Source organism: Fodinicola acaciae, from assembly GCF_010993745.1.
GTDB lineage: Bacteria > Actinomycetota > Actinomycetes > Mycobacteriales > HKI-0501 > Fodinicola > Fodinicola acaciae.
On the sequence record NZ_WOTN01000004.1, the window covers coordinates 676662 to 733262 of the forward strand.

Genomic DNA, 56601 nt, shown 5'->3' on the forward strand with positions numbered 1-56601 from the left:
CCCGGCTCGACGTCCTATTACCTGCGCACGCGCGAGGCACTGCTGCAGGCGGTCGTCGACCGGATGGTGGAGCTCGACCAGGGCGAGGTCGGCATCGCCGACCTGCCGGCCGACATTTTCGCGGCATCCCGGGCGATCGCCGCGATGTTGACGGATTTCCTTACCAGCTCTCGAAAACGTACGCTGGCGCGCTATGAGCTGTCGCTGGAGGCCAGTCGTTATCCGGCGTTGCACGCGACCGTCGTCAACGGCGGGCAGGGCCTGCGCGACCTGGCCACCGCATTGTTGGAAAAGCTGGGCTCGACCGATCCGCGGCGGCACGCCAGAGTGATGGTCGCCTTCTGCGACGGCATGCTTTACGAGACGCTGATTGGGGCCGGTTCCGGTCATCTGCCGACCGAGGCGGAGTTGGTCAGCGACGTTCGTGAGCTATTGACCGCTATGTGCTCGCCGGCCGGCCTTGACGACGCGCCGCGTTGACCGGCAAAGTCCTCTGAGAACGTTACCAGACTCTGGTGACCGCCTGGAGGAACCGTGTGGACAACCCTCGCCAAACCCCTGCTCGCCGCCGGGCTCGGCCTCGCGCTGACCGCCAGCGTCGCCGCGCAACCGGCTTCGGCCAGCACCGGCGACGCCGACCGTGCTGTCGCGTCGTATTCGGCGCTGACCGCGTACTTCGGCACCGACAAGGGTCTTTTCCTTGAGTCGTACCCGAATCCGAGCACCAACAACCCCTATTCGTACGTCTGGCCGTACTCGCAGGCCACCATCGGCGCGCTGAACCTCGCCGGCATTCCCGGTCTGGGCCGGCGGTTTGCCGGGGAAGCGGACAAGAGGCTGGCGAATTACGCGCCATACTGGAACGCCGGCACCACACCGCCCGGCTATGACTCCTACGTCCGGCCGCCGCTCGGCCAGGGTGGCGACAAGTTCTATGACGACAACGAGTGGATCGCGCTGTCGTTGATCCAGAATTTCAAGCGTACCGGCGACTGGCGGTCGCTCTCGCGCGCCGAGCAGATCTTCCAGCTGGTGACTTTTGGCTGGGACACTGACACATCCCATCCGTGTCCCGGCGGCGTCTACTGGACGCAGGCGCCGTGGAGCCAGGACCGCAACACGGTGTCGAACGGGCCGGGCGCCGAGGTCGGCCTGCATCTCTATCTGCTGACCGGCAAACGCTCGTATCTGGAGTGGGCCAAGCGGATGTACGACTGGACCAACGGCTGCCTGCTCGCGCCGAACGGGCTTTACTGGGACCACATCGATCTGGCCGGCAAGATCGAGAAGACGCAGTGGAGCTACAACCAGGGCGTGATGCTCGGCGCGAGCACGCTGCTCTATCTGGCCACGCACGACCCGGCATACCTGAAGAACGCGCAGTCGATCGCCGCCGCTGCCCTGAAGTTCTACGGCGATTTCACCGGGCAGCCGTCGGAATTCAACTCGATCTTCTTCAAGAACCTGCTGATTCTCGACGCCGTAAGGCACGATCCGGCCTATCGTGCCGCTATGGCCGCGTACGCGGAGAAGGTGTGGAACACCGACCGCGACCCGGCGACCGGACTTTTCCGGTTTGACGGTGACAAACCGGTGACGCTGCTGCAGCAGGGGTCGATGGTGCAGACGTACGCGCTGCTCGCCTGGCCGCGCGGGTCGTACCTGAAACTGGCCTGACTTATCGGGACGAATGAGGCGCGGGCTTGACTCGCGCCTCGTTCGAGGCCAAGCTGTCGCCGACTATTGCGGGGAAACCCTGTTGTTTTTCCGCGGTTTTCAGTCCGGTTGGGGACAGAAGTCCTCCTACACAACGGTGTGAGGGTTGATGACCAGTTCGGCATCGAAGGCGATGCTGCGGCGTTCGGCCGCGCTCGTCCTGGCGGCGGGCGCACTGACGCTCGGCGTGTCGTCCGCCGCGTACGCGACGCACGGCGACAACGGCACGGTGAAGATCCACGAGACCGGCACGCCGGTGCCGGATCGCAACAACGAGCCGCACGTCTGCGGTTTCTATCTCGACGCTTTCGGCTTCGACAAGCCGCAGGCGGTGAGCTGGAAGATCGAACAGCAGGCGCCGACCAAGGGCACCAACAGCAAATCCGGCACCATCACGCTGGTCTCCGGGGCCGGCCGTACCGACGACATTTCGTTGCCGGACGGTCATTACAAGCTGACCTGGAACTTCGCCGGCGAAAATGGCGAGGGCAAGCACAAGACCTTCTGGGTCGAGTGCGAGAAGCCCACGCCGCCTTCGCACCACCCCAAGCCGTCGTGCTCGCCGAGCGCGTCGGCATCTGCTTCGCCGTCCGCCTCGCCTTCGCCCTCGCGGAGCTCGTCGACGGCTCCGGTCGTCAACCCGAGCACGACCGAGGCGTCGACCAGCGGCTCGCTTCCGGTGACCGGCACCTCGCTGCCAATCCTCATCGGCGCGGCCGTCGCGATGATCGCCGCCGGCCTGACCCTGGTCCTCGTACTCGGCCGCCGCCTCCGCCGCTCGTAGCTCTCACGAACTCGACGTTTTGGTCCTCGACACGCCGTGTTAAAGGACCAAAACGTCGAGTTCGCGTTATCGGCTGGGCCGGTGCGGCTCCTGGCGCGGCTGCGGATTGTTCGGCCGCAGGTCTGGCCGCGGCTGCTGTTGCCGCCCACCCGCGGCGGCCCGCTGCTGCAACGCCCGAGCCTGAGCCGCCCGCGCCCGCGCCGCCAGGTCATCCGGCAACGGCTCGCCGGCCGGTGGCTGCGGATCGGCGCCGGTCGTACGCTGCTGCAGCTGGCCGGTCACCGCGTCGAGGCGGCCATCCTGAAGCAGCTGGTGAGCCTGCACGTCGCGTACTTCGCTTGCGCCAACACAGCACGCGCGTCCGCCGTACTCGCCTGCTGGCCAACCGTCTGAAGCTGTTCCCTTAGCTGCTGGTGTTGCTGATCGCTGTTCTGCGCATGCGACACCAACTGCTGGATCATCGCCTGTTGCTGCTGAACCATCGCACGATCCTGCTGCCGCTCCACCTGCAGCTGCTGAATAACTTGTTGTTGCTGCTGGATCGTCTGTTGTTGCTGCTGATTTGCCGACTCCAGTGTTGAGAGGCGTTGTTCTACCTGTGGGTCAGTCCTGTTCGCCTGCAGTTGCTGGACTGCCGTTTCCAGGTTGCCGAACCGGTTGTTGAGAACGCCGATGCGAGTGTTAGCCCGAGTGGCCTGCTCGTTGGCTTTGGTCGCCGATTTCTCAACCTGCTCGAGCCTTTCCGCCGGATCAACCTCAGGCGGATCATTCCGGTGTCGATAGCGATCAATCGCCTTCCATGCACCGACTCCCAGTGCGATACCGGCAGCGACGACCCCCATGCTGCCAATATCGCCGGCTTTCTGTGCAACGTTTTCACCGAAGTAGGTCATGTTGCCGACAAGCGCAGCTGTCTGTTCACTGACGAACAGTTTCACGGGTGACTGCGCGGCGAATGTCGCGATCCCGGTCGCGATCGTTGATGCGGCTTTTGCTGGAACGTCGAGAGCGGATCGTACGATCGGACGATCGCGCAACCAGCGTTGCCAGGCTCGGAAAGACAGGCTGCCGAGTCCGCTGTTGCGATTGCCGAACCGCAAGTGGCTCATGTTATGTCCAGATATCCAGCACCTGCGGTGAGGATTGCGGGGATCGTCGCTGCGAACAAGATGCCGAGTTCGTTGGTCGACATCGGTGCGTTTCCACGGTGCTTGCTGTAGTCCCGGACGCTGTCCCACAGGGATGGAAACCGGATGGAGCCAGACCACAGGACGAAGAGATCGTGCTGCAGGGTCAGAACGACCTCGTTGCCGACTGCCACCTTGAACATCGACGGATCCTCTGGCGTGTTGCCCACCCCGGTCGCTGTGGGGTGCAAGTTGTGTCGTTTGAGGAAGTCGACGGACGAGCGTTCAGTTTCGTCGTACTCGACGAGGAGTCCGCCTTTGATCAGCTCGTCCAACATGCTTGCGTCGACGCTCGCGTTGGCTGCGAGCTGTTCGAGATGCTGCCGCGTGAATCGGAGCTCACGGTGCGCGTCAGGATCGCCGAACGCGAGCGACCAGAGCCGGCTCGCTGGTTCGCTCAGCTTTGCCTGATCGCGCGCGACAAGCACTTCGAAGTATGCGGGCTCGTCCTGCTCGTCGATGGGGTGGCGGACACCCATGGGGTAGCCGACCGGGACGATGATCTTTGGCACGTGTGTCTCCCCGCTCGTGAGTCCTTGCGTACGGCCATCGTAGTGGAGTTGGCCCCGTCAGCGGTCCCTCTTCGCGACATCTGTGGACAACTCGGTCGCCGCGGCCAGCAGCATGTCGTTGGTCTCTGCGGGGCTGAGAGCCATCTCGTTGCAACTTGACAGCAGCCGGCGATACGGCTCGATCTCCTTTTCCTTGTCCAAATACAGATCACCGGTCAGAACTTCCACGAACACCGTCGTCGGTTCGCTGTTCTTTGGAAATTCGAGGACGCGGAACGACGGCGTCATCGACGAATGTTCTCCGGCCGAGAACGGAATGATCCGCAGGGACATGTTGCCGCGAGCGTTGATTTCGGCCAGATATTTGAGCTGCTTGGCCATGACATCCCGGCCGCCGACCGGCCGACGGATCACTGCCTCGTTCAGGAACCACTCATGGCGTACGCCGTCTTTTTCCAGCAATTTCTGTCGCATCATTCGTACCTCGGTCAAACGCCTGACCTCGTTCGGCGTGAGCGTTACCGACGTGTTCATGATGGCCGTCGCGTATTCACAAATCTGCAAAAGGCCCGGCACGAGTTCCGAGCTGTATTCGTGGATGTAGGTTGCCGTCTCCTCGAGGTCGATGAAGATGATGAACCATCGAGGAATCACGTCACCATAGCTGTGGTACCAGCCTTTGGTTTTGGTTTCCCTGGCGAGTGCCTTCAACGCCTCGGTCAGTTCCTCCGGCGCGCCGTACACCTTGCACATGGCCTCGACGTCGAAGACGCGCATGGCGAACTCGCCGCGTTCGATACGCCAGATCTTCTGGCGCGACCACTCCAGGTCCTGCGTGACGGCCTCGATCGTCAGCTGCGCCGACTCGCGCAGCAGCCGCAGCTCGCGTCCCAACCGGCGGCGCGGGACGGTCGATCCCTGCTCACTCGCCATGGTTCTCACCCTTTGATGTTGCACGTCGATACGTCGTCGTTCACCGCTGGTGCAACGTCATCCGATGGCCGGGATGTAACACTCTTATCCCTATAAATGGAACGTTGCGTACAAAAGTTATAGCTGGTTCGATCCGAGTTACGCAAAGCAGTGGCGCGGCTCGGGAGGGTAACCACAGCTGAGCGGGGAATCGGTGTTGCCACCGGAGTTCGACCGCGAGGTGGAGTTGCTGCGGGTGCACCTGCCGCAGTGGCCGTGCGGACAAAGCAGCTTCTGCAAGGCATGTGGCTGGTCCTGGCTGCGGGCACCGCTGTCCAGCGGAAAAATCGTGGCGGGCTGCCGTTATCGGCGCGCGGCGTTGCAGGTTTTGGAGGACTGCGGCGTGCTGCCGGACTCGGTCGTCATTCGATGACGGATACGCAACTCCGCTGGCAGTCGGCTCGCGACGCCTGGCAATGGGCCGACGAGATCGACAAGACGCGAGCGATGCTGGAGGCGGTCGGCAGTCGGTACGCGACACGTACGGCCGCGCCCGGTTATCTGCTGACGACCGCTCGCGATCTGCTCGGGGAATGCGCAGAGCGTGAGGTCACGGATCCGTGGGAGGTGTGGAGTCGCCGGGTCGGTGTCTATCTGGGTCTGGTCTTAGGCCAGTTTCTTTACGACTGGTGGCAGCACAAGCGTCTGACGATGCTCGATGTCACTGTCAACCCGTTGGTCATTTTGCTGGTGTGGCTTGGGTACGTCTTCTTCCACCGACGACGGACGAAGTTGTCGCGTCGTCGTGAGTTGAGCCGAGGACGTACGACCACGTCGCCTTACGACAAAGCGCGTGATCACGAGTTGGTGGACGATCCGAGTCCTGAGCTGACCGTCGCGTACGCCGGATGGCGTGCCGGAGCACTGGCGCAGTCGATGCGCATTCTCCTGCAAGAAGACCGCCTCGCGGCGGCACGCGTGCCGATCGCGTACGAGGACGACGTGTGTGTGGCGGCCCTCTATCTGACCGGTGCGACGGAGTTGCTGAAAGGCCTCAGCGACTACGTGGAAGGCGAGAAAAGCGTGGCCAACTGCGGTGAATAGGCCCCGTGCAGGACGAGTGCGGCCGCTCCACGCGCTCCGGCGTCCTCGCCGATCAGCGACGGCTCGACCTCGACTTTCCGTGCGTGGCGCGCGATGCTGCGCGCGTTGACGGCCTCGGCGATCGCGGCACGATAGGGCTCGACGACATACCGTACGCCTTTGCCACCCAACACGATCCGGTCCACGTCGACCACGTTCACCAGCGTCGTCGCGGCGATCGCGACCTTCGCCGCGGCGCGCTGGATGACCTGGCGCGCGACCGGGTGGTCGGCCATCGCGGCGCGGCAGATCGTCTCGTAGTCGGCGAACTCCTTGGTCGGCTCCAGGGTGAGATCCAGCGAGGCCGACCGTTTTTCCAGCAGAGTGGCGGTTTCCGCGACGATCGCATGTGGACGGACGTACGCCTCGAGGCAGCCTTTGTTGCCACAGAAGCAGTCCGCTCCGTTGGGTGCGACGACGACGTGGCCAAACTCGCCGGCGTTGCCGGAGTTGCCGCGCCAGGCCTGGTCACCGAGCAGCAGACCGCCACCGACGCCGGTCCCGAAGTAGAGAAAGGCAAAACTGCCGGTACGCGCACCACCGGCACCGGCCCATCGTTCGCCGATGGCGGCGGCCGTGGCGTCGTTGTCCAGCGCGACCGGCACGCCGAACTCGTCCTGCAGGTAGGCGACCAGTGGCACCTCGTGCCAGCCAGGCAGGTTCGGCGGCGTCAGCACCAGGCCGCGGCTGAAGTCCAGCGGCCCCGGACAGGCGACGCCGAGACCGAGCAGCCGGTCGACCGGGATCTCCGCCTTTCCCAGCAATCCGCGTACGGTCTGCGCCACCTGGCGGACGACCTGGTTGGCGCTCGGATTGCGTGGCGTGCGGCGGTGCACCGTGCCACGCACGTGGCCGTCCAGGTCGGTCGCCACCAGCGTGATCGTGTCCGGGTCGATGTGGATGCCGACCGAGAAGTACGCGGTCGGGTTGGTGCGCAGCAGGATCCGCGGCTTGCCGCCGGTGGACGCGGCGCGGCCGGACTCGGTCACCAGGTCCTCGTCCAACAGCTTGCGGACGATGTTGGACACGGTTTGCGCGGAAAGTCCGGTGGCCGCGGCGATTTCGACGCGGCTGACACCCTCCGGTGACCGACGGATCGCGTCGAGAATCACCGAACGGTTGAATCCGCCCACTCTGGGCAGATTGGTGCCGCTTCGCATCCGGTGACCCTTCTTTTGTCGGCTCGCTGAGTGTCAGGTATGTGAGCGTATGTCGCAAGGGCCTTTCCGGTCGCGGACTTGCTCCATTGACTTTATAAATCTAATAGCTTTAGTCTGCGTCACAGATCACATCGATGGCAACTGTGCGCAGGTGACTGCGTACGAAGGACTGCAAAGTACGGAAAGGTTGTGCCAGATGGCCCGCAGGCTCGCCACGGCGGCGATCGCCGCCGGCTTGGTCGCGGTGGCCGCGACCGCCGCCGGTTGCGGCTCCAGCGGTTCGGGAGACCCGAACACGATCAAGATCGCCTACCAGAAGTTCGGCAACTACATCCAGGGCGACGCTCTCTTCAAGAAGGTCAAGGCGCAGTGGGAGAAGGCCAACCCCGGTAAGAAGGTCACGCTCGTCCCGATCCAGGGCAACGACGCCGACTACAAGACCAAGCTGAGCCTGATGCAGAAGTCGCCGTCTACCGCGCCGGACGTGCTGTACGAGGACACCTTCACGATCGCGTCCGACGTGCAGGCCGGTTATCTGGCGCCGCTGGACACGTACGTGAGCAAGTGGGCCGACTGGAGCCAGTTCGTGGCCTCCTCCAAAGGATCGGTGACCGGCCAGGACGGCAAGGTCTACGGCATTCCGATGGGCACCGACACGCGCGGCCTCTGGTACAACAAGCAGATCTTCGCCAAGGCCGGCCTGCCGACCGACTGGCAGCCCAAGACCTGGAACGACCTGCTGACCGCGGCTCGTACGATCAAGGCCAAGGTCCCCGGTGTGATCCCGCTGAACGTCTACGTCGGCAAGGCCGGCGGTGAGCAGTCCAGCATGCAGGGCCACGAGATGTTGTTGTACGGCACCGAAAACAAGCTCTACGACGACAAGACCAAGAAGTGGATCGCGCCGAGCAAGGGATTCTCCGACGCGCTCGGTTTCGTCAAGACCGTCTACGGCGAGGGCCTTGGCCCGACACCGCAGCAGGCGCTGTCGCCGAGCATCGGTACGCAGGTCGGCGGCACGTTGCTGCCGAAGGGAAAGCTCGCCATCGACCTGGACGGCTCGTGGATGCCGCAGACCTGGATCTCCACCGGTGCCTCGCCGTGGCCGCAGTGGTCGCAGGTGATGGGGACGGCGGCGATGCCGACGCAGAACGGCCAGGCTCCCGGCAAGGTCAGCATGTCCGGCGGCTGGACGCTGGCGGTCGGCAACAAGTCGACCAAGAAGGACCTGGCGTTCAGCTTCATCTCCACCGCGCTGAACAAGGAAAACTCGCTCTACTACGACATCAACGCGACGCAGATCCCGGTGCGTACGGACGTGGCCAACGACCCAACCTACGGCAAGGGTGACCCGACCGCGAAGTTCTTCGCCAGCCTGGTGCCGATCACCAACTACCGTCCGGCACTGCCGCCGTATCCGCAGATCTCCAACGAAATCCAGGTCGCTCAGGAGTCGGTGGTCAGCGGCCAGGCCACGCCGGAGACGGCCACCAGCACGTACGCGAACTCGGTCAAGGGCATTGTCGGCGCCAACTCGGTGACCGCCAGCTGATGGCAGCGACGCAAACCGTCGAGGTGACCCCGCGGCACCGGACCGGCCACGCCCGGCCCGGCAGCCGCGGGGTGCTGCGCTGGCTGGGGCCGATGGGTCCCGCGCTGCTGATGCTGTTGCTGTTCGTCGCCGGACCGATTCTCTGGTGTTTCTACAGCGCTTTCACCAACACGGCGCTGACCGGCACCGGCGCCGGCAACGTGCAGTTCGTCGGCCTGGCCAACTTCCAGCGGATGCTGGCCGACCCGCAGCTCGTACCGTCGATCATCCTGACCATCGTCTTCGTGGTCGGCTCGGCGATCGTCGGCCAAAACCTGCTCGGCCTGCTGATCGCCACGCTGATGCAGAACCGTGGCCGGGTCATCCGCGCGATCGTCGGCACGGTCGTGCTCGGCGCCTGGGTCCTGCCCGAGATCGTCGCCGCGTTCATCTGGTATGCGTTCCTCAACCCCGAAGGCACCCTCAACATGGTCTTCAAGGGGATGGGGCTGCCGGCGCAGAACTGGCTTTACACCACACCGATGTTGGCGGTCATCCTGGCCAACATCTGGCGCGGCACGGCGTTTTCGATGCTGGTCTACTCGGCCGCGCTCAGCGAGGTGCCGCCGGAGGTGCAGGAGTCGGCCGAGGTCGACGGCGCCTCGGTTTTCCAGCGGTTCTGGTACATCACGTTGCCGCTGGTACGGCGGCAGATCATGACCAACCTGATGCTGATCACCCTGCAGACGCTGTCGGTCTTCACGCTGATCTTCGCGATGACCGCCGGCGGTCCCGGTACGAAGAGCCAGACGCTGCCGCTGTTGATGTACCAGCAGGCGTTCAAGTTCTCCGATCTCGCGTACGGCATGGCGATCGCGTTCGTGCTGCTCGCGGTCGGTGGCATCTTCTCGGCGATCTACATGCGCGTACTGAAGCCGGAGATCTGATGGCAAGGCCGCAAAACAACTATCTGGGTGTGACGTCGGCCCGTAAGGCCGTGTCGGCGACGCTGGTATACCTGGTCCTGGCGGCGATCGCGCTGGTGTTCGCGGCGCCCCTGCTGTGGGTCGTGCTGGCCTCGATCGACCCCGGCGCGCAGCTGTCGGTCGCCTGGCCGGCGCATCCGAGCTTCGACAACTTCGCCGCCGTGCTCACCGTCGACACCACGTTGCGGCCGATGGCCAATGGACTGCTGATGTGTGGCCTGTCGGCCATTCTCACCATGGTCGTGTCGGTGCTCGCGGCGTATCCGCTGTCGCGTTACCAGCTGCGGTTCAACCGGCCGTTTCTCTACATCATCCTGTTCAGCACCGGCCTGCCGGTGACCGCGGTGATGGTGCCGGTCTACAGCCTGTTCGTGCAGCTCAACCTGCTCGACTCGCTGGTAGGTACGGCGATTTTCCTGTCCGCGACACAGCTGCCGTTCTCCATCTGGCTGACCAAGGGTTTCATGGACGGCGTGCCGATCAGCCTCGAGGAGGCCGCGTGGGTCGACGGCGCCGGCGGCCTGCAGGCGCTGCGGTCGGTGGTGATTCCGCTGATGCTGCCGGGCATGGCGGTGGTGGCGATCTTCACTTTCATTATGTCGTGGGGAAACTTCTTCGTGCCGTTCATTCTTCTGTTGGACCCCAACAAACAACCGGCGGCGGTGAGCATCTTCAACTTCTTCAGCCAGCAGGGCCAGGTGCAGTACGGACAGCTCGCCGCGTACTCGCTGCTCTACTCGATCCCGGTCGTGGTGCTCTACATCGTGGTGTCCAGGACGCTCGGCGGCGCGTTCACGTTGTCCGGTGCGGTGAAGGGCTGACAGGTTGTCCAACGGGGTAGCTGTGGCCATCGACGTCGGTGGGACGAAAATCGCGGCAGCGCTGGTCCGGCGAGATGGCACTTTGCTGACGAAAGAACAGGTGCCGACACCGCGTACCGATGACGGCGAGGAGATTTTCCAGGCATTGGCGGCCGCGGTGACGGCTGTCCGGCCGGAAGGCGACATCGTCGGCGTCGGTCTCGGTTGCGCCGGACCAGTGGATTTGCGCGCCGGTAGGGTGAAACCGGTCAACATCCACGGCTGGCGCGACTATCCGCTACGCGACCGGGTCGCCGAGCTGGTGCCGTCGGTGCCGGTGTGGCTGCTCGGCGACGGCCTGGCGATCGCGCTCGGCGAACACCGTTTCGGCGCCGCGCGCGGCACGCAGTCGTCGCTGTCGATGGTCGTGTCGACCGGTGTCGGTGGCGGCTTGGTGCTCGACGGCCAGCCGTACGCGGGGCCGACCGGAAACGCCGGCCACATCGGCCACATCGTCGTGCAGGCCGGCGGCGATCCGTGTCCGTGCGGCAGTCACGGCTGCCTGGAGACGATCGCGTCCGGCACCAACATCGCGCGTTGGGCCCTGGCGCGGGGATGGCAGCCGTCGTCCGACGCCACCGCTCGCGGCGTGTTTGCCGACGCTGCCAACGGAGACGCGGTCGCGCGATCGTCGATCGACCGAGCCGCCGACGCGCTCGGCGCGGCCATCGTCTCCGCGTCGGCGATGGTCGACCTCGACCGCGTGGTGATCGGCGGCGGCGTGGCGCAGGCCGGGGAGCCGTTTTTCCAGGCCGTACGCGAAGGTGTGCGGTCGTATGCGGGGATGGCCTTCACCCAGCGGATCGAGATCGTGCCGGCCGAGCTCGGCACCACCGCCGGCCTGGTCGGCGCGGCGGCGCTGGCCTTCGACCGGGCCTGAAGTTCGCATGGCCACCATGCGTGCGTCCGACGCACGCATGGTGGCCATGCGAACTTTGCTCTTAAGCGAAGGCGTCGAGGAACTCGCGCAGGCCGCGGCGTGCCAGTTGGTCGGCCTGGCGGGTGGTCTCCGGCAGCCGGTAGGTCGGACACAGCTTCAGCACCGCCTCGCAGGCGGTGTCCAGGTCGGTGCGGAAGCCGATCGACACGTACACCGGCTTGACCGCGGTCTGCGTCCGCAGCGCGCGGCCGACCGTCTCGCCGGCGTGTTTCAGCGGGGCCCACGCGCCGCGCTCGATGCCGAGGTCGGCGGTCGCGCCGATCACCGGTGCCTTGGCCACGCCGATGGTCGGCAGGTTGGTCAGCGTGCCGATCTGGCAGGCCAGGCCAAACCGGTTGGCGTGCGCGATCCCCTGTCCGTCGCAGATCAACAGGTCCGGCCGTACGGTCAGCTTGTTCACCGCGTCGACCAGCGCCGGCACCTGGCGCGGCAGCGTGTCGCCGGTTACCGAGCGTTGCTCCGATCTGCCGACCATCACCGAGGTCTCGACCGGCTCGAGCGTGTTGGTGTCGAGCACAACGACAGCCGCCGCGAGCAGGCCAGTCGTCTCGTCGTACGCGGCATCCAGACCGGCCGCGGTGCGCACCGGCCGAGGCTGGTCATCGGTCATGTCGAGCACCGCGGTATGCCGGATTTGTGGCCCACTCATGACTTTCCGTGGTGGGCTGTACACGGCGGGCACGCGCATAGCAAGGGACGGTACTGACCCGGAGACGATTTTGGCAGCCCCCAGCGCCAAATTTCTCCCAAATGTCGGGATATTGATGCCCCTGAGTTCCACTGGGACGGCTGAGTTGACACAAAGACCCGGCAAAACGGTCATTTCGCCGAGCCATTGCGCGGTCAATAGCCCACACTGCGGGATTGGTCACAGCGACCCACCACCGTCAGTGGTACAGGGCGGGGCGCTCAGGCAGTGACACCGGTACGGTCCCGCCGCCGCGTTGCGACGCGATGCAGGCGTCCGCGACGATCGCGGTGGCGAAGCCGTCCCAGGCGCTCGCGCCGGCCGGTCGTTCGCTGCGCACCGACTGGATCCAGTCGTGCAGCTGCCGCCGGTACGCCGGTGCGAACCGTTCGATGAAACCCGGCGGCACGGCGGTCGACATCGTCTCCGCGGTGCGTACGACCGCGCCGGCCGGCATGCCGATGCTCACCGTGCCGCGTTCCAGCACCAGCTCGGCCCGCACCTCGTAGCCGTACTGCGCTCGCGCGAAGATCTCCACGTCGGCGACGACGCCCTCGGCCGTACGCAGCAACACCAGTTGCGGGTCGAAGACGTGTTCCAGCACCGACCGTGGCAGCACGGCGGTGGCCGACACGATCTCGCTGCCGGTCAGCCAGCGCAGCGCCTCGATCTCGTGCGACACCGAGCTGGTGATCATCCACGCGCTGTGAAAGTCGGCACCGGCCGACTGGTTGCGGTGCACGCAGTGCATCAGCAGCGGCTGGCCGAGCGCGCGCCCGTCGACCGCGGCCTTCATCCGCCGGTAGTCCGCGTCGTAGCGGCGCATGAAGCCGACCTGGATCAGTCGCCGGCCAACCTCCACCTCGGCGGCCATGATCCGGCCGGCCGCGTCCGCGTCCGGGGCCAGCGGCTTCTCGCACAGCACCGGCTTGCCGCGTTCCAGGCAGGCCAGCACGTACGGCTCGTGTGTCGCGTCCGCCGACGCGATCACCAGCGCGTCCACCGCCGGATCGGCGATCACCGCGGTGGCGTCGTCGGTCGAGTCGCAGCCGATCTTCTCGGCCACCCGGCCGGCGCGATCCCGGTCCAGGTCGGCGACCGCGACGACCTGGCAGCCGCCGAGCTCGAAGGCCAGCGTCTCGGCGTGGTGCTCACCCATCGCACCGGCGCCGATCACGCCTACGCGCAGGACTGGCTCAGGAAACGGGATCGTCACCGTGCACCCCCGATTGGCAGCCGAGGGTCGATCTCCTGGTCCGGCCACTGGCCGCGGATCCAGCCGTAGTCGGGGTCGTCGCGGATCAGCCACGCGCGGTCGGCGGACGGCCCGGCCATGACGTTGAGGTAGTAGAGGTGATAGCCGGGCGGCGCGGTCGACGGTCCGTGCCAGCCATGCGGTACGCACACGACGTCACCGGGACGTACGGCCGCCAGCACGTCGATCGGCCGCTCGTCCGTGCCGTAGACGCGATGGAAACCGACGGCTCCTCGCTCGTGCGGCGGTTGGCCGGACAGCTCGAAGTAGTAGATCTCCTCCAGTTCCGACTCCTCGCCCGGTCGGTCCTCGTCGTGCTTGTGCGGCGGATACGACGACCAGTTGCCGGCCGGCGTGATCACCTCGACGGCGATCAGCCGGTCGGCCGGAAAGACCCCGGCGGCGCAGAAGTTGTGCACCTGACGGCTGCACTGACCGGCGCCGCGCAGCTCGACCGGCACGTCCGCGGCCGGCACGTACCGCGGCTTGAGCCGGTTGTCGCAGCGTGCCGAGGCGAGCGCGAGCTGAACCGGTTCGGTGGCCCGTACGGTGACGGTGGCATCGCGAGGTGCGTACACGAAGTCGGACGGTCCGCTGAAGACCGACGGCCGGCCGGCGAGCGTCGCGGTCAGGCCGTCACAGTCGATCTCGCAGCCGCTTCCGGCCAACGCCAGGACGGCCATCTCCTCGTCGCCGGTCCGCCACTCGTGCGTGCCGCCGGCCGGCAGCTCCAGTACGCGTAACCCGCTGTAGGTCCAACCGGCTCGCTCCGGAGTCAGCTCGAGGGTCCACGGACCGCTGGCCAGCGATCCTGCCGGATGATGGAGTGAGGAGACCATGCCGCCATCCTCACACGCGGTGTCGCGCTGGCCAGGTGTGCGGATACGGACTCTGGACACTCTGTCCAGCGCTGGACAGAGTGTCCAGAGTCGCGTTTGCGGTCTCTGATCTCCAACGGCAGGTGCGACAGGCCCGTTTCGCGGTAATCTCACCGCCGTGCTCACGCTTGCGGTTCTGAGTCTCAAGGGTGGGGTCGGTAAGACGACGGTCGTGCTCGGTCTCGCCGGCGCCGCGTTGCAGCGCGGCCTGCGCACTCTGGTCGTCGATCTCGACCCCCAGGCCAACGCGACCTTCGCGCTGTCGCCGGCGGAATCGCCGTACACGGTGGCCGACGTGCTGCTCGGTGGACGCAACAGGCTGACCGACGCGGTCGCCACCTCCGGCTGGGGCGACAACCTCGACGTACTCGTCGGCTCGGACAGCGCCGAAGCGGCCAACCTGCCGGACCCCAGCGCGCGCAAGCTGACCAGGCTGCGGACCGCACTGTCCACATTGGACGGTCAGGCTCGGGCGTACGACCTGGTGCTGCTGGACTGTCCGCCATCCCTTGGCCAGCTGACCCGTGGCGCGCTGGTCGCGGCGCAGCGCGCGATGCTGGTGACCGACCCGTCGGTCTTCGCGGTCGCCGGCGCCCACCGCGCCTTCGAGGCCGTACAAGCCGAGCGCACCAACCACAACTCCGACCTGCAGCCGCTCGGTGTGTTGGTCAACCGGGTACGCGCCCGCTCGGCCGAGCACGACTTCCGGATCGCCGAGCTGCGCAAGCTGTTCGGGCCGCTGGTGCTGACCACCGTGCTGCCGGAGCGGTCGGCGATCCAGCAGGCGCAGGGTGCCGCCGTACCGGTGCAGAAGTGGCCGACCCCCGGTGGCCGGGAGATCGCGGCCGCTTTCGACCACCTGCTGGACCGGGTTTTACGAAGCTCTAAGAAACGCTCGCGGTCCTCGAAGGCCGTTGGGGCCTAGATCACAGTTTGCCGATCACGGTTTGAACCATCCGCCACCGCGGTATCTCTGGCTGCTGCGGCCGGACGATGCCGCGCTGACGCGGGTTTGTGCTGGCAGACGCACTGATCAGTGGTGCTGATCGGTCGGCACGAGCAGACCGCCGGTGCGTTAGCTCGTCGGCGCGGAGATGAAGGTCACCTGAGAGTGGACTGAGAACTCCGTCATCAAACCCGGATTGTCGCGTCTGACCTGCAGAGACTGACCTCACAAGGGCCACCGCCGCGGGAATCTGTCGGCGCATCCGGCCGTTGTGGATGTACGAAGGCGGCACCGGGAGGCAACAATGGCAGCTTCAGATACGCAAGTGATGGAACGTCCAACACGCGCTCGTCGCGTCGTCGATCGTACGTCCGACGAGAGCGAAAGCACGGCAGATCTCGTACGCGTCTACCTGGACGGTATCTCGGCGACGCCGCTTCTGTCAGCCGAGGAGGAAGTCGCGCTCTCGCAGCGCATCGAGGCCGGCGTCTACGCCGAGCAGTTGCTCGGCGACCTGACCGCCGAGCTCGGCCGGTCCACGTCCGACGCGCCGAGGTTTGACGTATTGGCGTCGGGACACGAGGTGACGCTGCCGTCCGGCAAGACCGCGACGGTGGCCGAGCTGCGCGCGATCGCGGCCGACGGCGAGAAGGCCCGCCAGCACTTCCTGGCCGCGAACCTGCGGCTGGTGGTGTCGGTGGCGCGCAAGTATCCGCGCAGCCAGATGTCCCTGCTGGACCTGATCCAGGAGGGAAACCTGGGGCTGATCCGCGCCGTCGAGAAGTTCGACTACCAGCGCGGCTTCAAGTTCTCCACGTACGCGACGTGGTGGATCCGCCAGTCGATCTCGCGCGCCATCGCGCAGAGCGGCCGGACCATCCGGCTGCCGGTCCACCTCGGCGAGGAGGTCGGCCGGATGACCCGTGCGCGGCGCGACCTGACCAGGGAGCTCGGCCGTGACCCGTCCGACGCGGAGGTCGCCAACGCGATCGGCGTCGACGTACCGCGGATCGAGGAGCTGACCAGGCTCGCGAAGGACCCGGTCAGCCTGCAGTCGCCGGTCGGCGACGACGAGGAGTCGGCGCTGGAGGACTTCGTCAAGGACGCGGTCATTCCGGGGCCGGAGGACATCGTGCTGGCCTCGTACGCGAACAGCGACCTGCACCGGCTGGTGGAGCGGCTCGACGAGCGGTCGGCCACGGTCGTACGTGCCCGCTATGGCATGGACGACGGCGAGACGCACACCTTCGCCGAGATCGGCACCAGGCTCGGCCTGTCCCGGGCCAGGATCCAGCAGATCGAGCGCGAGGCGATCGGCCAGCTGCGCCGGCTCGCGGCCGAGTCCGGAGTGGACGCGGCCTAGCCCGTCACACCCGTGGCCCCCATCTCGTACGAGGTGGCGGGCCATCGGTGTTTTCTGGGCCACACCGGGTATGAACCAGGCGGCGAGCGGTGTTTCCAGGAGTCGATGGCTGCCATGACCGCATCTCGCGCTGACCGCGCTGATCAGCGATGATGCTGGCGCGATGAACACACCGCGCGGGTATCTGCCCGTACCACCGCTGCTGACCGCCGGCATCGACATCGGCGGCACCAAGGTCGCCGCCGGGGTGGTCGACCCCGACGGCAGGGTGATCGACCAGCTGCGCCGCGAGACGCCGACACGCAGCCCGCAGGCGGTCGAGGACACCATCGCCGAGCTGGTCTTCGAGCTGGCCGAGAACAACGACATCCACGCGGTCGGCATCGGTGCCGCCGGCTTCGTCGACGCGTCGCGATCCTCGGTGCTGTTCAGCCCGCACCTGGCCTGGCGGCACGAGCCGTTGCGCGACGCGGTGAGTCGGCGGCTGCGGCTGCCGGTCGCGGTCGACAACGACGCCAACGCGGCCGCCTGGGCCGAGCTGAGGTTCGGCGCCGGACAGGGTGAGGACCACCTGGTGCTGGTCAACCTGGGGACCGGCATCGGCGGCGCGCTGGTGATCGGCGGCACGGTTTTGCGCGGCAAATACGGGATCGCCGGCGAGTTCGGCCATATGCAGGTGGTGCCGGGCGGTCATCGGTGCGAGTGCGGCAACCGCGGCTGCTGGGAACAGTACGCGAGCGGCAACGCGCTCGTCCGCGAGGCGCGCGGCCTGGCGGCGGCGAACTCGCCGGTCGCGCAGGACCTGTTGGACCGCGTGGACGGCGACGTGTCGGCGATCACCGGACCGCTGATCACCGAGGCCGCACGGTCCGGCGATCGCGCGGCCGTCGAGCTGTTCGACGAGGTCGGCCACTGGCTCGGTGTCGGCATCGCCAACCTGGCCTCGGCCTTCGACCCCGGACTTTTCGTTATCGGCGGCGGAGTTTCCGACGCCGGTGACCTGTTGTTGGCGCCGGCGCGAGACGCGTTCCGGCGCAGCCTGTCCGGTCGTGGCTTCCGTCCGGAGGCGCGGATCGTACGCGCGCAGCTCGGCAACAACGCCGGCCTGATCGGCGCCGCCGACCTCGCGCGGCCACTCGCCCGCCGCTTCCGGCGCGCTCGGCGACGGCGTGCGCGTACCCGTGAACGGCTGATCTGATTCCCACAATCGGGCCCCGATTGCCCGGCTGCCGGGCAATGGGTGGCCGTTAGCAGCCAGGACGTTGACCTGGCGAAAAGGGCGCAATAGGTTCTCGTCACCTGAATTCGGGAGGACGCAGGATGCGCGCGAACCGGATGCTGGCCACCGTCGCCGCTGTACTCACCGCCACCACCGTGCTGACCGCCTGCTCGTCCGGTGGCTCGTCGGATGGCAAGACGATCCGCGTCGTCTATCAGAAGTTCGGCAACGGCATCCAACTGGACGCGCATTTCAAGAAGATCAAGGCGGCCTTCGAAAAGGCCAACCCCGGCCTGAAGGCCGAGCTCGTGCCCGTACAGGCGGCCGAGAACGACTACTACACCAAGGTCGCCTTGATGCAGAAGTCGCCGTCGACCGCGCCGGACGTGGTCTACGAGGACACCTTCCTGATCAACTCCGACATCAAGGCCGGCTTCCTGCGTCCGCTGGACGACTATCTGGCCAAGTGGCCGGAGTGGAAGCAGTTCTCACCGGCCGCGCAGTCGGCGGCCAAGGGGACCGACGGCAAGATCTATGGCGTGCCGACCGACACCGACACGCGCGGACTTTGGTACAACAAACAGCTTTTCGCCAAGGCCGGACTGCCGACCGACTGGCAGCCCAAGAGCTGGGACGACGTGCTCAGCGCCGCTCGTACCATCAAGGCGAAACTGCCTGGCGTGATCCCACTGAACATCTATTCCGGCAAGCCGGCCGGCGAGGCCTCCACCATGCAGGGCCTGGAAATGTTGTTGTACGGCACGGAAAACACGCTGTACGACGAGAAGACCAAGAAATGGATCGCGCCGAGCAAGGGATTCACCGACGCGCTGGCCTTCATCCAGACCGTCTATCAGCAGGGCCTCGGACCGTCGCCGCAGCAGGCGCTCGACCCCAACGTCGGCGGCAACCTCAACGGGCAGTTCGTGCCGACCGGCCGGCTGGCCATCAACCTGGACGGCTCCTGGCAGTCCAGCACCTGGCTGCCGACCGGCGCGCGGCCGTGGCCGCAGTGGTCGACGGTGATGGGGCAGACGCCGATGCCGACCCAACATGGCCAGGCGCCAGGAAAAATCAGCATGTCCGGCGGCTGGACGCTGTCGATCGGCTCGAAGTCCAAGGCCGCCGACACCGCCTTCAAGTTCATCTCGCTGGCGCTGAACAAGGAAGGCTCGCTCTCGTACGCGCTGGCCGCGGCCGCCGTGCCGGTGCGGACCGACGTGGCCGCCGACCCGCGCTATCTGAACAGCAATCCGACCGCGAAGTTCTGGTCGTCGCTGGTCGCGGTCACCAAATACCGGCCGGCGCTGCCGGAATATCCGCGCATCTCCAACGAAATCCAGGCCGCGATGGAGTCGGTGATGACCGGCCAGGCGACGCCGGCGGCCGCGACGAGCACGTACGAGGCGGCGCTGAAAGGCATCGTCGGCCCCGGCAACGTGGCCGCCGGCTGACCACTGACCCGGATCCTGACGCGGATGTGGCGTCCCGCCGGACCGCCACATCCGCGCTTTCTAATGGAACGCGCCGAAATCCAGCTGGCCGTGCTGATAGGTCGGCGAGTCCGGCCACCGTACGGTCAGGTCGTGACTGCCACCGGGGACTCGGAACGTCAGGTATGCCGGCGGAGCCTGGTCGACGGACTCGTCGTCGGCCGGCACGCCCGACCAGTGCAGCGTGACGGTGGCACCGTGTCCGGCCGACAATGTCGTCGGCGTGACGGTGTCCGGCGCTTTGCTGGCCTTTGTCGGCAATGCCGAGCCGTCGCGCGCGATGAACCGCGCGTCGGTGACGTAACCGGTCAGCGTGCACGGCGCGCCGTTGGTGGTGAGCCGCAGCGGCGCATACCGCTGGCCGGCGCCGGCATCGATCTGACCGACAGTGACGTTGAGCTGGTTGGCCTGGCAAGCCGCCGGCGCGGTGGCGGCGGTGGCCGCCTCAGCCGAACCGATGGACAGCACACCGACCGCGGCCATGGTGAGCCCGCCGGTGATGATTTTTGCCTTGTTGAGCAAGAGTTTTCGCCTTTCGCAAGATCGCTTGTCGTTGAGCTCGTCCACCGTACATGTCAAGAGCAAACAGATGAACGCTCGAAGGCGAAAATAAGCACCGTGACTGTCTGTGCGTATGGTCACATGGTGTTCTTGGTCAACTCCGGTGGACCTCGCTGATCTGGTCCGCCGACCCGCCGCACCGGCTATACGTTGACGGATCGCTCTTATGTGAGGCGGTGCGGGGGGATGTCGCAGTACGAGCGCGCGCAGTTGCCAGTCGACCTCGGCCGGCACGCCGAGGCAGTCGTCCAGCTTCGTCGGATGCTGGCGGTCGAGCCGGACAGTGCGGCAGCGCTGTCACTGCTGGACGACGCGCGCGCCTCCTATCGCCGCGTCCTGGCGCTAACTCCGCAGAACATCGCCGCGACTGAGGCTCTCGGCCGGTTGGCCGAAGGCGCCGGCCGGCATCCGGTCGCATGGCTGCTTGCCGGCGCGATCGCCGCCGTCGCCGCGTGGCGGGCTCTGCGAGCCCTGCCGCGGGGCTGCGCAGTCCCGGCTGGCGACTGGCACGTACGGATCCGCCGGCCCTCATCAGGGTCGCGGCGACCTGGATCACGTTGGTCGCCACGGCGGTCCTCGGGCTTCGGACCGTACGCGCGTCACCCGCGGGATTCTCGTGGGCGCGGCGGGAGTCGTCGGATTGTGCGGGGTCGCCGTCGCGTTCGTCGACCGCCGCGCACGAACCGCACGTGCCGCGGTTGACCGCGTTGAGCCTGTTTCGGCTGCAGGTGGCTGGTGCGGCCGTCGGCCTGCCGCTTTACCTCGCCGATCTCGTTTTCCGCCTGCCATGGGCGTATCGATGCGGGCTCGGTGCGGTCGCCTTCGCTGCCTTCGAACGCATCGACTTCTGGCTGGAAAACCGCGAGCCGACGGTGACCGACCTGGTCTGGAGTCGCGGCACGGCGTTGCCACGCACGGCAGCACCTGCGCTGGTGGCGGCAGGAGCCTCGCCTGGTGCGCGCCTTCCTCGAGTCAGCGGGCGCGGCCGACGGCAAGTAGGTGCGCGCTCGCGGCGCGGATCGCCGGGTCGCGCTCGACCAGCCTCGCCGCGCGCAACGCGGACGCCTCGGACTCCGGGTCGCCGCTGTTGTCGGCCGCCGGCCACGCCGGTCCTTCCAGGCCATACACCTCGACCTCGGCGCAACCGGCGGTGACCATCTCCTCGGCGAGGCCGTCCGGACTGTGTAGATAGGCCAGCTCGACGAAGTCGTCGGGGAGGACTCCGCGACCGGTCGCCACGATCCGGCCGGCCTGCGCGGCGGTCTCGTCGGACAGCAGGCCACGCCGCGACAGGTCCAGGATCGGTGCGTAGCGACTCACCGCGGCGGCCGCCAGAAGCCCGCCGGGACGCAACACGCGCAGACCTTCTGTGATCGCGGCGAGCCGGTCTTTTCTTTCCAGCAAATGATAAAGCGGTCCGAGCATGACGACAGCGTCGACGGATCCGTCAGTTTCCTCGAGTTCGCGCGCGTCGCCGACCCGAGCGTTGAGCCCGGCGATTTTCGCCGCCGCCTCAACGTGTGCCGGCACGACGTCGACCAAGGTGACGTCGTGACCGTCCTCGACCAGCCAGCCGGAATGAATGCCGGTCGCGCCGCCGACATCGAGCACCTTGGCCGGAGCCGGCGGCAGGTGGCGGCGCAGCAATTCCTGCGTACGAACGAATTCCAGCCGACCGTGCACGCTGTCGGTCAGCCTCGCGTACTCGACGAAATTGTCGGTGTAGAACGCCACCAGGTCTGCCATGGAGCAAGTCTGGGGGATGGATTCGGTGCGTGGAAACCCAATTTTGTTCAGCGCGGCGCCGGCAACACCGTGCCGGCCAGCGATTTTTCACCGCTGGCGAGCATTCTGGTGCCGAGGTACATCAGGCCGGCGGCGACCGCCATCAACACCGCGCTGGCGGCCCACGCGGTCGGATACGAGGTCAGCTGGACCAGCGTTCCGAAACTGAGCGGACCGACGCAGCCGCCGGCGTAGACACCGGCCTGGGTGATCGAGGTGGCGGCGGCCGGCGCAGACGGATTCAGCCGTACGACGGCGAAGTTCACCACGCCGGGCCAAGCCCAGCCGAGTCCAAAGCCGAAAATCGTGCCGACCACCAGGGTGATCTGACCGGGCGCGGCCAACAGCGCCAGACCGATCGCGCCGATCGCCAGCATCACCACCACGATGCGCAGGTGACCGGCGGGTTTCCGGTCGGCGACCCAGCCGCTGGTCAGCCGGCCGGCGATGCCGAAGACGCTGCCGAGCGCGAGCACCAGTCCGGCCGCCGCCTCGGTGACGCCGTGGTCGACGGCCGAGCCGACCAGGAAGGTGCCGAGCGCGTTTGCCGTGCCGGCCGCCAGGCACGCGCCGACCGCGACGACAACGAGCGCGGCGAGCTTGGCGTCGCGCTCACCCGCACCACCTTTGGCGCGAGCTTTTCCTTTCGGCACGACCAAGAGTGCCGCCAACGCGAGAAGTGCGCAGACACCGAAGGCCCACCGCCAGCCGACCGTCAGGCCGAGCGCCGGCACCGCGATGCCGGCGATCAGCGTCGAGGTCGGAATGGCCGCCTGTTTCACGCCGTACGACAGGCCCTGCCGCCGCGCCGGCACCGACTCGGCCAGCGACAGGTTCGAGCCGAGCTGGCCAAAAGCGTTGCCGATGCCGCCGACCACCAGGAAGGCGACGACCACCGCGTACGAATGCGCCAGCAACGCGATGCCGGCCATGCACGCCGCCGCGAGCACGATGCCGGAGCGCGTGACCGGCGCGGCACCGTAGCGCTCGGCGCACCGGCCGGCCGGCAGCGACGCGACCGCGCACACGGCGAAGTAGATCGCCACCAGCCCGCCGAGGCCGGCCGGACTGATGTGCAGCTCCCGGATCATGAAGACGGACAGGCCACCGAGCAGGAAGACCGGTACGACGGAAGCGACGGTCGCGATGACAGCACCGGTGGCCGCGCGGACCGCATGGTTGTTGGCCTTGCTAACGGTGTCGATGCCTTCAAGGTAGGACGTTTCATCTCCGGTGCCGCTGTGACATCAGCCTCATCTGGCGTGTCGTGCCAGACTGGGTGACGTGCCTGAGCTGCCTGAGGTGGAGGCGCTCGCCGCGTACCTGCGCGAGCGTGCGGTCGGCCATGCCGTCGCACGCGTCGACCCGGTGGCGATCAGCGCTCTGAAGACGTACGACCCGCCGGTCACCGCGCTGGCCGGCCTGACCATGACCGGTGCCGGCCGGCACGGCAAGTTCCTGGACATCGACGTGGACGGCCTGCACCTGGTCGTCCACCTGGCGCGCGCCGGCTGGCTGCACTATCGCGAGTCCCTGCCGCCCGCGCCGCCGCGACCGGGAAAGGGGCCGATCGCGCTGCGGCTGCACATCGACGACGGCTCCGGCTTCGACCTGACCGAGGCCGGCACCAAGAAAGGCCTGTCGGTCTACCTGGTGAAGGATGCCTCGGAGGTGCCCGGTGTCGCGCGGCTCGGGCCTGACGCGCTGTCGGTCACGGTGGACGAGCTCGCCGAGATCCTGTCCGGTCAGGGGAGCCGGATCAAGAACGTGCTGACCGAGCAGTCGGTGATCTCCGGCGTCGGCAACGCGTACTCCGACGAGATCCTGCACCTGGCGAAGCTGTCACCGTTCGCGATCTCGTCGAAGCTGTCGCCGGACGACGTGGCGACCCTGCACTCGGCGATGCGGACGATCCTGACCGACGCGGTGTCGCGCAGCGTCGGCCAGGGATCGGCGACGCTGAAGGGGGAGAAGCGCTCCGGGCTGCGCGTACACGCGCGCACCGGCATGCCCTGTCCGGTCTGCGGCGACACGGTCCGCGAGGTGTCGTACGCGGACAAGTCGCTGCAATACTGTCCAACCTGCCAGACCGGCGGCAAACCTTTGGCTGACCGCCGCCTCTCCCGCCTCCTCAAATAACCGACGACGCAATCGGATTCCGATTGCGTCGTCGGATAGGAGTCCCCGCGGCGGGGGTTAGCGGCCGAGGCGGGCGCCGAGGTAGTCGACCGGGACGGTCTGCTCGGTTTCGACGGCCTTCATGGCGGCCTCAAGCATCGCGACCACGTCGGCGCCGTGCTTGCCGGTGGACGGGGACGCCTCGCCGGAGCGTACGCAGCGGAGGAACTGCTCGGCCTCGTTGCGCAGCGGCTCGGTGTCCTCGAGCTCCTGCGGCACCTCGTCGCCATAGCGGTAGGACAGCTTGAAATCGCCGTACGACTCGGAATACCGCGGCACGTCGACGCCCTTGTCGCAGAGCATGACCTTGAACTCGGCGGCCAGGTCGTCGTAGATCAGCATCTTCTTCGACCCGACGAACACCATCTGCCGGATCTTCTTGGCGTCCAGCCACGAAACGTTGAGCTGCGCGACCGCACCGGAGCCAAACTCCAGATTCAGGAACGCGACGTCGTCCAGGCCCGGCTGCAGGAATGACCGCGCGCGGCCGGACACGGTGGTCGGCCGCTCGTCCAGCACGTGCGCCAGGATCGAGAAGTCGTGCGGCGCCAGGTCCCACAGCGCGCCGACGTCGTGCCGCACCGGGCCGAGGTTGACGCGCGTGGAGGTGGCGTAGCGGATCTCGCCGAGCTCACCGCCGGCGACGATCTCGCGGATCTTGCGTACGGCCGGCGTGTAGACGAACGTGTGGCCGACCATCAGCTGGACGCCGGCCTCCTCGGCCAGGCCGACCAGCTCGCGCGCCTCCGCGGAGTTGGTGGTGATCGGCTTTTCCACCAGCACGTGCTTGCCGGCCTCGATCGCCTGCTTGGCCAGGCCGAAATGCGTACGCGCCGGCGTACAGATAACGACCGCGTCCACGCCGGCCGCCAGGACCTCGTCGAGGGTCGCGTACGAGTCGATGTCCGGCCGGTTCTCCTTCAGCCGCTGGCGGCTGTCGTCGCTGGGGTCGCCGACGATGACGTCGCAGCCCAGGTTGGAGAAGTTGCGCAGAAGGTGGGGTCCCCAGTACCCGTACCCCAGCAGTCCGATCCGCTCCGCCATTACCGCGGGCCTCCCTCGGAGCAAGTGCCCCATGTCAGTGTCACTGTCGATGTCTCGTGCAGTTCCCTGCTGCGCGGACGTTAGCATCGACGGCCATGGCCCAAAGTCGTCGCCTGCACGTCGGCATGCTCGCCGTCACAAATTATGAGAGCGATCCACGGGTCCGCCGGCAGGCAGAGGCCCTCGTCGCGCGCGGTGACGAGGTCACCGTGCTGGCGCTGAACTCGCCGGACCGTCCACGCTACGAGGTGCTCGACGGCGTGAAGGTCGTGCACTTCAGGACCGAGAAGTTCCGTGGTTCCGGTGGCGCCGGCTATCTGAAGCTGTACGGCGACTTCGGCCTGCGCGCGGCCGCCTGGATGGCGCGCCATCCGCGCCGGTACGACGTGGTGCAGGCGCACTCGATGCCGGAGGTCCTGGTGTTCTGTGCCGCGCTGCAGAAGGTCGTCCGGGTGCCGCTGCTGCTGGACGTACACGACATGACCTCGCGGCTGTTCGAGTCCAAGTTCGGCGAGTCCAAGATCGTCAAGGCGGTGCACGCCAGCGAGACCGCGTCGATGGCCTTCGCCGACGAGGTGATGACCGTCCACGAGCCGTACGCGGAGGCCCTGCGCGCGCGTACGAAGCGGCCGGTCAGCAGTGTGCTGAACAGTCCCGACGAGAAGATGTTCACGCCGAGCCGGTGGCGCGAGTGGGATCCGGCGAAGGAGATCGTCTTCAGCTACCACGGCACCATCGCGCCGCGGCATGGCCTGGTGGCGTTGGTGGAGGCGCTGCAGATCGTCCGCACCCAGCTGCCGAAGGCACGCCTGCAGGTACGCGGCGGTGGTGACGGCCTGGCCGCTGTCGAGGCCAGGGTCGACGAGCTCGGCATGCGCGACGTGGTCGACCTGCCGCAGCGGATGTACGCCGTGCACGACATGCCCGCGCAGATCGACGAGGTGCACATCGGCGTCGCACCCAACCAGCTCGACGTCTGGACCGCCGACACCCTGCCGACCAAGATCCTGGAGTACGCGGCGATGGGGGTCCCCTCGATCAGCTTCCGCAACCCGGTGGTGACCAGGTATTTCCCGGAAGACTCGCTGACCTACGTCGACCCGGCCAGTCCACGGAACCTGGCCGACGCGATGCTCAAGCTCGCCAGGGACCCGGAGGCGGCGCGCAAGCAGGCCGACCGCGCGACCGAGGTGATGGCGGAGCTGTCGTGGTCGCACCAGAAGCAGATCTACCTGGACGTCATCGACCGCATGGCCGGTCGATGACCAGCGCGGTGTCCAAGCCACGGCCGAAGAAGACCGAGTCGCGCAAGGTCAAGAAGGCCAGGAAAACCCGAGAGGCCCAACAGGCACGCGACGCCGAGGAGACGCGTCTGGCCGCGCGGAAGGCAGCGGCGGCGGCCCTGGTGAAACCGGAGGCCGCGCCGGCCGGGGACGAACCCGCCGTCCAGGACGTGGCGGCCGAAGCCGAGCTCGTCGCACCGGTCAGGCCCGGCCGGGCGATCATCAGCTCCGGGCTGCTGACGATGGTGGCGCTGGCCAGCCTCGGCGTGGTCCGCCTGCTGCACCAGTCGCTGATCAACCACTACTACGGTGACCAGGCACGATACGGCCAGGTCGCGCTGCTGATCTCGATCGCGACGATCACCAGCCTGGCATTGCCGGCCGGTGTCGCGAGCGCGATGAGCAAGTTCATCCCCTTCCACCGCGGCAGTGGTTCGGAGCCGGCGGCACGTGCCGTCTACCGGTTCCTGTCCCGCATCGGTCTGGCTGGCTCGCTGTTCTTCGGTGTGGCCGTGGGCTTTCTCATCCCGTTCTTCAAGCCGGAGATCGGACCTCGTGACGCGATCCTGGTCGGCCTGCTGACGTTCACCTTCAGCACGTACAGCTTCGACAAGGCCGCGATGTACGGCTTCGACCGCGTCCGGCCGTACACCATGGTCGAGATCTCCACCGGCCTGCTCACGATCGGGATCACGGTCGCGCTGCTGGTGACCAGATGGGATGCGTTCCTGCTGCCATTGGTCGTCGGCTACGCACTGTTCAGCCTGGTGTCCCGGTGGTTGTTGCGGCGAGATCTGGCCGGTGAGACCGCGCCGGCGACCGCGATCAACCGGCGCGAGATCCTCACCTTCGTGGCGCTGGCCTGTGCCGGCACGCTCGCCTCCACCGGCTTTCTGAACGGCACCAACGTCCTCGCCGACATCTTCGGTGGTGACCCGCAGGCCGTTGGTTACTTCGGTTCGGCGGTGGCCCTGATGGCGCCGATGAACCTGTTGCCGCGCGCTCTCAACCTCGCGTTGTTCCCGGCAATGGCACACGCGCAGGGTGCTGGCGACACCGACGCCGTACGCAGGCACAGTGACATCTCCACCCGCGCCTTGTTCGTGGTCCTGGCGCCGGTCTTCGCGGCCGCTATCCCGCTCGCTCAGGTGATCCTGATCGTGTTCGGCAAGAATGCCGAAGCCGGCACCACGGTCCTGCAGATCATGCTCGGCGCGACCTTCCTATCGGTCGTCCAGGTGGCGTCGGTCAACGCGTTGTCGTCCGGCACGTTGCGACAGGTCCGCATTCCGGTCATCTCCGCCGTCACCGGCGCGGTGATCGGCGTGGCGCTCTCACCGCTGATGGCGCTTTGGCTCGGAGCGCCGGGGATCGGCATCGCGTATCTCGCTGGCACGACGGTGATCGCCGGGGGACCGATTGTGGTCACCTGGCGGCTGCACCGGATGCACTGGACCGGCATGGTGATCAGGTCGTTGAGCGTGGTCGCGCTGGCCGGCGTGGCCGCCGGAGTGATCGACGCGATGGGCCTCACAACCGGCTTCACCGGCGTGGCGACCGCGGTCGGCGCGGCCGTTGTGGTATTCGCGATAGCGATCGTCGTTCTGTGGCCTGAGCTGCGCAAACTCATCGCGGTGGCGCGGCGGCGAGGCAGTTTCTGAAGACCGTGAACGGGGTACATCGGGGCACACATCCGCAAGGCTGGCGCGCTCCGGTGCTAAGCTCGTAGGGTCACGTGCGGCACGCACACGCGTGACACCGGTAGTGCCGATCGAGGAGGCTCGGCTTGACCGTTCTATCCCGGGGTGGGCTGGCTACGGCCGCCCGCGATCAGGCGTCCCCGAAGTCCGGACGCGCTGGCGGGCCCCCGACACCGCTGATCTCCCAGCTCTCCGACGAGCTGGTGAAGCACGGTCCGCGCGGTCGCTTCCAGCGGATCGCGACCCGTTGCCTGGACATCCTGTTCGCGAGCATCGGCATCCTGCTGGCGTCGCCGTTCATGCTGCTCGCCGCGCTCTGGGTCGCCGTCGACTCACCTGGTCCGGTGCTGTTCCGGCAGGAGCGCGTCGGCCGCGGCGGGCGCAGCTTCACGATGCTGAAGTTCCGCTCGATGCGGACCGACGCGGACGAGAACGTGCACAAGGAGTACGTGCAGAAGATCTACACCGAGGGCGCCACCACGGTGGCGGCCAAGCTGCACAACGACGACCGGGTCACCAAGTCCGGCAAGCTGCTGCGCAAGACCAGCCTGGACGAGCTGCCGCAGCTGTTCAACATCCTCGGCGGCTCGATGAGCCTGGTCGGCCCCCGTCCGGTGCTGCCGTACGAGGTCGAGGTGATGGGTCCGGAAAACCTGGACCGGTTCGCCGTCAAGCCCGGTTTGACCGGCCCCTGGCAGGTGCACGGCCGTGGCCGTACGACATTCTTGGAAATGATGGAGTTCGACGTGCGCTACGCGCGCCAGGCCACGGTCCTCACCGACCTCGGCCTGATCGTGCGTACGCCGGTCGCGGTTCTGTCCGGCAAAGGCGCGAAGTAGACCTGGTTGCTGGTCCCCCCACGCGGGTGGCCGCCGCCGGCTCGACACAAGTTAATTGAGACGACGTACGGCGACACAACCCGTTTGGAATCCGGCGATAGTGACCTCCTTGACCACTGCTGACCTGGCCCCCACCGCGAAGCCCGCTCCGGCAACCGATCCGAGGCCTCTTTCGCCGCCGATCTCCCGCGCGCTGAGCACGATCATCCTGGTCCTGCTCGGCGCGTTGTTGGTCGACGTGCTGTTCGAAGGCTGGATCCAGCAGCTGTTCGGGCACGCCGGGCCGATCGACCCGAAGACCCTCCAGCCGACCTGGGTCCTGGCCGACTGGCCCAAGGACGTGAAGAGTGCGCTGTTCCTGGCGCTGCTCGCGTTCACGCTGCTCAAGGTCGCCATCGACCAGAGCTGGCGGGACTTCCTGACCAAGGCGGAGCTGGCGCTGGCCGCGCTCGGCGTGATCATGGTCGCCTCCGGCCTGCTCGGCGGGAGCGGACTGACGCTGATCGGCCAGGCGCTGTTCGTCTATTTCCGCGGCGTCATCGTGTTCTTCGCCTGGCGCGCCGTGCGGCCGACGATGCGGCAGCTCAAGCCGATCTTCTACGTGGTCGGCGCGATCGCGGTGGTCAACGCGACCATCGCGATCGTCGAGAGCATGCTCGGCTACCCCATCTACAAGCTGCTCGGCTGGACCGACCTGACCTGGGCCAACATCAACCGCGCGCACGCGCTGCTGAACCACCCCAACCACCTCGGCCACTTCCTGATGGTGATCGAGATCGGCCTGATGGCGTGGTTCACCACCAGGGACCGGATCAGCAAGAAGCACTGGTTCCTGTTCGGCCTGCTGGCCTGGGGGATGGCCGCGACCCAGTCGCGCGAGTCGGCGATCGGCTTCGTACTCGGCATCGCGGTGATCTGGTGGCTGCGCCGCAAGCCGGTCCGGCCGCTGGTCTTCGGCCTGATCGTGGTGGTGCTCTTCAGCGGCCTGCAGCTGGTCGCGACGCCGAGCAACGTCGGCGTGCTGGCCAAGCGGATCCTCGGCGTGTTCAACGCCTTCCAGACGCCGTCCGGCCAGGAGACCGAAGGCACCTCCTCGCGAGAGATCCGCGTCCTGTTCTACCAGCAGGGTCTGGGCCTCTACGCGAAGAAACCGGTGCTCGGCTATGGCGTCGGCCAGTTCGGTGGCACGGTCGCCTACCAGGCCAACCCGAAGTGGTACGAGAAGTTCAACTTCCGGCTGCACGGCGCCAAACCCGACCAGGTCGACTCGTTCTGGCTGCACCTGCTGGTGGAGACCGGCGCGCTCGGCTTCCTTGCCTATCTCATCTGGCTGTTCTTCCTGGTGGCACCGATGGTCCGGTCGCGGACCCGAGGGCCGGACGTGTCGCCGTTCGTGCTGTGGGGTCCGCCGGTCGTGGTGGCCGCGATTCTCTCGGCGTTCCTGTCGCCGCTGCTGGAGGACCAGCTCTTCCCGGTGTTGCTGTTCACCGTGCTCGGCCTCGGCTGGTCCACGCTGCGCCGCGGCGACAGCGCCGACGCGATCCCGGCGACCCTGCTGGCCGGTCCGGCGCATCCGGTCACCGCGCTGCACAGGCCCGCGGTGCTGCCGGCGGGTGTCTCCGACGACCACCTCACGTTCACCTGGCGCAGGAAACCGACCGAAAAGGCTGGTCAGGACACGGATGACAGGTCAGCACCAGGCGGCGCCGAGCCGGCCGGTGAGCATCGCGGTGGGTGACTGGCCGCACATCCGGCGGTAGCGGATTTCGGTTCGGCGGCGGGTCGCTGGCACACTGGGCCGCTGAGCGTACGCACGCGGCCGGGCCGCGGCGCGTACGCGGGGAACGACCTCGAGAGGCGCAATGAGGCGTCTCACCCGAAGGGAGGCTCACAGACCTGTGAGCGCACCAACTCGTACGGCCGACGGCATCGCACAGGTCGGCTTCGGCTACTGGGGCCCCAACCTGGCCCGTAATCTGGCCACCCACGCCGGCCCGCGCTGGCGGCACCTGGTGGACCTGTCACCGGAGCGGCGGGACAAGGCCGCCGGTCTCTATCCGCAGGTCAACGTCACCGAGGACCTGGACAAGGTGCTCGCCGACGAGACAGTCGGCGCGGTCATCGTGTCGACGCCGGCGGCCAGCCACGCGCCGCTCGCGCGCAAGGTGCTCGACGCCGGCAAGCACGTCTTCGTGGAGAAGCCGCTGGCGCTGACCACCGCCGACGCGGTGGCGCTGGCCCGGCAGGCCGACGAGGCCGGCCTGGTGCTGATGGTCGGCCACACCTTCGAGTTCGTGCCGGCCGTGCGCAAGATGAAGGAGATCATCGACGCCGGCGAGATCGGCGACGTGCTCTACATCCACTCGCAGCGGCTCAACCTCGGCCGCATCCAGAGCGACATCAACGCGTTCTGGTCGATCGGCCCGCACGACATCTCGATCGCCAACTTCCTGACCGGCGCCAACCCCGAGTGGGTCTCGGCGCGCGGTGCCAAATACCTCAACGAGTCGGTCGAGGACGTCACGTTCGTGACGGTCGGCTATCCCGGTGGCGTGCTGGCCCACATGCACGTGTCCTGGCTCGACCCGAGCAAGACGCGCCGGACGACCGTGGTCGGTGCCGACAAGATGCTCGTCTACGACGACATCGACGCCGACGCCAAGCTCAAGGTCTACGACAAGGGTGCCGACCGGCTCGACGCCGATGCGTACGGCGCCTACCAGTACCGGCTGCGCGACGGTGAGATGCACGTGCCGCGGCTGGAGATGGTCGAGCCGCTGGCCACCGAGCTCAAGCACTTCCTGGACTGCACCCTGACCGGCGAGCGGCCGCGGACCGACGGCTGGAACGGCGCGCGCGTCGTCGCCGTGCTGGAAGCCGCCGACGAGTCGCTGAAGAACGACGGCGCCAAGGTCAAGATCGAGCTTCCGGTCGCACTGACGGTGGCTCAGTGACCGCGTCCCTCACGATCTCCCCGCTGGCCGTCGTCGACAGCCGCGCGGAGCTGGGTGACGGCACGGTGGTCGACGAGTTCTGCTCGATCGGCCGGTCCGGCCCCGACAAGCCGCTGGTCGTCGGAGCCAACTCGATCCTGCGCAGCCACACGGTCATGTACGCCGGCACCACCACCGGCGCGCGGTTCGCCACCGGTCATCACGCGATGATCCGGGAGAACTGCACGATCGGTGAGAACGTCTCGGTCGGCACGATGAGCGTGCTGGAGTTCAACGTCACGGTTGCCGACGGCGTACGCATCCATTCCCACTGCTTCATCCCCGAATACACGGTGCTCGAGGAGAAGGCGTGGATCGGGCCGCGGGTGACGGTGACCAACGCGCCGTTCCCGCGCTGCCAGCACATGCCGGACTGCCTGGTCGGCGTACGCGTCGGCCGGGAGGCCAAGGTCGGGGCCAACGTGACGCTCCTGCCCGGCGTCCAGATCGGCGAACGCGCGCTCGTCGGCGCCGGCGCGGTGGTGACCAAGGACGTGCCACCCGGCGCGGTCGTCGTCGGCAACCCGGCTCGGGTCGTGAAGACCATCGACGAGCTGGTCTGCACCGTCGGCGAACCGCACGCGCCGTATCCATCCGCTTCGAACTGATTTTTGGAGTATTCAATGCCGAAGATTCCACTGGTGGACCTCAAGGCCAACTACGCGCGGCACAAGGAAGGCATCGACGCCGCGATCAAGAACGTCATCGACAACACGGCGTTCATCCAGGGCCCCGCGGTCAAGGAGTTCGAGGCGGACTTCGCCGCCTTCTCGCAGGCGAAGTACGCGGTCGGCGTCGCGTCCGGCACGGCGGCGCTGCACCTGGCCATGGTCGCCGCCGGCATCGGCCCCGGTGACGTGGTCGCGACCCCGTCGCACACCTTCATCGCCACCGTCGAGGCGATCAGCTACACCGGCGCCACGCCGAAGTTCATCGAGATCGACCCGGAGACGGGCCTGATGGACCCGGCCGACCTGAAGAAGAACATCGACGGCGTCAAGCTGGTGCTGCCGGTGCACATCCACGGCCGCCCGGTCGACCTGGACGCGATCGGCGCGATCTGCGAAGAGGCCGGCATCCCGCTGATCGAGGACGCCGCGCAGGCGCAGGGCTCGGACTACGTCAAGGCCGACGGCACCAAGGTGCGCTGCGGCTCGTACGGCCTGGCCGCCTGCTTCTCCTTCTACCCCGGCAAAAACCTTGGCGCGTTCGGCGACGCCGGCGCGGTCACCACCAACGACGAGGCCTTCGCCAAGAAGGTCGCGCAGCTGCGTGACCACGGCCGCACGAGCAAGTACGTGCACGAGATCCTCGGCTTCCCGGAGCGGCTGGACACCATCCAGGCGGCGATCCTGAAGGTCAAGCTGACCACGCTGGACGCCGACAACGAACGCCGGCGCGAGATCGCCAAGCGCTACACCGAGAAGCTGGCCGGCGTCGGCGACCTGAAGACGCCGCCGGAGACGCCCAGCCTGATCTCCAACTACCACCACTACGTGCTGCGGACCGCACACCGCGACGCGCTGGAGGCCTTCCTCAAGGACAACGGCGTCGGCGTGGTGATCCACTATCCGGTGCCGGTGCACCTGCAGCCGTCTTACGCCGACCTCGGTTACAAGAAGGGTGACCTGCCGGTCACCGAGGCGTACGCGGACAGCATCGTCTCGCTGCCGATCTTCCCGGAGCTGACCGACGAGCAGGCCGACTTCGTGGTGGAGCAGGTCAAGAAGTTCTACGAGACCGTCTGAGAGTCATGAGCGCAGCGCTTCGGATCCTGGCTGTCACCAACCTCTGGCCGGAAGGCGGAAGCTTTCGCGGAGTTTTCGTGAAGGAGCAGGTCGAGGCGCTGCGCAAGCTCGGTCACCGGGTCGACGTGGAGATCGTCGCGCAGTCGCGCGGCAGCAAGGACTATCTGCTCGCCGCGCCGCGGGTACGCGCTCGCGCTCGGGCTGGCACGCCGGACGGGCCATACGACGTGGTGCACATCCACTACGGCATGACCGCCGCCGCGGGTCGCCTTGTCGGCGGCACTCCGCGTGTGTTGTCGCTCTATGGCAGCGACGTCAACTCGCCGAAGGAACGCAGGATCACGCAGCTCGGTTCCGGTGGTGTCGCGAAGCGGATCTACGTGTCGAAGCGGCTCGCGGTGACCGCGGGTGACCCTGACGGTGTGGTCATCCCCAACGGTGTCGACTTCTCCGTCTTCGCGCCGGGCGACCGCGAGGCGGCGCGCGCGGCACTCGGCATCGAGCCGCACGAGAAGGTCGTGCTGTTCGGCGGCCTGCCGGCCAACGAGGTCAAGGGTTACGACGTCTTCTCCGACGTGCTGAAGCGGTTGACGTCCGCCGACGACTCGGTGCGCGAGCTGGTGCTGTCGGAGAAGAACCAGCCGACCGAGCGGGTCGTGCGTAAGTACGCCGCCGCCGACCTGCTGCTTTTCACCTCCCGCAAGGGATCCGAGGGTTCGCCGACGGTCGTCAAGGAGGCCACCGCGATGGGCCTTCCGGTCGTCAGCGTCGATGTCGGCGACGTGGCCGAGATCCTTCGCGAGGTGACGCCGTCGCAGGTGGTGGCCTTCGCCGAGCCGTACGGCACGCCGGCGGCGCATGACGCGCTGGTGCACGCGCTGGCGGAGGCGGCGACCGAGGTGCTGTCCACCAAGACGCGGTCCAACGGCAGGGAGGCCTGCGCCTGGCTGGACTCGCCGGCGATCGCCGAGCGGATCGTCGAGGTCTACCGTTCGGTGATCCGATGAGTCCGAATGTCACCTCCGGCCGCTCCGCCGCAGGTCACGCGGGGTCGGACGACACAATCGGATTCCAATTGGTTCGCCGGCTATCCCCATATTTTATGGCAAAAGCGACATTCCTGGCGGAGGTTGCATGAGTTCGGCGCTGGTCACCGGTGCGCACGGGTTCGTCGGCACGCACGTACGCGCCGAGCTGTCCGGCCGCGGCTGGGACGTGACCAGCCTGGGCCGCGCCGAGCGTACGGACGCCACGTACGTCCGCCACGACCTGGCCGCCGACCCTGCCGACACGCTCGCCGACCGGTTGGCCGACCTCAAGCCGGACGTGATCTTCCACCTCGCCGCCTCGCCAGCGTTCAAAGCCGCCGGCGGTGACCCCACCGCGCTGGTCGCCGACGCCGTCTCGGCCACCTTCAACCTGTGCCGCGCCATGGTGGTGGCGGGCAGCAAGGCACGGCTGCTGGTGGCCGGCTCCTCGGCGCAGTACGGCGCGCTGCCGCGTGAGCTCAATCCGGTGACCGAGGACGCACCGTGCCGACCGGTCAACGCGTACGGCCACGCCAAGGCCGCCGCCGAGTCCACCGCGCTGGCGTTCGCCGCGACCGGCGCGATCGACGTGATCCCGGTACGCGCCTTCAACCACATCGGTCCGGGCGAGCCGCCGACGACGGTCGCCAGCGCCTTCGCGCGCCGGATCGCCGACGTACGCGCCGAGCTGTCCGACACCGTCACGGTCGGCGACCTGGACGCCGTACGCGACTTCACCGACGTGCGGGACATCGCCGCCGGTTATGCCGAGCTGGCCGAGCGCGGCGAGCCGGGCCGCCTCTACAACCTCTGCTCCGGACGGGAGGCCACCGTCGGCGACGTGCTGGAAGCGTTGCTGGTCGCGGGGGGTCTGGACCGGTCCGTGGTGAGGGTCACGGACCCGCCATCGGGTGCCACGAACCGACCTGGCAGCATTCCGTATCAGGTCGGTTCTCCGGCGCGAGTGCGTGCGGAGATCGGGTGGAGCGCGAAGCGGTCACTGGCCGACAGCGCGCGCGACCTGCTGGACGCCGTGGAGAAGGCTGGACGGCCGTGACGGAAGGACAACCGGTGCAAAGTTGGACAGGCCGGAAGGTTCTGGTGACCGGTGCCGGTGGATTCATCGGTTCGCACCTGGTCGAGGAACTGGTCCGTGCCGGTGCTCAGGTGCGGGCCATGGTGAAGTACAACGGCCGCTCCGAGACCGGCATGCTGGCGCTGTCGCCGGCGGAGGTGCGTGAGTCGGTCGAGGTCGTGCACGGCGACATCACCGACCCGTTCTACGTGAAACATGTCTGCCAGGACCGCGAGGTCGTCTTCCACCTCGCCGCGCTGATCGCCATCCCGTATTCCTACACCGCGCCGAAGTACTACGTGGACGTGAACGTCAACGGCACGCTCAACGTGCTGCAGGCGGTGCGCGAGCTGGAGATCCCGCGGATGGTGCACACCTCGACCTCCGAGACGTACGGCACCGCGCAATACACGCCGATCGACGAGAAGCATCCGCTGCAGCCGCAGTCGCCGTACTCGGCGTCCAAGATCGGCGCCGACTGCATGGCCGAGTCGTTCTACCGGTCCTTCGGCACGCCGGTCGCGACCATCCGGCCGTTCAACACCTACGGTCCTCGGCAGAGCGCTCGCGCGGTCATCCCGACCATCGCCAGCCAGCTGCTCGCCGGCCGCGACGAGATCAAGCTTGGTGACCTGCGGCCGGTACGCGACCTCACCTACGTGACCGACACCGCGCGTGGATTCATGGCGATCGCCGACTCCGACGAGTGCGTCGGCACGGTCACCAACATCGGCAACGGCAAGGGCATCACCATCGGCGACCTGGCCAGGCTGATCGCCGAGGTGGCCGGCCGGCCGGACGTGCCGGTGGTCGAGGACGGCCAGCGGCTGCGGCCGGCCAAGAGCGAGGTCTTCGAGCTGATCGCGGACGCCTCCGCGGCGAAGAAGCGGGCCGACTGGGAGCCACAGGTGTCGCTGAGAGAGGGTCTGTCCAGAGTCGTCGACTACGTCAAGGACAACCTGCATCGCTTTGACGTAGACCGGTATACGACATGAGGGCTGTGATTCTGGCCGGCGGCAAGGGGACGCGGCTCAGACCGTTCACCACCAGCTTCCCCAAGCCGTTGATGCCGGTGGGTGACATCCCGATCCTGGAGATCGTGCTGCGCCAGCTGCGGATGCACGGTGTCACCGAGGTGACGATGCTGACCGGCCACCTGGCGTATCTGCTGGAGGGCTATTTCACCGACGGCTCCGAGCTCGGCATGAAGATCGAGTACATCCGCGAGGACGCCCCGCTCGGCACCGCCGGGCCGCTGCGGTCGCTGACCGGCAAGGTCTTCGACGACTTCTTCGTGATGAACGGCGACCTGCTGTGCAACATGGACTTCAGCGCGCTGATGAAGCAGCACAAGGCGGAGGCCAACCCGGTCACGGTGTCCACGTACGTCCGCAGCGAGAAGATCGAGCTCGGCGTGCTGAAGGTCGCCGAAGGCGGCCGGGTCTACGGCTACGAGGAGAAGCCGACGCTGCGCTATGACGTGTCGATGGGGGTCTACGCGATGTCCCCGTCGGTGCTCGAGCGCATCCCGGACGGCTTCTACGACATGCCGACGCTGATCCTGGACCTGCTGGCTGCCGGTTTCGAGGTCGGCAGCCGCCGGCACGACGGCCTGTGGCTGGACATCGGCCGGCCGGACGACTACGACGAGGCCAACTATCTCTTCCGCAACGACCCGGAGCTGTTCCTCCCGGGATACGCACCGCCGTCGCGCTGAGAGCTATTTCCTGCGGGGCGAGACCGTGGCGTGAACGAGGGGCCGGCCTACTCGGGCGACGTGGAGGAGTCGGGCGGGGTCCGTGCCCAAGGTGGCGGCCAGCGTCGTCCGAGTAGCCAGGCAGTCGATGATCTGACTGAGCGGATGGCAGGCCAGGCCATAGCGGGTCAGGGTGAGCCAGAGGCGCATGAGGGCACGGCCGGCCTCGACCTGGCCGGCCGGGTCCGACGGACCTTCCAGGACCAGGACCGAGCCGTCGTACGCGAGCAGGGACCTCGACGCGGCCGCGAGCGCCGCTGGCAGGCCGACCCGGTGCAGCGGGCGGTGCAGGGCGAGCGCGGTCCGAAGACCGACTGCTTCCGTGCGGCTGAGGGCCAGCGCGCGATCGGTGAGGCCGTCGCGGTCGTAGGACGGGTGCGTCGGTGTGAGCCTCAGCCACTGCCGCAACTCATCGGTGATCGGCACTGACGAGAACATGTGCCGGTCGGCGTCGACCATCAGGCCGGCGACCTGCCGCGTGTCGAGCACGTGGACGGTCGCCAGCTCGTTCAGGTCTGCCACGATCGACTCGCGAAGCCGGCCCGCCTCGTACGGGCCGCGGTTCGTCCGGCGGTCGCGCAGGTCGGCCGAGGTGAAGTCGGTCTCGTACCGGCCTGCGACCAGCCAACCGACGCGGTGACCGGCAAGCTCGGCCTCGAACGAGAGGTCGCGTGCCGCGATCAGAGCCGTCTCGACGAACGCTCCCATCGACAGGCGCAGGTCGCGGCCGGTCGGGTCGGCGGCCGGCAGAGCGTACGCCGGATCCCAGCAGACCTCGATCGAGTCGTCGCCGTAAATCAGGGTCCACGGCTGCGTGTTGTGCGCGCTCGGTGCCCGCCACATCAGCGACTCAAGCGGTCGCAGATCCATCAGATTTCCCTTTCGTAGAACGTGTATCCGTGCAGTGGCCGGCCGCGCATCGCGCGATACTGTGCCGTCGAGGCGGGGTTGGAGCGTTCGACGTACGTGCTGCGGAGCGTGTGATAGCCGCCGGAGCGCAGGTTGCGCAGGAGCTCGCGGGAGAGCAGCCGCAGATAGCCTTTCCCCTGCTCGCTGGGGATGGTGCCTTTGACGATGAGGATCGCGTCTTTGCCGCGTCCGCGGACCAGCAGACGCAGCTGGTGCGGCAGGTCGAGGTTGCCGTCGACACCGGCGACGAACTCGGAAATGTCGGGGATGCACAACACAAACGCGATCGGCCTGCCGGCCTTGGTCAGATAGAGCAGCAGCGACTCGTCGATGAGAAAGGCCAGGCCGTCGGTCTGCGCCGCCAGCTGCTCGGCGGAGATGTCGGTGTAATAGCCGAGCTGGGCGAAGCTGGCGTTGAGCAGCTGGCGCAGGATCGGCAGCTGGGTCGCGAGTTTCTTCTTGTTTCCCCGGTGAATCTTCAGCTGCTCGGCAGCGATCCGGTTGTCGTCGAAGGCAAAGACGTCCTCGACCGCCCGCTCGTCGCGCTGCAGGTCGTCGCAGATCCAGGTGTCGGACCGGAAACGCTGGTGGAAGCCGTTGGCGGCGTACGCGGCCGGATAGTGCGGCCGGTTCCAGGCACTGTCGACGAAGCCGCGGCTTTCGAAACCGGAGGTGATGACACCGCCGGACTGGTTTGGCAGCAACGACACCGGTCCGAAGATCGCCGAGGCGTACTTCTGCCTGCCGGCGTCGGCGATCTCGTCGAACAGTGCCTTGGCCACGGTGTCGTCGTCGACGAACTCGGTCAGGCCGAAGAGCTGCAGCTTCCTGCCGAGTTTGCGATCGAAGCCGGCGTCGGTGTGCAGGGTCGTCCGTGCGACGACCTCGCCGCTGCCATCGCGCAGCAGTGCGAGCTGGACGTGTTCGCGGTGCCACCGCCTGATCTGCTGCCGGATCGCCGGGACGTAACGCGGATCGCGGCCGTAGAGGCTGGCCGGAAATGCGATGAAGTCGGCGAGGTCGCGACGGGTCCGTACCAGCGTGAGCCTCACCGGACGACCTTCGGTCCGGTGGTTTCGTGGGATCTCGGCGTGAACGTGTCGATGTGTGCCATCAGGCCGTCCTCGGCGCGCCAGACGCCCTGCGAATAGCCGGATTCGGCCGCGCTGTAAAACCTGATCCAGCCGCCGGTGGCGCGTTTGGTGCCGTCGCTGATCCACGGCATCAGCGCGCGATGGTGCTTGCTGCGCGCGAAAAGCAACATCGCGTCGCGGTCCTCGAACAGCGCGATGGTGCCGAGGGTGAACGGAAACTCCCAGTAGACGGTGTGCCAGACATAGCCGCGCATCCGTTTCAGGTCGCGCAGCAACCGGAACCAGATGCGGCTCAGGCCGATCAGTGCCAGCGGGCCGTTGTAGCGGGTGGCGCCGATGAACATCGCGGTGGCCTGCGCCTTTTCCGGCGCCCGGCTGAAGTCGGTGGTCTTCATGACGTGGTGTCCCTGACGAGGTAGGTGTTTTTCAGCTTGGTGTGGTCAAACGGTCCGCCGCCCGGCGGAAAGACCCGCACGCGTACGTCCGCCGAACTGGGGTCCTCGGCGAGCGACTGGGCGAAGTCGCGGGACACCTTCGCGAGGTGCCTGATCACGCCCGCACGGCAGGTTTCGCTGAGCTGGTCGCGTTGTTGCTGACCGAGCGGCTCACGCAGCTCGATGTTGACGACTGGCCGCGACTCGTGGTCGGTGGTCTCCACCAGTGAGAGGCAGAAGCGGTTGATGTGGTCGGCCAGCGGGTTTGCGTCGTACAGGCCGTATTCCACGTCCTGCGGATAGATGTTGGCCCCCATGTAGGAGATCGTGCTGTCGGCGCGGCCGAAGAGCAGGAGCAGCGGCAGCGTCATCCGCTCGGACCCAGTCGCCTTTTTGGCTTCTGCCCAGCGTTTCGGCTCTTTCTTCAGGATCCGTACGACCTCCGCGTAGGAGAGCAGTGCCGCCTCGTCGCCGACGTTGTAGCGCAGTTTTGGCTGCAGCACGTGTGTCGAGGTGACCGTACAGAGGAGTTCGTTGCGGTCGTTGACTTCCAGGTAGGTGTCCAGCGGGTTGTACTGGAAAATCATCGGCAGCCGCTGCTCGTCGTCACCCAGCAACTCGGCGCGCAACCGCTGGTCGGTCATCAGTTGTTTGCGCAGCCACACGGTGAAACCCGTCTCGGCCCCCATGCCGATGGTCAGGTCGCTGGCGCCGAAGCAGGAGCGCACCGACACGAAACGCTCGGTGAGATAGTCGCGCAACGCTTCGGTGAGTGCCTCACCGCCGACGACGCCGTGGATTTTGTACGCACTCCAGTCGAAACGCTCGGCGTCGAGACGGTCGCGCAGGTGCTTGAGAAACGGTGGATAGGCGGTGACGAGATAGTCGAAATCCGGGCCGAAATGGCGCAGCGTGTCGACGATCTTGTCCAGGTCGGGTCCGGTGTTCTTGACCATCGCCAGCCTCGTCATCGCGATGCCGGTGTTCGTACCGGTGGCCCAGGCGCCCATCGAAAACGCGTTGATCGCGAACGGCCGCCGTGCCGGGAAAACCAGGCTGGTGTAGCAGGCCGCGTTGCGATAGATCGAGGCCAGCTCGCGGCGTCCGCGGATCCAGTTGAACGGCCGCCCGGACGACCCGGACGACTCGTCGACCATCGTGCCGACCAGCTCCAGCCGGCCATCGCGACACCGGCTGGTCTCGTCGTACGCGACCACATAGTTGCGCTTGTTGGTCTCGTTTTCGTTGCAGTGCTTGACAAAATGCCGGTAGGCCGGGACGGTCAGCGCGGCCAGCCGGCGGGTCGCACGCGCGTGCGTACGCGCCACGCGGTCCAGCCACGGCCGATAGCGGCGGACCAGCCGGCGCCAGATCGCCGGATGGATCGCGGACACCCGATAGCCGTAGGTCAGCGCGACGCAGAAGACCCGCAACGCCAACACAGTGAGGTGCTCCAGCGGCGTACGCGGGTCGAGCGCCGGTGACTGCGCGACCGGCGCCTTGGCCGGCGCGGTGACCTCGCGGTTCACCTTGTCCCGATAGGAGGACAGGCTGTTCGAGACCGTGTAGGCGGTCTGCGCCGGCAGGTCGACGGACCTGACGTTGGTGACCGCCTCGGCGATCAGGCTGTTGAGGGTGGGGATGAGCGACATCATCATGGGTTCCGGTGGTCTCGAGGCTGAGTGGCTGACGAGATCCATCCTTCGGCAGTGCGTTACTCACCAGTAGCGCCATAGTCCCCAGCCTTCGCTGAGTACTTTCCCTCAACCACCCAGCGCACCAGACGACGCAATCGGATTCCGATTGCGTCCGCTGATGGCGGCTGACCTGCGGCTTTATCGGCGCTGGTGACAATCGGACAGCGTGATTCCTGTCCGGTTGTCACTTTGTGGACCAGGTTTTCCGGAGAAATGGGCAACAAAGTTACATCCGGTGCACGACCTCGGAGCGCAGCGCCGCGTGCCCGCAGGCCGCGCAGGTCAGGACGCAGGCAGCGACCGGGGCCGCGGTGGCGGCCCTGGCCGCCGCGGGCTTAGAGCCAGCCGCGGCGGGCCGCCTGTAGTCCGGCCTGGAAGCGGGTCTGCGCGCCGAGGTCGGCCATGATCTCGCGCAGGTGGCGTTGCACCGTACGCGGATGCCAGCCGAGGTGCCGGCCGATCGCCTCGTCGGTGAGGCCGGCGGCGAGCAGGCTGAGCAGCTGCCGGTCGTTCGTCGAGCGGGTACGGTCGCCGGGCTCTACCAGGCCGTCCTCGAACCGCACCGGCACCGCGGTCGTCCAGATCGCCTCGAAGAGCGCGATCAGCGTGTCCAGCAGTGACGACGAGTGGATCACCAGCGCGCTGTCGCTGCTGGTCGGCCCCAGCGAGATCAGGCCGAGCGAGTTGTCGGCGATGAACATCTTGACGGGTACGTCGCTGGCGACCCGCGCCTCCTCGCCCTGCGCGGCGAAGGACTGCGCGGCGGTGAGCCGGCCAGGAAGGTCGAGGCCGGCGGGGTCATACACGGTGCGATAGCGGATGCCGCGTGCCAGCGCCTCTTCCTCGGCCTCGTTGGTGAGGCCACCGCCGTACGGCGGCCGGTCGAAAACGCGCACCTGCTCGGTCGCCGCACGCTGCACCTGGCGCCAGCGCTGCAGCACGGCATCGGAGGACGTCACGACCTCGACGATCTCCTCCGGCCGGATCGTCATCTGCCGAGCGTGATAGCGCTCCATCAGGCTCTTCGCGGTCAGCCGCACCTGTTGCAGCTCGCGCTCCGCCGACCGTACGAGCACCTCCAGCGCCACGTCCGGCGGCGCCGGCTGATAGCGCAGCGGCCGGCCGGACAGCCGCGACACCAGCCCCTTGCCTTCCAGCGCGGTCAACGCGAGCGGCACGGTGTCTCCTGGCACGCGGTCGCGCAGCTCGGCAACCGTCGCCGGAGACTCGTCCAGCAGCGCGAGGTAGGTCGCCTGTTCGGTCTCGGTCAGGCCTATCGCGTCGAGCACCGTCGCTCCTGTCCGGATACGTGCCGATTGCTCTTGTCGTGTTCACGGCAATGTCGGGAAATACATCATGCCGGCTCTTTCCCGGCGGTGGAGGGGAATGCCAGCCTGAAGTCGCCGGCGACCAGATGGGGGCCGCGCGCGGGGCGCCGACCAGCCAAGAAGCGGCGCCCAGCGCAGCCAACGTTTTCGGCCACCCATCGGCTGGTCAACGAGCGCGGCGGTGGCATCGGTCCCCACCCCCAGGTCACCGCCGCGCTTGTAGCGCCTCCGTCACCCCCCGACTACCAACCGCCATCGTGGCCGGTGGCAGCATGTCCGTCGTGAGCGGGTTTCTCCCACCCGGACTGGCCGCCGCGACGCCGATGCTGCTGGCTGGCGCCGCGATGGCACTCGGGCTGGTGGTGCTCTGCCTGGTCGTGGTGATGATCGTCCGCTGCCGGCGGCCACCAAAGCTCACCGAGCGGGAGCTCGGCCATCAGGTCCTGCACACCGCGAGTCTGCTGGCCACCGCGTTGCGCGGTGGGCTCACGCAGGCGACCGCGCAGCGCGCTCTGCCGTACGTGGCGACCCTGCTCGGCGGCGAGGCCGTCGCGCTGGCGGATCGGGACGGCGTGCTGGCCTGGTACGGCACCGGCGAGAGCGAGCACGCCACGGCGGTCGCGAGTCTCTGTGCGGCGGCGGCGACCCACAACCGTACGAAGACCGCCAAGCTCAGCTGTCCGGATCGCCGGTGTCCGCTGACCGCCGCGGTGGCCGTGCCGCTGGAGCGGTCCGGCCGGACGGTCGGCGCACTCGTCGTGGGCGTGAGCGCGCAGCTCAACGACGGCCTCACGCTGGCGGTGGAGGAGGCGGCGCGGTGGATCTCCGCGCAGCTCGGTTTCGCCGACGCCGACCGGCAGGCCAAGGCGCTCGCGCGTGCCGAGGTCCGCGCGCTGCGCGCACAGATCAGTCCGCATTTCGTCTACAACGCGCTGTCGGCGATCGCGTCCTTCGTACGCACCGATCCCGATCGAGCACGGGAGCTGATCGAGGAGTTCGCCGAGTTCACCCGCTACAGCTTCCGGTCGCACGGCGACTTCACCACGCTCGCCGAGGAGCTGCGCTCGATCGACCGCTATCTGCTGATCGAGCGCGCCCGGTTCGGCCGCCGGCTGCAGGTGCGGATGCAGGTGGCGCCGCAGGTGCTCGGCGTCGCCGTACCCTTCCTGTGCCTGCAGCCGTTGGTGGAGAACGCGATCCGGCACGGCCTGTCGGCCAAGCGCGGCATCGGCACCATCACCATCATCGCCTCGGACGACGGCACCGACTGCCTGCTGTCGGTGGAGGACGACGGGGTCGGCATGAACGCCGCCGAGCTCGACCTGCCGGACACCTCCGGTGACATCGGGGACCATGTCGGCATGGCAAACGTCGACATCCGGTTGCGATCCATGTACGGCGACGGCTATGGCCTGCGGATCGACACCGCACTCGGGGTCGGCACGCGGGTCAGCATGCGAGTGCCGCGAGGTCAGTTATGAGCGAGGGGTTACGGACGCTGGCGGTCGACGACGAGCCTCCGCAGCTGGACGAGCTGGCGTATCTGCTCGGCGCCGACCCCAGGGTCTCGTCGGTGGCGGTCGCCGGCGACGCCGTACAGGCGCTGCGGCTGCTCCGCGACGAAGGCATCGACGCGGTGTTCCTGGACATCCGGATGCCGGGGTTGGACGGCCTGGAGCTGGCCAGGGTCCTGCGCCGGTTCGCCCGGCCGCCGGCGGTGGTTTTCGTGACAGCGCATGAGGAAAAGGCGGCCGACGCGTTTCAGCTCGGTGCCGTCGACTATCTGCTCAAGCCGGTACGCGCCGACCGGTTGGCCGAGGCGTTGCGGCGGGTCGCGGCGGCGCGTGACGACGAGGCCGAGGTGTCGACGGCCGAGCCGCGCGAGGAGGTCATCGCGGTCGAGCTCGGCGGCGTGACCAGGATGATCAGCCGCTCGTCGGTGCGCTGGGTCGAGGCACACGGCGACTATGCGCGGCTGCACACCGGCGATGGTTCGCACCTGATCCGTACGCCGCTGAGCGCTCTCGCCGACCGGTGGTCGGACGCCGGTTTCGTCCGCATCCACCGGTCGTACGTGGTGGCGCTGTCGGCCATCAGCGAGCTGCGGTCGACCGACTCCGGCTATGTGGTGGTGGTCGACGAGCTGCCGCTGCCGGTCAGCCGCCGGCACAGCCGGGCCGTACGCGACCGGCTGGTCGGCTACTGAGCCGTTAAGAAGCCGTCAACCACGGTTAAGAACGCGTAAGCGACCGGTCTGAGCAGTGGTTTCCGGTCGTACGGTCGAACCGTGACCGCCAGTCCGTACGCACCTCACCCGCGGCGCGACAGCCTGCGCTGGGAATTCGGCATGGCGGTGGGGTTCGCCGCCTGCCTCGGCGCCACCGCCGTGCTGAGCCAGCTCGCCTCGTCCGCGCCGTGGTGGCTGCTGGCCGCCGGCATGGGTCTGGTGCTGCTGGTCGTCAGCCGTCACCAGAGTCTCGGCGCGGCCGCCTTCACCGGCCTGATCGGCTGGCTCTGCACCGAAGGCTTCCTGCTCGGTCGTGACGGCGAGCTGCGATGGCACGGCCTGATCGACGTGATCCTGTTGGTGATCGCGCTGGCCCTGGCGACCGCCGTGCCGCTGCTGCGTCGGCGTTCCTAGGGTTTGTGGTTGGACCAGGCCTGGCAGCTGGCCGCGAACGCCGACGTGACGGCCTTGTCGGCCTTCGGTGCGTAGGTCGTCACCTTCCAGCGCGGCGGACCATCGTCCGTACGCTCACCGACCAGCGTGAGCGACTCGACGCTGGCTCGATCACCGTGCCGCGGCGCCGCCGGTTTTCCGTCGCTGTCCCACCAGCCGATGTCTCGGCAGACCGGGACGACCACGGTGCCGGTCGCCTGCCGCACCGGCGTGTCCAGCCAGATCCACAGCGGTCCGAGCGCCAGCCGGCCGGACGGCTTCGCGCTGTCCCAGACCGAATGAGCGACCTGTCGCGCGGTCCCCGTGCTGACCGCGTCGATCAGCGGGACGAGCGGCTTCACGTCGGTGGAGCTGGCCAGCACCTCGTTGAGCGACAGGAATCGCCGAGCGGCCTGCACCACCGGATCGTCCTGCCTGGCGAGCCGCCAGCTGATCGGTACGCGCGCGCTGCCGTTCAGCGGGATCTTCGCCAGCAGCTGGTCCTGGCTGAGGCCAGGCGATGCCGACGTTGAGCTCGTCGCGGTCGGTGGCTGGCCGCCGCCGGAGCCGGTGCAGCCGGCGACAGCCAGCGTGGCGGCAGACAGCACTGCCACCACGCCGTTGCGCAAAGCCAGCCGGGACATCCGCACGATCGTATCGCTGGCTACTTCGCCTCCCACTTGTTGAGCTCGTCGCCGGCGTGGCCGAACGCACCCTCGTACGAGTCGCCGACGCCGGACCGCGCCGAGCCCTGACCCTGCAGCGGTCCGTGCGGATCCTTCAGCTGGTATTCCCAGGCACTCCAGTCCTGCGCGCTCCACTCGGTCATCGGCTTGCGGTGGTGGGTATGTGGATCGATCAGGCTGTCCGGGATCTGGCTGTCGGAGGCGTTCCGGTAGACGGCCGCCGAGTAGGCGGTCTCGACGGAGTTCCGGCTGTCGATCTGCAGCGCGCCGGCGTCGTAGTTGGCCTGGCCGGTGGAGTCGTGCTTCAGCGAGTTGGCCACCTCGTCGGCGATCTTGCCGTACGCGTAGCTGACCGCGTCGCCGGCGACCGGGATCTTTCCGATCGCCTTGTTGGCGATCAGGCCGACGACCTCCTTGGTGTTGGCGACCTGGTCGTTGTGGACCTTGTCGTCGTCGCCGAGGGTCTTGTGATGTGCCGTGACCGCACCGAAGTCCAGGTCGCCGTACACGTGTGAGAGGCCGGTCGTGACGTTGCCGACGCCGGGGTTGCCGTCCGCGTGGACGTGGCCGTGCAGGTAGGAGTCGTAGCCGATGCCGGCGTAGGTGATCGCCGAGGCGGCGACCTGGTTGTACGCGTCCTTGTCCTTGCCGACGTCGGCGAGGACGAGGTCGAGCGCGTGCTTGTCGAAGTACGGCACGTTCTGCTGGATCCCCGGCGTGTACGGGTCGGCGTCGCCGGTCTTCGGGTCGACCGCCTGGTGCGGATCGCCGCCGTCCAGCGTGTCGAAGACGCCGTTCATGTTGTACGCCAGGATGTGTCCGACCGAGTCCCGGATCGACGGCGGCACCACGTCCACGTCGCTGAACGGATGGCTGCCGCCGTGGTGCTCCGGGTCGGTGACCTTCTCGTCGTGGCCGAGTTCCCAGACGATCGACTCGGTCAGCTGCTTGGAGGCGGCGTCCTGGTCGGTCTTGGTGACCGCGTTGTCCAGGACCTCACCCAAGGTGTTCAAGCCGGCCGAGGAGTAGTCCTTGTGGTCGAGGTGCCACATGGTGTCGTGCTGCGCCGGCTGCAGGTCCAGCGGCCAGTCGCGGTCGGTCAGCAGGTAGTCGACCAGCGGCAGCCGCGGCTGGTCGTGGCCGTCGAACAGCTCCTCGTGGGTGAACCACTGCTTGGCCACGTTCGGATCGTCGTTCTTGAAGGCGGTCATCAGGCCGGCGACCGGATCGAAGCCGCCGGGTACGCCGTCGGCGTAGCCGTTGACCCAGTTCATCCGCAGGCCGGCGCCGGCCAGGCTGTGCGTCCACACCTTCGAGCCGCCGTGGTCGCGCTCGAACTGGATCATGTCGTCGCCGACCCAGCCGAGAAAGTCGCCGCCGAACTTCGCGTCCTTGTTGTTGGTCGACAGCAGCGTGCCGAGCGCCTGGTAGCCGTAGATGTTCCAGCGCTCCGGCTGGTCCGGCTGACCCAGCTCGACCTTGCCTCGCGCGGCCTTGGTGAGGTCGCCGACCCAGTCCCAGGAGACCTGATTGCGGCCGCCGGGGTTTCTGGTGGCGGTGGCCAGCACGGCGCCGAGTCCGGACTGGACCGAGCCCATCAGCGCGGCGAGCTGCTTGCGCGAGTCGGTGTCCTGTTCGGTGCCTTCGTCACGCTGGAACGAGGCGACCCGAGCGGTGAGCTGCAGCAGGCCGACGGCGCCGACCTCGTTCAGGAACTTGGTCGCGAAGGCCGGGTCGGTCTGGTTCTTGAGCAGCGCGTTGAGCTGGTCCAGATCGGCCTTGTTCGGCACGTAGTGCGGTCCGTTGATCTTCTTCGCCAGCACGGCCGCCTGGTGTGCGAGGCGTTCCATCTCCTGCTGGTGCCACTCGGCCGGATAGACGGTGAAGACGCCTGGAGTGCTGGGGATCGCGCCGACCGACCGCGCCAGCTTGACGTTGGCGTCGGTCGGGCCGTCCTTGAACATGCCGGCCACCGCGGTCGCGCCGTTGACGATGAAGTTGTTGTACGCCGTGTACCACTTGGTGTCGGCGCCGCTGGTCGCGTTGGCCTTGGCGGTGTTGATCTGGTCGTCCGTCGGCGGCTTGCCGTTGTCGCCTTTCGCGCCGTAATGGCCGTCCGAACCGGCCGCTTTGGTGAGCGCGGCGGAGATCTTGTCGACCTCACTGTTGAAGGACTCGACCTGGTGGGCCCAGTAGTTCAGCGGAACCGCGGCCCAGGCGAGCTTCGAGCTGAGGTCGTGCGCGCTCTTGCGTACCGGCTCAGGCGCCGACCGCAGCTCCGGTGCGGCGATGCCGTCCCAGTTGTCGGTCGCCGGGTTGAAGGCCGCGTCGGTGACGGCCTTCTGGTCGATCGCCTTGCCGGCGTCGGTCACCAGCTTGGTCGCGTGCGTACGGATGTCGCCTGGCTTGGCCGGATGTTTCTGCAGCGGGCCGAGGCCGCCGCCACCGCCATCCGCAACGGGTCGGACCATCGTTGCCGCTCCTTCAGACCGTGATCGGACGGGACAGGTTGGAGCCCTGTGCGCTCAGGTTCGCACCGGTGGTGGTCAGGTGGTGCGTCGCGTCGGTGTCGGCCGTGGTCACCACGTTGCCGGCCGACGAGGTGTTGGTGCCGAGCGCGTCGACCTGCTTGGCCATGCTCTGCATCCCCGGGTTGACGTCACCCAGGAACGTCTGTACGGCCAGCCCGACCGTGCCGTCCATCACCGCGGTCGCCGACTCGCGCAGCGTGGTCTCGGTGTTGTGGGCCCAGGTCTGCCAGCCGGTGGACGTCTTCGCCGTAGCATGTCCCGCCTGCACGACCGCGCCAGTCTCAACGTCGATGTACGACATTCCCCGCGCTCCCTCCGCGCGTACCCGCTGCCCCACGGTCGCGCTCGCAGTCAGGGTAGATCGCCGGCGCAAGCGGAGAACTCGCAGGTCAGAGTGGGTTGCGCTGGGTTTGTACCCTGGTCGCCGAGCGATTGCAGGCCATGCTCGACCTTCAGGAGGGTCAGATGGGGAATTTCGTCAATCTGAACGAAGTCGGCGTTCTGTCCCAGTCGGGTCAGGGCTATGACGGCACCGCGACCGACCAGCACGGCGAGTCCCGCAACTTCGTGGGAAAGATGGACGCCTCGCAGGCCGGCCTGAAAGGCTCCGCCGGCACCACCTTCACCGGCATCGCCAACCTCTCCGGTGGCAACCTGACCCAGCTGGCCAACCTGATCGCCGAGCAGGCTCGGCGCGCGGTCATGGGTGAGAAGACGGTCGTCGGCGCCGACGACGACGCGCACTCGGCGCAGCAGCCGGCGCTCGGCGCGGCCGACTCGTACACGTCCTCGCTCAGCCGCGGCATCAACGCCTAAGGAGGTCAGGAAATGTCCCAGGGTTCCGTACGCGCCGACTTCGGCGTCATCGACCAGCTCTCCGCCGACCAGGGATCGCACGCCGGCAACATCGACGGCTTGCGCGCCACGCTGAAGTCGCACGTCGCGAAGGCGATCGACAACTTCGCCGGCGGCATGGGCCAGGAGCAGCACCAGGCGTGCATGGCCAAGGCCGACCAGTTGATCGACGAATACATCAACGGCATCCGGCAGTTCCAGGGAACCACCAACACGGTGAACGACACGTTCCAGGCCGGCGGCCACAAGGCGCAGAGCATCCTCGCCTCCGGCGCCTGATCAGTCCGGTTCCGCGACCAGCCCCCGTCTCCCGTACGGGGGCTTTCGCGTGTGTCCGATTGGCGCCTCCGCCGACATTCCCGCAGCTCAGCCCACACGCGACGACGCAATCGGATTCCGATTGCGTCGTCGCGTACGCGTGCTAGTCGGGGAGGTGGGCGACCTGCACCTGCGACGCCGTGCCGCCGCGGCCGGCGTAGAGGGCGCGGCCGACCGGCAGCCGCTGTGAGGCGATGCCGTTGACCAGCCGGCCCTCCATCCGGTCGCCGGAGAACAGCAGGCCGGGTGTGCCGATGTCGTTCATCCGCTGCAGCAGCGGCTCGAACAGCGCACGCGAGATGCCGCCGGTACGCCGCGCGACCACCAGGTGCATCCCCAGGTCACGCGACTGCGGCACGTACTCGACCAGCGGGTCCAGCGGATTGCCGGTCGACGCGGCCACCAGGTCATAGTCGTCGACCACGAAGAGCACCTCCAGCCCCTTCCACCAGTTGCGTGCCCGCAGCTGCTCGGAGGTCACGTCCGGCCCTGGTACGCGCTGGCGCAGCGAGCCGGCGATCTCGGCCGCCACGGCCGCGGTCTGCTGCTGCGCGGTGCAGTACGCCAGCAGATACTCGGGCGGCACCACGTCCAGCAGCGTCCGCCGATAGTCGACCACGACGATGCCCAGCTGGTCCGGCGTCGCGGTCGCCATCGCGCCACGCAGCAGGACACGCAGCAGGTTGGTCTTGCCGGTCTCGCCGTCGCCATAGACCAGCAGGTGCGGGTCGCTGCCGCCGAGGCTGACCGCGGCCGGCGCCAGGTCGCGCTCGGAGATGCCGATCGGAATCGCGGTGTCGCCGGGCTGCACCGGCGGCAGCGACGACCACTCGAAGACTGCCGGCAGCGAGCGTACGACCGGCACCGCGGTCTCCGGCCAGCGCTCGCGTACGACCTCGACCAGCCGGGCCTGCGCCGCGCCGAGGTCGCCGACCGCGACCTCGCCGTCGATCCGCGGCAGCGCCACGTGTGCCATCAGGTCGCCTTCGACCAGCGCGCGGCCAGGCGTGTCCTTGCTGATCCGCTCCATGATCTTGCGGTCGAAGGCGCTGTCGAACGGGTCGTTCAGGCGCAGGTCGATGCGGCCGCCGAAGGCCGCCTGCATCCGCAGCCGGATCTGCATGGTCTGCGCGATGCTGACGATCACGTGGACGCCGTAGTTGAGACCGCGGGCGGCGATCTCGCCGATCACCGCCTCCAGCGGCTCGTGCTCCTCGCGGAAGCTTCCCCAGCCATCCACCACCAGGAAGATGTCGGCGGGGACCTCCGCCGGCACCTCGCCGTTGGCGCGAGCCGTACGCAGCGCGGCGACCGAGTCCAGGCCATAGCGCCTGAACACCTCCTCGCGCTGCTCCACCGCACTGGCGACCTCGCCGACGACCCGGCGGATCCGCTCCGGGTCGACCCGGCTGGCGACCGCCGCCACGTGCGGCAGCTCCTCCAGTGGTCCGAGGCCGCCACCGCCGTAGTCGATGCAATAGAACGCGACCTCACCCGGCGCGTATCGCAGTGCCATCGAGCAGATCATCGTGCGCAGCAGCGTCGACTTGCCGGACTGCGGTGCACCGGCGACGACCAGGTTGCCGCCGCCGCGGGTGAAGTCCCACTCCATCGGAAACTGCCGCTGCGCGGCCGGGTCGTCGACCAGGCCGATCAGCGCCGAGACCGTGCCAGGCACCGCACCGGCGGTCGGGTCCTGTACGCGGTCGAGGCTGACGGCCTCCGGCAGCGGGTCGAGCCACACCGGCCGGACCGGCTGGCCGCCGGCGCTGGCCAGCTGCTTCACGATCACGTCGAGCACGGTCGTCGCGCCGGCCTTGGCCGGTGCGGCCATCAGCTCACCGGGCCCCTGCACGCCTTCGGACATGGCGGCGATCCACGCGCCGACACCGTTGACGGCCAGATACGGCACCACCGGCACGTATCGCTTCGGCGCGTCCTCCGGCGGCTCGTACGGGGCCGACACCAGCGCCGCCTTGAACCGCTCGAAGATCGTGGTGTCCACCTTGAGAAAACCGGATCCCGGCTCCGGCGGCAGGTGATAGGCGTCCGCCGTGCCGATCGTGTCGCGGCTCTCCGCCTCGGAAAACGTACGCAGACAGATCCGGTAGGACAGGTGCGACTCCAGGCCGCGGATTTTCCCCATTTCCAGCCGCTGCGTGGCCAGCAGCAGGTGGACGCCGATCGACCGGCCGATCCGGCCGACCGCGACGAACAGCTCGGCGAAGTCGGGTTTTGCCGTCAGCAGCTCGGAAAACTCGTCGATGATGACCAGCAGCTCCGGCAGCGGCTCGAGCGGATGACCCTCGTCGCGCATCGCCTGGTAGGCGGTGACGTTGGGCAGGTTTCCGGCTTCCTTCAGGATTTCCTGCCGGCGTTGCATCTCGCCGTACAGCGCGTCGCGCATCCGGTCGACCAGCGTCAGGTCGTCCTGCAGGTTGGTGATCATGCCGGCGATGTGCGGCAGCTCGCGCATGCCGGCGAAGGTGGCGCCGCCCTTGAAGTCGACCAGCAGCAATGCCAGCCGGTCCGGCGAGTGGTTGATCACCAACGACGACACCAAAGTGCGCAGCATCTCCGACTTGCCGGAGCCGGTCGCGCCGACCACCATGCCGTGCGGTCCCATGCCGCCGTGCGCGGATTCCTTGAAGTCCAGCATGATCGGCCGGGCGTCGCCGCTGATTCCGATGGGTACGCGCAAAAACTCGCGGAGCGCGCGCGGCCGCCAGGTCTGTTTCGCGTCCAGCGTCGCCACGTCCGGCACGCCGAGGATCTCCGGCAGGCCGATGGTCTCGGTCAGCGACTCGGCCGACTCCTCGGCGACCAGGCGCAGCGGTGCCAGCAAGCGGGCCATCGCCGGCAGCTGGCCGTCGGGTACGTCGTCGACGGTGAACGTGTCGCCGCTGGGCACCTCGGCCTGGCCGTCCTCCGACACGGTGATCCGTAGGTCCACCGACTCCGGCTCCTCGCGCCGGCTGCCGAGCAGCGCGATCAGGTGGATGCCGAGATCCTTGAGCGTCACCGAGCGGTCAGACGGCTCCAGGCCGCGTACGGTCGTCAGGTTTTCGCCATCGATCAACACGATCAGCGGGTGCGTGGCGCTGGAGGCCTGGCCGCGGCGGCGCTGCAGGACGTTGAGCCGTGCCTCGATCTCCGGCTGCAGAGCGTCGGCCAGCGCCGCCACCGAGGAGGCGATCAGCCGGGCCGGCAGCTCACCGTCCATTGTGGACGGACTCTGCGTGTGCGGCAGCCACTTGGCCCAGTCCCAGCTGGCCTCGTGCCGCTCGTCGCGGACGATCGCGAGGCGTACGTCCTCCGGTGCGTGAAACGCGAGCAGTTGCGCGACCAACGCACGGGCGAGCCGTCGTCCGGTCGTGCGGTCGCCGACGACGCTGATCACGCCGTTGATCCGCACCGCCACCGGCTGGTCGTGCAACATCGAATAGCGGTGCTCCAGCTGGCGCGCGGCCTCGGCGCACACCGGGTCTGTCTCCGACAGCGGACTGAACTCGTCGGTCTGCACCAGTGGCGTGGCGATCGGCCGGTCGCCGTATCCGGCGCGCAGCAGCAGGAAGTCCGGATCGGCCGGCCGGCGTTCCCAGCGGCGCGACGGGATCCGCGCCACGTCCAGCAGCCGGACCGGATCCGGATGCCGCCAGGCGCCGTCCTCGCGCTGCAGGTCGATGGTGTCGCGCAGGTCGCGGCGCAGGTCCTCGATGTAGTCCAGGTAGCGCTCGCGGGCCTCGCGCTTCTGCCGCCGCGGGCCGGTACGCTGGCCGATGATCATGATCGCGCCGACGCCGACCGAGCCGACCAGCAGCAACAGGCCGGCGACGGCGAACAGCGGCTTGTCCGGGTTGGTGACCGCCACCAGCAGCGAGCCGCAGCCGGAGATGATCGGCATGACGACCATCGACGCGCTCATCGAGGCCGGCGGTTGTTGCTGCAACTTCGGCGGCTCGGCGATCCGCACCGGATCGGTCGGCACCGCCGGCGGCGCGATCCTCGCCGGCCGCTTCACCAGCGTCGTGGTCAAGCCGCACCTCCTCGCTGCTGCGCGTCCACAGGTCCATAGTGGACGTGCCATGCCACCATGGCTTGCTGAGGAACACGCCAGCACGGAAGGGGCGGCCTTAGGTGCCGACCGCGTACAGCCGGGTCACCATCGTCCATGGCGCCCGCCGCGTCGACCTCGCGCTGCCGACGGAGCTGCCGGTGGCCGACGTCGTGCCGCAGGTGCTGCGTTTCTGCCTGCCGGAATCCGGCGGTGACCGACCCGAGTCCTGGTCGCTCGGCCGGGTCGGCGGCAAGCCGATCGTGCTCAGCCGGTCGCTGACCGAGGAAGGCGTCGTCGACGGCGACGTGCTGGAGCTGGTGTCGGCCGGCGCCGGCAACCCGGAGGCCTACGTCGAGGACGTACGCGACGCCGTCGAGGACGCTGTCGACTCCAGCGACGACCTGTGGGTCAACCGTACGACGCAGGGCTTCGCGCTGATGGCCGGTGCGATCGGCATGGCAGGGCTGTTGCTGCTGCCAGCCGCGCGCGCGTCGCAGCAGCCGGGTCCGCTGATCGCCGCCGCGATCGCCGCGATCCTGCTCTGCGCTGCCGCTTGGTGGGCCGGTCGCAACGCGTACGTCCGCGCCGCGACCGTGCTGGTGACCGTCGCCGCCGGCTGGGGCGCGCTCGCCGGCTGGCTGCTGGCCGCCTGGCTCGGCGCCAGCGCGTACGGCAGCCTCGGCGCCGCCCTCGCCTATCTGGTCGCGGTCGTGGTGATCAGCCGCGGCCTCACGCCGTACGCGACGCCGCATCTGGCCGCCTGCGCGGTGATCGTGCCGGCCGGCGCCGCCGGCGCGATCTTCGGCCTGCTGGACCTGTCCGTCGACAACGTGGCGAGGATCGAGATCCTGCTGGCGATCGTGCTCACCGGCATGTTGCCGCGCGCGTCGATCGCGGTCGGTGGCCTGGCGGCGGCAGACTTCCGGCTGCGTACGGTCGCGCGGATCACCGAGCGCGAGCTCGCCGACCGGGTCCGCCAGAGCACGTATCTGCTGACCGGGTCGTTGGCCGGCGCGGCGATCGTGGTGGCGGCCGCGGCCGGCTGGCTGATCCGGTCGACCGCGCCGTGGGACCTGGTCCTGCTGCCGGCCGCCGGCGTGTTGCTGATCCTGCGGTCGCGAGCCTTCGGCCGCGTGCGGCACGTACTGCCGTTGCGGCTCGGCGGTGTCGTCGTGCTGGCCGGCTGCGGCATCGCCGCGCTGTTGCGCGTGCCGGCGCTGCTGCCGTGGACCGCCGCGCTCGCGATGGTCGCGGTCGTCGCGGTGGTGGCGGTCGCGGCCCTGCCGACCACCGCGGTGACCACCGCTCGGATCAAGCAGATCCTGAACTGGGTGGAGATCCTGATGGTGGTCGTGGTCCTGGTGGTGGCCGTCGGAGCGACCGGTGTCTTCGCGGCCATGGCGAGTTTCGAGGGGCTGAAATGAGTCAGCCGACCAACGGAGAGACCGACGAGGTGGACGCGGTCGGCCGTGCGGCGCAGGACGCCGCCGGTGCCTTGTCGCGGATGGGGATCGACCCGAGCGCGTTGGGGCTGGCCGCGCCGGCGCCGCAGCCGGTGGTCGCGCTGCCGGCGACCGTACGCGAGCCGGCCGGTGGCCTGGCCGTGCCGCCGCCGGACCGGACGGCTCCCCGGCCGACCGGCCGGATCGTCGGTCGTGCCGCGCCGATGCCCTCGGAGGACGGCGGCAACCTGCGGTTTGCCACTCCAGGCACCAACCTGCGCCGGCCGCTGGCCGGTCCGCCGCAGCACGTACCACCGCTGCCGACCGGTCCGGATCCGCAGGCCCTGCGCGCTGCCGGCGGTGCCGCGCGGCCGCCGTTCACCGGCTTCAGCGGCCTGCGCCAGGTGGCGCACGGCGTCGGCAAAGGTGTGTGGTCACCGTCCTCGGCGGGTGCGGTGCAAGACGAACGCGAACTGATCGCACGTGTCCGCACGCGTCAGCGCGAGCCGCGGGTGACGTGCTTCTTCTCGACCGTCGGCGGCGCTGGTACGACCACGACGGCCGCCGGCGTGGCGCTGGCGCTCGCGACCGTGCGGGGTGACCCGGCGGCCCTGGTGGACGTACAGGCCGGCACGCGGTCGCTGTCGGCTCGGCTGGCCGGCACGTCGTCGGTGAGCACCAGCGACGTGATCAGAGCCGGCGCGATGAGCGCGTTGCCGCGGCCGCCGGCCACCATCGGCTCGCTGGCCATCCTCGACAGCGCGCCGTGGTATTCGCCGGCCGAGCGCGGCGACCTGGTCGAGATGCTGCACCAGGTGCGGTCGATGTATCCGTTCACCGTGCTCGACGTCGGCGACGAGGTCTCCGGCACCGCGCACGCGATGATGATGCGCGCCGACAGGCTGGTCGTCGTACAGCCCGCGCAGCCGGACCTGGTCGACGCCGTGCAGTATGCGATGGGCCGGATCAACCAGGTCGACCCGGACCGGCTGCGGCACGTGGTGGTCGCCGTCGTGGCGATGACACCG

At 68.0% G+C, this 56601-nt stretch carries 53 protein-coding genes (2 of these 53 running past the window's edge); 32 read left to right on the forward strand and 21 right to left on the reverse strand.

Annotation, left to right across the window (positions count from 1 at the left end; all coding sequences use genetic code 11):
- The 3 genes from GNX95_RS38690 to GNX95_RS38700 form a co-directional block, all read left to right on the forward strand.
- On the forward strand, positions 1 to 480 hold the 3' portion of the coding sequence (locus GNX95_RS38690; RefSeq protein WP_222854261.1) for a TetR/AcrR family transcriptional regulator. Its footprint begins 120 nt before the window's first position; 480 of the gene's 600 nt are visible here — the last part of the coding sequence; its start codon lies beyond the left edge, outside the window; the stop codon is at positions 478 to 480.
- A 54-nt stretch (positions 481 to 534) separates the two neighbouring features.
- A complete protein-coding gene (locus tag GNX95_RS38695; protein WP_222854262.1) occupies positions 535 to 1677 on the forward strand; it encodes a glycoside hydrolase family 76 protein in 1143 nt (380 codons plus the stop codon).
- A gap of 148 nt (positions 1678 to 1825) precedes the next feature.
- A complete protein-coding gene (locus tag GNX95_RS38700) occupies positions 1826 to 2500 on the forward strand; it encodes a hypothetical protein (RefSeq protein WP_222854263.1) in 675 nt (224 codons plus the stop codon).
- A gap of 66 nt (positions 2501 to 2566) precedes the next feature.
- On the opposite strand, the gene GNX95_RS38705 is transcribed toward GNX95_RS38700, so the two are convergent.
- The 4 genes from GNX95_RS38705 to GNX95_RS38720 are packed head-to-tail and all read right to left on the reverse strand — an operon-like array spanning position 2567 to position 5132.
- Positions 2567 to 2782 carry a hypothetical protein gene (locus tag GNX95_RS38705; protein WP_163512748.1) on the reverse strand — a complete coding sequence of 72 codons (216 nt, stop codon included), beginning with the start codon at positions 2780 to 2782 and terminating at the stop codon, positions 2567 to 2569.
- Positions 2779 to 3600 (reverse strand): hypothetical protein, encoded by an 822-nt coding sequence (locus GNX95_RS38710; RefSeq protein WP_163512750.1) that lies wholly within the window; start codon positions 3598 to 3600, stop codon positions 2779 to 2781. The genes GNX95_RS38705 and GNX95_RS38710 overlap by 4 nt, the downstream gene beginning before the upstream one ends.
- Positions 3601 to 3605: 5 nt before the next feature.
- On the reverse strand, positions 3606 to 4199 hold the full coding sequence (locus tag GNX95_RS38715; protein ID WP_163512752.1) for a hypothetical protein: 594 nt from the start codon (positions 4197 to 4199) through the stop codon (positions 3606 to 3608).
- A gap of 57 nt (positions 4200 to 4256) precedes the next feature.
- Entirely contained in the window at positions 4257 to 5132 is an 876-nt protein-coding gene (locus GNX95_RS38720; protein ID WP_163512753.1) for a helix-turn-helix domain-containing protein, read from the reverse strand.
- 193 nt (positions 5133 to 5325) lie between these two features.
- On the opposite strand from GNX95_RS38720, the gene GNX95_RS38725 reads away from it, so the two are divergent.
- Both GNX95_RS38725 and GNX95_RS38730 read left to right on the forward strand, forming a co-directional pair.
- A complete protein-coding gene (locus GNX95_RS38725) occupies positions 5326 to 5544 on the forward strand; it encodes a hypothetical protein (protein ID WP_163512755.1) in 219 nt (72 codons plus the stop codon).
- Positions 5541 to 6215: a hypothetical protein gene (locus GNX95_RS38730; RefSeq protein WP_163512757.1), complete on the forward strand. Its 675-nt coding sequence runs from the start codon at positions 5541 to 5543 to the stop codon at positions 6213 to 6215. The genes GNX95_RS38725 and GNX95_RS38730 overlap by 4 nt, the downstream gene beginning before the upstream one ends.
- On the opposite strand, the gene GNX95_RS38735 is transcribed toward GNX95_RS38730, so the two are convergent.
- On the reverse strand, positions 6173 to 7414 hold the full coding sequence (locus tag GNX95_RS38735) for an ROK family transcriptional regulator (protein WP_163512759.1): 1242 nt from the start codon (positions 7412 to 7414) through the stop codon (positions 6173 to 6175). The genes GNX95_RS38730 and GNX95_RS38735 overlap by 43 nt on opposite strands.
- A gap of 196 nt (positions 7415 to 7610) precedes the next feature.
- Between GNX95_RS38735 and GNX95_RS38740 the strand changes: the two genes are divergently transcribed.
- From GNX95_RS38740 to GNX95_RS38755, 4 genes are read left to right on the forward strand one after another with little or no spacing between them, the layout of a single operon-like run.
- Entirely contained in the window at positions 7611 to 8966 is a 1356-nt protein-coding gene (locus GNX95_RS38740; protein ID WP_163512761.1) for an extracellular solute-binding protein, read from the forward strand.
- A complete protein-coding gene (locus tag GNX95_RS38745) occupies positions 8966 to 9892 on the forward strand; it encodes a carbohydrate ABC transporter permease (RefSeq protein WP_163512763.1) in 927 nt (308 codons plus the stop codon). The genes GNX95_RS38740 and GNX95_RS38745 overlap by 1 nt, the downstream gene beginning before the upstream one ends.
- Positions 9892 to 10752: a carbohydrate ABC transporter permease gene (locus GNX95_RS38750; protein WP_163512765.1), complete on the forward strand. Its 861-nt coding sequence runs from the start codon at positions 9892 to 9894 to the stop codon at positions 10750 to 10752. The genes GNX95_RS38745 and GNX95_RS38750 overlap by 1 nt, the downstream gene beginning before the upstream one ends.
- A gap of 22 nt (positions 10753 to 10774) precedes the next feature.
- A complete protein-coding gene (locus tag GNX95_RS38755) occupies positions 10775 to 11671 on the forward strand; it encodes an ROK family protein (protein ID WP_246281918.1) in 897 nt (298 codons plus the stop codon).
- Between the two features lie 61 nt (positions 11672 to 11732).
- Here the strand turns inward: GNX95_RS38755 and GNX95_RS38760 are convergent, their stop codons facing one another.
- The 3 genes from GNX95_RS38760 to iolB form a co-directional block, all read right to left on the reverse strand.
- Entirely contained in the window at positions 11733 to 12341 is a 609-nt protein-coding gene (locus GNX95_RS38760) for an endonuclease V (protein ID WP_222854264.1), read from the reverse strand.
- 277 nt (positions 12342 to 12618) lie between these two features.
- The gene (locus GNX95_RS38765; RefSeq protein ID WP_222854265.1) at positions 12619 to 13635 is read right to left on the reverse strand and encodes a Gfo/Idh/MocA family protein; all 1017 of its coding nucleotides are present in this window, start codon (positions 13633 to 13635) and stop codon (positions 12619 to 12621) included.
- Positions 13632 to 14513, reverse strand: a complete 882-nt coding sequence (gene iolB / locus GNX95_RS38770; protein ID WP_163512770.1) for a 5-deoxy-glucuronate isomerase — start codon at positions 14511 to 14513, stop codon at positions 13632 to 13634. The genes GNX95_RS38765 and iolB overlap by 4 nt, the downstream gene beginning before the upstream one ends.
- A gap of 157 nt (positions 14514 to 14670) precedes the next feature.
- Between iolB and GNX95_RS38775 the strand changes: the two genes are divergently transcribed.
- The 4 genes from GNX95_RS38775 (at position 14671) to GNX95_RS38790 (ending at position 19534) form a co-directional block, all read left to right on the forward strand.
- Positions 14671 to 15477, forward strand: a complete 807-nt coding sequence (locus GNX95_RS38775; protein ID WP_163512772.1) for a ParA family protein — start codon at positions 14671 to 14673, stop codon at positions 15475 to 15477.
- 349 nt (positions 15478 to 15826) lie between these two features.
- Complete coding sequence (locus tag GNX95_RS38780) at positions 15827 to 16861, forward strand: sigma-70 family RNA polymerase sigma factor (RefSeq protein WP_163512774.1); 1035 nt, start codon at positions 15827 to 15829, stop codon at positions 16859 to 16861.
- 163 nt (positions 16862 to 17024) lie between these two features.
- Complete coding sequence (locus GNX95_RS38785) at positions 17025 to 18059, forward strand: ROK family glucokinase (protein WP_163512779.1); 1035 nt, start codon at positions 17025 to 17027, stop codon at positions 18057 to 18059.
- A 122-nt stretch (positions 18060 to 18181) separates the two neighbouring features.
- On the forward strand, positions 18182 to 19534 hold the full coding sequence (locus GNX95_RS38790; protein ID WP_163512780.1) for an extracellular solute-binding protein: 1353 nt from the start codon (positions 18182 to 18184) through the stop codon (positions 19532 to 19534).
- A 60-nt stretch (positions 19535 to 19594) separates the two neighbouring features.
- On the opposite strand, the gene GNX95_RS38795 is transcribed toward GNX95_RS38790, so the two are convergent.
- The 3 genes from GNX95_RS38795 to GNX95_RS38805 form a co-directional block, all read right to left on the reverse strand.
- A complete protein-coding gene (locus tag GNX95_RS38795) occupies positions 19595 to 20095 on the reverse strand; it encodes a DUF4232 domain-containing protein (RefSeq protein WP_163512781.1) in 501 nt (166 codons plus the stop codon).
- Positions 20096 to 21106: 1011 nt separating this feature from the next.
- A complete protein-coding gene (locus tag GNX95_RS38800) occupies positions 21107 to 21880 on the reverse strand; it encodes a class I SAM-dependent methyltransferase (RefSeq protein ID WP_163512782.1) in 774 nt (257 codons plus the stop codon).
- A gap of 47 nt (positions 21881 to 21927) precedes the next feature.
- The gene (locus tag GNX95_RS38805; protein ID WP_163513813.1) at positions 21928 to 23124 is read right to left on the reverse strand and encodes an MFS transporter; all 1197 of its coding nucleotides are present in this window, start codon (positions 23122 to 23124) and stop codon (positions 21928 to 21930) included.
- 79 nt (positions 23125 to 23203) lie between these two features.
- Between GNX95_RS38805 and GNX95_RS38810 the strand changes: the two genes are divergently transcribed.
- Positions 23204 to 24058 (forward strand): Fpg/Nei family DNA glycosylase, encoded by an 855-nt coding sequence (locus GNX95_RS38810; RefSeq protein WP_163512784.1) that lies wholly within the window; start codon positions 23204 to 23206, stop codon positions 24056 to 24058.
- A 57-nt stretch (positions 24059 to 24115) separates the two neighbouring features.
- On the opposite strand, the gene GNX95_RS38815 is transcribed toward GNX95_RS38810, so the two are convergent.
- The gene (locus GNX95_RS38815) at positions 24116 to 25141 is read right to left on the reverse strand and encodes a Gfo/Idh/MocA family protein (protein ID WP_163512786.1); all 1026 of its coding nucleotides are present in this window, start codon (positions 25139 to 25141) and stop codon (positions 24116 to 24118) included.
- Between the two features lie 95 nt (positions 25142 to 25236).
- On the opposite strand from GNX95_RS38815, the gene GNX95_RS38820 reads away from it, so the two are divergent.
- The 11 genes from GNX95_RS38820 to GNX95_RS38870 all read left to right on the forward strand — a co-directional run bounded on the left by GNX95_RS38820 (position 25237) and on the right by GNX95_RS38870 (position 37524).
- Entirely contained in the window at positions 25237 to 26406 is a 1170-nt protein-coding gene (locus GNX95_RS38820) for a glycosyltransferase (protein ID WP_163512788.1), read from the forward strand.
- Positions 26403 to 28085 (forward strand): lipopolysaccharide biosynthesis protein, encoded by a 1683-nt coding sequence (locus tag GNX95_RS38825; protein WP_163512790.1) that lies wholly within the window; start codon positions 26403 to 26405, stop codon positions 28083 to 28085. Before GNX95_RS38820 ends, GNX95_RS38825 begins: the two co-directional genes overlap by 4 nt.
- A gap of 125 nt (positions 28086 to 28210) precedes the next feature.
- Positions 28211 to 28963 (forward strand): sugar transferase, encoded by a 753-nt coding sequence (locus tag GNX95_RS38830; protein ID WP_222854268.1) that lies wholly within the window; start codon positions 28211 to 28213, stop codon positions 28961 to 28963.
- 109 nt (positions 28964 to 29072) lie between these two features.
- Entirely contained in the window at positions 29073 to 30701 is a 1629-nt protein-coding gene (locus GNX95_RS38835; protein WP_163512791.1) for an O-antigen ligase family protein, read from the forward strand.
- 160 nt (positions 30702 to 30861) lie between these two features.
- Entirely contained in the window at positions 30862 to 31917 is a 1056-nt protein-coding gene (locus GNX95_RS38840) for a Gfo/Idh/MocA family protein (protein WP_163512793.1), read from the forward strand.
- Positions 31914 to 32564 (forward strand): acyltransferase, encoded by a 651-nt coding sequence (locus GNX95_RS43960; RefSeq protein ID WP_281357006.1) that lies wholly within the window; start codon positions 31914 to 31916, stop codon positions 32562 to 32564. Before GNX95_RS38840 ends, GNX95_RS43960 begins: the two co-directional genes overlap by 4 nt.
- A 15-nt stretch (positions 32565 to 32579) precedes the next feature.
- Positions 32580 to 33704 carry a DegT/DnrJ/EryC1/StrS family aminotransferase gene (locus GNX95_RS38850; protein ID WP_163512795.1) on the forward strand — a complete coding sequence of 375 codons (1125 nt, stop codon included), beginning with the start codon at positions 32580 to 32582 and terminating at the stop codon, positions 33702 to 33704.
- A 5-nt stretch (positions 33705 to 33709) separates the two neighbouring features.
- A complete protein-coding gene (locus tag GNX95_RS38855; protein WP_163512796.1) occupies positions 33710 to 34711 on the forward strand; it encodes a glycosyltransferase family 4 protein in 1002 nt (333 codons plus the stop codon).
- Between the two features lie 127 nt (positions 34712 to 34838).
- A complete protein-coding gene (locus GNX95_RS38860; RefSeq protein WP_163512798.1) occupies positions 34839 to 35789 on the forward strand; it encodes an NAD-dependent epimerase/dehydratase family protein in 951 nt (316 codons plus the stop codon).
- Positions 35790 to 35803: 14 nt separating this feature from the next.
- Positions 35804 to 36802 carry an SDR family NAD(P)-dependent oxidoreductase gene (locus GNX95_RS38865; protein WP_163512800.1) on the forward strand — a complete coding sequence of 333 codons (999 nt, stop codon included), beginning with the start codon at positions 35804 to 35806 and terminating at the stop codon, positions 36800 to 36802.
- On the forward strand, positions 36799 to 37524 hold the full coding sequence (locus tag GNX95_RS38870; RefSeq protein WP_163512802.1) for a sugar phosphate nucleotidyltransferase: 726 nt from the start codon (positions 36799 to 36801) through the stop codon (positions 37522 to 37524). The genes GNX95_RS38865 and GNX95_RS38870 overlap by 4 nt, the downstream gene beginning before the upstream one ends.
- A gap of 3 nt (positions 37525 to 37527) precedes the next feature.
- On the opposite strand, the gene GNX95_RS38875 is transcribed toward GNX95_RS38870, so the two are convergent.
- The 5 genes from GNX95_RS38875 to GNX95_RS38895 form a co-directional block, all read right to left on the reverse strand.
- Positions 37528 to 38433, reverse strand: a complete 906-nt coding sequence (locus tag GNX95_RS38875) for a nitroreductase (RefSeq protein ID WP_163512804.1) — start codon at positions 38431 to 38433, stop codon at positions 37528 to 37530.
- Positions 38433 to 39524 carry a hypothetical protein gene (locus tag GNX95_RS38880; RefSeq protein ID WP_163512806.1) on the reverse strand — a complete coding sequence of 364 codons (1092 nt, stop codon included), beginning with the start codon at positions 39522 to 39524 and terminating at the stop codon, positions 38433 to 38435. The genes GNX95_RS38875 and GNX95_RS38880 overlap by 1 nt, the downstream gene beginning before the upstream one ends.
- Positions 39521 to 39961 carry a DUF4188 domain-containing protein gene (locus tag GNX95_RS38885; protein WP_163512808.1) on the reverse strand — a complete coding sequence of 147 codons (441 nt, stop codon included), beginning with the start codon at positions 39959 to 39961 and terminating at the stop codon, positions 39521 to 39523. Before GNX95_RS38885 ends, GNX95_RS38880 begins: the two co-directional genes overlap by 4 nt.
- A complete protein-coding gene (locus tag GNX95_RS38890; protein WP_222854269.1) occupies positions 39958 to 41658 on the reverse strand; it encodes a phenylacetate--CoA ligase family protein in 1701 nt (566 codons plus the stop codon). The genes GNX95_RS38885 and GNX95_RS38890 overlap by 4 nt, the downstream gene beginning before the upstream one ends.
- Before the next feature lie 374 nt (positions 41659 to 42032).
- A complete protein-coding gene (locus GNX95_RS38895) occupies positions 42033 to 42986 on the reverse strand; it encodes a helix-turn-helix transcriptional regulator (protein WP_163512810.1) in 954 nt (317 codons plus the stop codon).
- A gap of 320 nt (positions 42987 to 43306) precedes the next feature.
- On the opposite strand from GNX95_RS38895, the gene GNX95_RS38900 reads away from it, so the two are divergent.
- From GNX95_RS38900 to GNX95_RS38910, 3 genes are all read left to right on the forward strand, one after another.
- The gene (locus GNX95_RS38900) at positions 43307 to 44506 is read left to right on the forward strand and encodes a sensor histidine kinase (protein ID WP_246281919.1); all 1200 of its coding nucleotides are present in this window, start codon (positions 43307 to 43309) and stop codon (positions 44504 to 44506) included.
- Positions 44503 to 45231 carry a LytR/AlgR family response regulator transcription factor gene (locus tag GNX95_RS38905; RefSeq protein WP_163512812.1) on the forward strand — a complete coding sequence of 243 codons (729 nt, stop codon included), beginning with the start codon at positions 44503 to 44505 and terminating at the stop codon, positions 45229 to 45231. The genes GNX95_RS38900 and GNX95_RS38905 overlap by 4 nt, the downstream gene beginning before the upstream one ends.
- 81 nt (positions 45232 to 45312) lie before the next feature.
- Positions 45313 to 45666, forward strand: coding sequence for a hypothetical protein (locus GNX95_RS38910; protein WP_163512814.1), 354 nt, complete (start codon positions 45313 to 45315; stop codon positions 45664 to 45666).
- On the opposite strand, the gene GNX95_RS38915 is transcribed toward GNX95_RS38910, so the two are convergent.
- The 3 genes from GNX95_RS38915 to GNX95_RS38925 are packed head-to-tail and all read right to left on the reverse strand — an operon-like array spanning position 45663 to position 49202.
- Positions 45663 to 46328 carry a hypothetical protein gene (locus GNX95_RS38915; RefSeq protein WP_163512816.1) on the reverse strand — a complete coding sequence of 222 codons (666 nt, stop codon included), beginning with the start codon at positions 46326 to 46328 and terminating at the stop codon, positions 45663 to 45665. The two genes, GNX95_RS38910 and GNX95_RS38915, sit on opposite strands and share 4 nt — an antisense overlap.
- Before the next feature lie 20 nt (positions 46329 to 46348).
- Entirely contained in the window at positions 46349 to 48841 is a 2493-nt protein-coding gene (locus tag GNX95_RS38920; RefSeq protein ID WP_163512818.1) for a DUF6571 family protein, read from the reverse strand.
- 13 nt (positions 48842 to 48854) lie between these two features.
- Positions 48855 to 49202 carry a hypothetical protein gene (locus GNX95_RS38925; RefSeq protein WP_163512820.1) on the reverse strand — a complete coding sequence of 116 codons (348 nt, stop codon included), beginning with the start codon at positions 49200 to 49202 and terminating at the stop codon, positions 48855 to 48857.
- A gap of 164 nt (positions 49203 to 49366) precedes the next feature.
- Here GNX95_RS38925 and GNX95_RS38930 point away from each other — a divergent pair, with 164 nt between their 5' ends.
- Entirely contained in the window at positions 49367 to 49717 is a 351-nt protein-coding gene (locus GNX95_RS38930) for a hypothetical protein (RefSeq protein WP_163512822.1), read from the forward strand.
- A gap of 12 nt (positions 49718 to 49729) precedes the next feature.
- The gene (locus tag GNX95_RS38935; protein ID WP_163512824.1) at positions 49730 to 50035 is read left to right on the forward strand and encodes a hypothetical protein; all 306 of its coding nucleotides are present in this window, start codon (positions 49730 to 49732) and stop codon (positions 50033 to 50035) included.
- Positions 50036 to 50177: 142 nt separating this feature from the next.
- Here the strand turns inward: GNX95_RS38935 and eccCa are convergent, their stop codons facing one another.
- Complete coding sequence (gene eccCa, locus GNX95_RS38940) at positions 50178 to 54110, reverse strand: type VII secretion protein EccCa (RefSeq protein ID WP_222854270.1); 3933 nt, start codon at positions 54108 to 54110, stop codon at positions 50178 to 50180.
- Between the two features lie 101 nt (positions 54111 to 54211).
- Here eccCa and eccD point away from each other — a divergent pair, with 101 nt between their 5' ends.
- Together eccD and GNX95_RS38950 are read left to right on the forward strand one after the other, a co-directional pair.
- Positions 54212 to 55555: a type VII secretion integral membrane protein EccD gene (eccD, locus tag GNX95_RS38945; RefSeq protein ID WP_163512828.1), complete on the forward strand. Its 1344-nt coding sequence runs from the start codon at positions 54212 to 54214 to the stop codon at positions 55553 to 55555.
- A protein-coding gene (locus GNX95_RS38950; protein WP_163512830.1) for a MinD/ParA family ATP-binding protein crosses the window boundary here: on the forward strand, positions 55552 to 56601 show its 5' portion. 186 nt of this gene lie beyond the right edge of the window; only the first 1050 of its 1236 coding nucleotides appear in the window; the start codon lies at positions 55552 to 55554; its stop codon lies off the right edge, out of view. Before eccD ends, GNX95_RS38950 begins: the two co-directional genes overlap by 4 nt.

Coding starts and splice junctions, on each gene's coding strand:
- GNX95_RS38820 (WP_163512788.1), top strand. CDS start 25,237: ATGGCCCAAAGTCGTCGCCTGCACGTCGGCATGCTCGCCGTCACAAAT.
- GNX95_RS38740 (WP_163512761.1), top strand. CDS start 7,611: ATGGCCCGCAGGCTCGCCACGGCGGCGATCGCCGCCGGCTTGGTCGCG.
- GNX95_RS38935 (WP_163512824.1), top strand. CDS start 49,730: ATGTCCCAGGGTTCCGTACGCGCCGACTTCGGCGTCATCGACCAGCTC.
- GNX95_RS38760 (WP_222854264.1), bottom strand. CDS start 12,341: ATGACCGATGACCAGCCTCGGCCGGTGCGCACCGCGGCCGGTCTGGAT.
- GNX95_RS38750 (WP_163512765.1), top strand. CDS start 9,892: ATGGCAAGGCCGCAAAACAACTATCTGGGTGTGACGTCGGCCCGTAAG.
- GNX95_RS38850 (WP_163512795.1), top strand. CDS start 32,580: ATGCCGAAGATTCCACTGGTGGACCTCAAGGCCAACTACGCGCGGCAC.
- iolB (WP_163512770.1), bottom strand. CDS start 14,513: ATGGTCTCCTCACTCCATCATCCGGCAGGATCGCTGGCCAGCGGTCCG.
- GNX95_RS38925 (WP_163512820.1), bottom strand. CDS start 49,202: ATGTCGTACATCGACGTTGAGACTGGCGCGGTCGTGCAGGCGGGACAT.
- GNX95_RS38720 (WP_163512753.1), bottom strand. CDS start 5,132: ATGGCGAGTGAGCAGGGATCGACCGTCCCGCGCCGCCGGTTGGGACGC.
- GNX95_RS38700 (WP_222854263.1), top strand. CDS start 1,826: ATGACCAGTTCGGCATCGAAGGCGATGCTGCGGCGTTCGGCCGCGCTC.
- GNX95_RS38870 (WP_163512802.1), top strand. CDS start 36,799: ATGAGGGCTGTGATTCTGGCCGGCGGCAAGGGGACGCGGCTCAGACCG.
- GNX95_RS38915 (WP_163512816.1), bottom strand. CDS start 46,328: ATGTCCCGGCTGGCTTTGCGCAACGGCGTGGTGGCAGTGCTGTCTGCC.
- GNX95_RS38920 (WP_163512818.1), bottom strand. CDS start 48,841: ATGGTCCGACCCGTTGCGGATGGCGGTGGCGGCGGCCTCGGCCCGCTG.
- GNX95_RS38885 (WP_163512808.1), bottom strand. CDS start 39,961: ATGAAGACCACCGACTTCAGCCGGGCGCCGGAAAAGGCGCAGGCCACC.
- GNX95_RS38930 (WP_163512822.1), top strand. CDS start 49,367: ATGGGGAATTTCGTCAATCTGAACGAAGTCGGCGTTCTGTCCCAGTCG.
- GNX95_RS38815 (WP_163512786.1), bottom strand. CDS start 25,141: ATGGCGGAGCGGATCGGACTGCTGGGGTACGGGTACTGGGGACCCCAC.
- GNX95_RS38730 (WP_163512757.1), top strand. CDS start 5,541: ATGACGGATACGCAACTCCGCTGGCAGTCGGCTCGCGACGCCTGGCAA.
- GNX95_RS38875 (WP_163512804.1), bottom strand. CDS start 38,433: ATGGATCTGCGACCGCTTGAGTCGCTGATGTGGCGGGCACCGAGCGCG.
- GNX95_RS38735 (WP_163512759.1), bottom strand. CDS start 7,414: ATGCGAAGCGGCACCAATCTGCCCAGAGTGGGCGGATTCAACCGTTCG.
- GNX95_RS38905 (WP_163512812.1), top strand. CDS start 44,503: ATGAGCGAGGGGTTACGGACGCTGGCGGTCGACGACGAGCCTCCGCAG.
- GNX95_RS38890 (WP_222854269.1), bottom strand. CDS start 41,658: ATGATGATGTCGCTCATCCCCACCCTCAACAGCCTGATCGCCGAGGCG.
- GNX95_RS38855 (WP_163512796.1), top strand. CDS start 33,710: ATGAGCGCAGCGCTTCGGATCCTGGCTGTCACCAACCTCTGGCCGGAA.
- GNX95_RS38785 (WP_163512779.1), top strand. CDS start 17,025: ATGAACACACCGCGCGGGTATCTGCCCGTACCACCGCTGCTGACCGCC.
- GNX95_RS38860 (WP_163512798.1), top strand. CDS start 34,839: ATGAGTTCGGCGCTGGTCACCGGTGCGCACGGGTTCGTCGGCACGCAC.
- GNX95_RS38825 (WP_163512790.1), top strand. CDS start 26,403: ATGACCAGCGCGGTGTCCAAGCCACGGCCGAAGAAGACCGAGTCGCGC.
- GNX95_RS38780 (WP_163512774.1), top strand. CDS start 15,827: ATGGAACGTCCAACACGCGCTCGTCGCGTCGTCGATCGTACGTCCGAC.
- GNX95_RS38790 (WP_163512780.1), top strand. CDS start 18,182: ATGCGCGCGAACCGGATGCTGGCCACCGTCGCCGCTGTACTCACCGCC.
- GNX95_RS38800 (WP_163512782.1), bottom strand. CDS start 21,880: ATGGCAGACCTGGTGGCGTTCTACACCGACAATTTCGTCGAGTACGCG.
- GNX95_RS38745 (WP_163512763.1), top strand. CDS start 8,966: ATGGCAGCGACGCAAACCGTCGAGGTGACCCCGCGGCACCGGACCGGC.